Origin of the sequence: Absicoccus porci, from assembly GCF_003725415.1 — a bacterium.
GTDB classification, from domain to species: Bacteria; Bacillota_I; Bacilli_A; order Erysipelotrichales; family Erysipelotrichaceae; genus Absicoccus; species Absicoccus porci.
In genome coordinates this window covers 115,344-170,501 of sequence record NZ_RJQC01000002.1, presented here as the reverse complement: position 1 = coordinate 170,501, position 55,158 = coordinate 115,344, and the positions used below count along the sequence as shown (strand labels likewise).

The following is a 55,158-nucleotide window of genomic DNA, read 5'->3' as shown; positions in this document are numbered from 1 at the left end:
TATGTTTTAAGATGCTCATTTATAGCCCGTGCTTTGGTACGGGCTTTTTCTTTGAATATTGTGGCAATAAAGAAAGAAGAGGTGGACCAAATGAACAAGGATGTACTTGCTCAAAAAGAAGCCAAGGTCAATGCTCTTGCTGAAAAGATGGAAGCAGCTAGCTCTATCGTTTTGGTTGAGTATCGTGGATTAACTGTTGCTGAAGCCACTGAACTTCGTCGTAACTTACGTGCAGAAGATGTAGATTTCGAAGTTTGCAAAAACGCCGTATCTCGTCGTGCTGCTGAAAAATTAGGTTATGATGATTTTAGCAAGGTTTTAGTCGGACCAAACGCCTTAGCTTTTGGTAAAGACCCTGTTGCACCAGCTCGTGTTTTAGCAAAATTTGCGAAAGATCACGAAAAATTGGTTTTAAAAACAGGAATCGTTGACGGAAAAATGGTCGACGAAGATGTTATCAAACAATTGTCTGCATTACCTAACAAAGAAGGTATGTTGGCACGCTTTGCTTCTACATTAAATGCCCCAGTTATCAAATTCGCTATGACAGTTAAGGCATTAGCAGAAGCAAAAGAAAATGGAACTGTCAAAGAAGCAGCTGCAGAAGATGCACCTGCTACCCCAGCTGAAGAAGCACCAGCCGAAGCAGCTGCTGAATAATGAGGAGGAACAAATCATGGCAAAATTGACACAAGAAGATATTTTAGCTTACTTAGAAGAAGCTACTATTTTAGAATTAAATGACTTGGTAAAAGCAATCGAAGACAAATTTGGTGTTGTCGCTGCTGCTGCTGTTGCTGCACCTGCTGCAGCCGAAGCTGCTGATGAAGGACCAAGCGAAGTAACTGTAACTTTGACTGACATTGGACAAACAAAAGTTAAAGTCATCAAAGCCGTACGTGAAATCACTGGTTTAGGATTAGTTGATGCTAAGAAATTGGTTGATGCTGCTCCAAGTGCAATCAAAGAAAACATTGATCCAGAAGAAGCTGAAGAAATCAAAAACAAATTGGTTGAAGCTGGAGCAACTGTTGAAGTTAAGTAATTTCACTTATACGCAAGCCCTTTTATAAGGGCTTTTTTTTATGCCTTCGTAAAAAATGATTGTACATATCTTTACAAATCTTTGAAACAACCGTCATATTTTCTTGACAGTCATTGAGTAGGATGAAGATGTAAATAAACAGGGAGGAAAAAAACAGTATGAAAAGAGTAGCTTCATTATTATTAGCTGCTGCAATGACAGCTGGTCTATTGACTGGTTGTGGTGGAGGAAGTTCATCATCTTCTTCAAGCTCAAGTGATTTTGAAGGAACAATTACAGCTGCAGGATCATCTGCATTGAAACCATTAGTAGATGAGGCATCAAAAAAATTCACTGAAAAATATCCTAACGTATCCATTACCGTAGATGCTGGTGGATCTGGAGAAGGTTTGAAACAAGTATCCGAAGGAACCGTTACAATTGGTAACTCCGATGTAGCTGCCGAAGACAAATTGGATGCTGATAAAGCCAAGGAATTGAAAGACCATCAAGTAGCTATCGTTACAATGGCACCAATTGTTAATAAAGACATAAAACAAGGTGGCGTTGATAATTTATCCAAACAACAATTAATCGATATCTTCACAGGAAAGATTACAAACTGGAAAGAAGTTGGCGGACCCGATGAAGACATCGTATTAGTTACTCGTCCATCTTCTTCAGGAACACGTGCGACCTTTGAAAAATATGCATTAGACGGTAATACGGAAGCTGAAAATCAATCGATGGAAACCGATGATTCTGGTGTCCTTTTGAAAAACGTATCAGATACAAAAGGTGCAATCGGATATGTTGCATTAAGTTATTTGGTAGACAATGATGATGTAAGTACAGTATCAATCGATGGTGTAGAACCAACATTGGAAAACACATACAGTGGTGATTGGAAAGTATGGGCAACCGAACATATGTACACCAAAGGTAAAGGTACAAAAACTGATCGTGCATTCATTAAATACATCGTATCCGATGACTTCGCTAAAACAACGGAAAAACTTGGTTATGGCGTAGTTAGCAAGATGCAAAACTTAGATCACTAGTATTGAGCGGGCCTAGCCCGCTTCATTTTTGAAAGGAGACATTCATATGAAACAAAAAGGAATGTTTGCCAAAGAATATGCCTGGCGAGGGCTTGCCACCATTGGTGGAGTGTTCGTCATTGGATTGACCCTGGTGATAGGGGCCTTTCTTGCTTATAAAGGCAGTGGAACTTTCCTAATATTTAAACATACACTTTCAGAATTCATTGGATCAACCAATTGGGGTCCGGTTGATAATTCAAGCGGTGGTGGAACCGTCGGTGCTTTGATTTTCATTTGTGGTTCATTAGCAACCTGTGGTTTAGCACTATTGATTGCCACCCCACTATCTTTAGGATCTGCTATCTTCATGACTGAGATTTCACCAAAGTTTGGTGAAAAATTCTTCCGCCCTGTTGTACAAATATTTGCTGGTATTCCATCCGTTGTCTATGGATGGGTTGGTTTGACCGTATTGGTACCAGCAATCAAAGCCATTTTCCATGTACAAGTCGGACAATCTATCTTAGCGGCTGGCTTGGTATTGGCCGTAATGATTTTCCCAACGATTACCAGTATGGCAAGTGATGCCATTGCTGCAGTTCCTAAGACCAATCGAGATGGCGCCTATGGTTTAGGATCAACACGTTGGCAAGCCATCTATCGTGTCATTGTTCCAGCCGCAAAATCGGGTATCATCTCATCCATTATCATGGGTTTAGCTCGTGCGTTTGGTGAAGCATTAGCTGTAGCTATGGTCATTGGTCAAACCACTGCCATGCCGCATGGTCTGTTATCACGATCCAAAACGATCACGACTGAAATTGCTGCCCAAATGGGTAATGCGATGGAAGGTGGCGAATTGAAAACAGCACTTTGGACATTGGCCTTATTGTTGTTCTTGATTTCGTTATTGTTCATTTGGATCATCCATCGTATCCATAAGGAGGCAAAAGATTAATATGAATGAAAGAATTGTCCGTGCCAAACGCGCTGATAAAATTGCAACCATTATCTTTACGATCATTGCTGCCTTGTTCTCTATCTTATTATTTGGCTTTGCTGGAAAAGTTATTATTGGTGGCTTTTTGGGAGCTACACCAGAAATGTTCCAATTTGCGATGAGCGGATCCATTGGCAACCAATTATGGAATACCATCTACCTTGTATTTATTTCGTTATTGGTTTCCGTACCCATTGGTATATTTGCTGGTATCTATCTAGCCATGTATGCTCGTCAAGGACGTTTCACAAAGTTCTTGCGGATGTGTATCGAAACCCTTTCTTCTTTACCATCCATCGTTGTTGGTTTGTTTGGCTATTTGGTTTTCTTGGTTACCCTTGGAATGGGCAAGAGTTTGTTAGCTGGTGCCTTATCCATTTCCATTTTGACCTTACCATTATTAACGACGACAACCGAAGATGCAATTCGTGGTTTACCTGCTGGTTATCTACAGGGTGCATTGGGTATGGGATCGACAAAATGGCAATCCGTATGTCATGTATTGTTACCAGCTTGTCTACCACGTATCATGACCGGTGTCATTTTAGCGGCTGGACGTGGTTTTGGTGAAGCCGCTGCCTTATTGTATACAGCCGGTTCCGGAAGTATGTTGAATTGGCATAATTGGAGCTTTACGAGTCCAACCAGTCCATTATCATTATTCCGACCAGCTGAAACCTTATCCATTCAAATTTGGAACTTACAAGTCAATGGACAAAACCCTGATCTAGCCAACTTAGCTTCGGCTGTATTGATGATCTTGGTATTGATCTTCAGTATTGCAGCCAACGTATTGTCTAGACATATTCAAGCAAAGAATCAAGGAGATAAAGCATAGCGTATGAGTGAAGTAAAACTTAATATAGAGCACATTAACCTCCATTATGGTAATTTCCATGCTCTAAAAGATATTAATATGAAAATCTATGCCAATGAGATCACTGCTTTTATCGGTCCTTCTGGATGTGGTAAATCCACTTTCTTGAAATCATTGAATCGGATGAATGATTTCATCGAAGATTGTGTGATCGATGGCAAAATTGAAATGGATGGTGTCGATATTTATAAAGATATGGATGGTATCTCACTTCGACATGAAGTGGGCATGGTATTCCAACAGCCCAACCCATTTCCCAAAAGTGTATATGATAATGTAGCCTATGGACCACGAATTTTTGGTATCAAGAAAAAATCGGAATTGGATGAAATTGTCGAGCGTTCTTTACGACAAGCAGCTATTTGGGATGAACTAAAAGATCGATTGAATAAAAGTGCCCTAGGATTATCTGGTGGACAACAACAACGTTTGTGTATTGCTCGTACCTTAGCTGTTCAACCCAAAGTCATCTTGATGGATGAACCAACCAGTGCTTTGGACCCTATTTCAACCAATAAGATCGAAGATTTAGCTGTGGAATTGAAGAAGGATTATACCATTGTCATGGTTACCCACAATATGCAACAAGCAGCACGTATCAGTGATAAAACCGCGTTCTTCTTATTGGGAGAAATGGTGGAATATGGATCAACACCTGAATTGTTTGCGGATCCACAAGACGAACGAACAGAAAGATATATCACAGGAAGGTTTGGATAAAATGCGAAACGAATTCCAAAAAAAATTAAAAGAATTACATATTGCGTTAATTGATTTAGGACAAGATTGCCAAGATATCATTCGGGATACTTATCAGGCATTGATCAAAAATGATCTAGATGTTGTAGATGGCATTCGTCAAAAAGAAAATAAGATCAATCATAGTGAACGTGAAATCGAAAATCAATGCATTGCGTTATTGTTGCTGCAAGCACCAGTCGCAAAAGATCTTCGTCAAGTATCCAGTGCCTTAGAAATGATCACAGATATGGAACGAATTGGTGATCATGCCTATGATATTGCCGATATTGTCAAAAAGAACAATGATTTAAGTGAGTTAGTGGAACAACTGCCATTCAGAGATATGGTTAAACAAACCATCAAGATGGTGGATGATGCGATTCAATCCTTTGTGAATAATGATCATAATTTAGCAAAACAAGTCATGGATGAAGATGATATTGTCGATAACTATTTCGAAACGATTTACAATGATTTGGCAACCAAAGGCATCGATCGTCGTTCTTTGGATCTATTGATGATTGCGAAGTATTATGAGCGAATTGGCGATCATGCAACCAATATTGCCGAATGGGTATTGTATGAAATCACAGCCCATCAAGTTCCAATTGGTGAAAAATAAATATCTTCTTTCCTATATATAAAAAATGCGGTATTGCCGCATTTTTTATTCTTCATGATCATCTAGAATTTTCTTAATACCATTATAGATGCCGTTATCATATACACTGGTCGTTGAGAAATTCGCAAAACTTTTGACATATTCTGTAGCACTTCCCATAGCAACGCCAATATCCGCTTTTTGAAGCATGTGGATATCGTTGGTACTATCGCCAAACGCAATGGTATCTTTCCATGTGAAGTTGACATGTTTCATCATCAACTCAATGCCGACAGATTTATCGTTTCCACTATTGAAGACATCAAACATGAAACCATCGGATTTGACATTGATCAAGTCCGCACGTAAATCTGGATGTGCGGCCATAAAGTCATCAATTTCTTTCTTTTCTTTGGTCAAGATCACAGCATTATAGGCACGATGTCTTTTATGATACGATTGAGATGGATCATAAAATAAAGAATTTAAGACGTTGCAATATTTACAGAAGTCATACATCGGATAAAATTTATTGTAGATATATGTGGCATCGCCAAAATGGAACATGAGTCCTAATTCGTTTTGACTACAAAATTCGACAATGTCTTTGACGGTTTGTTTCGATATCGGTCTGGAATCTACTTCTTCAAAGGCACCGTCCAAGATGTACGATCCATTGATCAAAATGTAGTAATCAAATTGAATGTGTTTTAGGATACTATCCATCTGGTTTAATGGACGTCCTGTTGCGGCACAGACCATATATCCTCGTTTACGTAATTCATCAATGGCTTCGATGGAAGAAGGTTGAACGATATCGTTTTCTGTTTGGTAAAGCGTGCCATCCATGTCAAAAAAAACAATTTTGTGTTTCATTATTTCACCTCAAAAACATTATACAAGAAATAGATAAAAAAGAATTGACAAATATCACAAAGATGAGTAAATTAATATTGCATGCGTAATTTGGGCATTGTTATGCCCATTTATTTAACGGATGAAAAAGACACACCCGGAAGTGTGTGTTTGAGAAGAAGTGAAAGGAGTGTTCTTATGCCTACAATCAACCAGTTGATTCGTAAAGGTCGTAAGGCCAGCAAAGCTAAATCAAAGTCACCTGCTTTGAATCGTGGTTACAACTCATTGCAGTCTAGACCAACTAATTTGTCTAGCCCACAAAAACGTGGCGTATGTACTCGTGTTGGTACCATGACACCTAAGAAACCAAACTCTGCATTGCGTAAATATGCCCGTGTTCGTTTATCAAACGGCATGGAAGTTACTGCTTATATTCCAGGAATTGGACATAACTTGCAGGAGCACAGTGTAGTATTGATTCGTGGTGGACGTGTCAAAGATTTGCCAGGTGTTCGTTATCACATTATTCGTGGTACATTGGACTGTGCTGGTGTTACTGATCGTAAACAAAGTCGTTCATTATATGGAACGAAAAAACCTAAAAAGTAAATCGAACATGAGAGGAGGAAACTAAATGCCTAGAAAAGGACACATTGCCAAACGTGATGTACTTGTCGATCCTATTTATAACTCCAAGTTGGTTACTCGTTTGATCAACAAAATCATGTTAGATGGTAAAAAAGGAGTTGCACAAACGATTTTGTACAATGCGTTTGATATCGTAAAAGTTAAGACTGGGGAAGAACCAATGGCTGTATTTGAAAAAGCATTGGAAAATGTTATGCCTCAGTTGGAATTAAAAGTAAGACGTGTAGGTGGAGCCAACTACCAAGTACCTGTTGAAGTTAGTGACGAACGTCGTTTGACTTTAGGTCTTCGTTGGATCGTTAATTATGCACGTTTAAGAAATGAAAAAACTATGGAACAGCGCTTGGCTGCAGAAATTATTGATGCATCCAATGGTACTGGTGCTTCCGTGAAGAAACGTGAAGATACCCATAGAATGGCTGAAGCAAATAAAGCATTTGCTCACTACCGTTGGTAGGAAAGGAGACATCTCAATATGCCTAGAGATTATGCCTTGGAAGATACTCGTAATATCGGAATCATGGCTCACATCGATGCTGGTAAAACGACGACCACGGAACGTATTCTGTATTATTCGGGTGTTAACCATAAAATTGGTGAAACACATGATGGTGCAAGTACAATGGACTGGATGGAACAAGAACAAGAACGTGGTATCACGATCACTTCTGCTGCCACTACATGCCATTGGAAAAAATTAGATGGCACCGGTCATGAATGCCGTATCAATATCATCGATACACCAGGTCACGTGGACTTCACCGTTGAAGTAGAACGTTCTTTGCGTGTATTGGATGGAGCTGTAACAGTATTGGATGCCAAAGCAGGTGTTGAACCTCAAACAGAAACTGTTTGGCGTCAAGCAACGACATATGGTGTACCTCGTATCGTATTCGTTAATAAAATGGATGCGACAGGTGCTGACTTCATTATGTCATGCAACACGATCATTGATCGTTTAGGTGCAAAATCTTGCCCTATTCAGTTGCCAATTGGTGCAGAAAGCGATTTTGAAGGTATCGTTGATATCATCAAACGTACTGCTTACCATTATTCCGGAGATTATGGACGTATCGTAACAGAAGGTCCTGTTCCAGATGATCTAAAAGATCAAATGGAAGAATATCGTACCAAGTTATTGGAATACTTAGCTGATTACGATGAAGATTTCATGATGCAAGTATTGGAAGGTGAAGAACCTTCTGTTGAAGAAATCAAACGTGTATTACGTATTGCCGTATGTAAAGGTGATTTCTTCCCTGTATTGTGTGGATCTGCTTATAAAAATAAAGGTGTCCAAGAAGTATTGGATGCTGTCGTTGATTATTTACCAAGTCCAGTAGATGTACCTTCTATCAATGGTACAGACTTAGATGGAAACCCTGTACAACGTCATCCAAGTGATGATGAACCATTTGCCGCATTGGCATTTAAGATTGCAGCGGATCCATTCGTTGGTAAATTATCATTCTTCCGTGTTTACTCTGGTACTGCCAAAGCCGGAAGTTATGTATTAAACTCAAGTAAAGACAAACGTGAACGTTTTGGACGTATCGTACAGATGCATGCCAATGCACGTCACGAAATTGATCAAGTATATGCTGGTGATATTGCCGCTGCCGTTGGTCTAAAGGTAACGACAACCGGTGATACATTGTGTGCAGAAGATGCACCAGTTATCTTGGAATCTATGGAATTCCCAGAACCAGTTATCGAAATGTCTTTGGAACCAAAGACAAAAGCCGACCAAGACAAAATGGGCTTGGGATTGCAGAAATTGGCAGAAGAAGACCCTACTTTCAAAACATATACTAACGAAGAAACTGGACAAACAATCATTGCCGGTGTAGGTGAATTACACTTGGATATCATTGTTGACCGTTTGCGTCGTGAGTTTAAAGTAGAAGCAAATATTGGTAAACCACAAGTTGCTTATCGTGAAACCATTCGTAAAGCAGCTGACTGTGAAGGTAAATACATTCGTCAGTCTGGTGGTCGTGGACAATATGGTCACGTATGGATCAAATTTGAACCAAATGAAGGTAAAGGATTTGAATTCGTAGATGCTATCGTTGGTGGTAGTGTCCCTCGTGAATACATCAAACCAACCCAAGAAGGTTTGGAAGATGCATTACAAAATGGTATGATCGCTGGTTATCCAGTAATCGATATCAAAGCAACATTGTTCGATGGATCTTACCATGATGTCGATTCCAGTGAAATGGCATACAAGATCGCTGCAAGTTTCGCATTGCGTGAAGCTGCTAAGAAATGTGATCCAGTATTGTTGGAACCAATCATGTTTGTTGAAATTACCGCACCAAGTGAATACTTAGGTAGTGTAATGGGTGATGTTTCCAGTCGTCGTGGATCCATTACGGATCAAGAAGAACGCGGAAATGCCACAATCGTTCGTGCTATGGTTCCATTGGCTGAAATGTTTGGTTATGTAACAGACTTGCGTAGCTTTACACAAGGACGTGGAAACTTCTCGATGAAATTTGATCATTATGAAGAAGTTCCAAAGAGCATTTCTAAGAAGATCATTGAAGAGAACTCTAGCGAAAACTAGTTGCTTTTCAAACACACTTGAATTACAATTAATTCGATATAAAGTATAAAAAAATAGGAGGATTTAGCAAAATGGCTAAGGAAAAATTTGACAGAAGTAAAGTCCATGTTAATATTGGAACTATCGGTCACGTTGACCATGGTAAAACAACTTTGACTGCTGCCATCACAAGTGTTTTGGCAAAAAAAGGTATGGCAAAAGCTGAAGCTTATGATGAAATCGATGGTGCTCCAGAAGAAAAAGAACGTGGTATCACAATCAATACGGCACACGTTGAGTATCAAACTGAAAAACGTCACTACGCACACGTTGACTGTCCAGGTCACGCCGACTATGTAAAGAACATGATCACAGGAGCTGCCCAAATGGATGGTGCAATCTTAGTAGTAGCTGCTTCTGATGGTCCTATGCCTCAAACTCGTGAGCACATCTTATTGGCTCGTCAAGTAGGTGTACCTTACATTGTTGTTTATTTGAACAAATGCGACATGGTTGATGATGAAGAATTGATCGACCTTGTTGAAATGGAAGTTCGTGAATTATTGAACGAATATGGATTTGATGGAGACAACACTCCAATCATCCGTGGATCTGCATTGAAGGCTTTGGAAGGCGATCCAGAAGCTGAACAATCAATCATCGATTTGATGGATGCTGTAGATACTTGGATTCCAGATCCAGTACGTGATATCGATAAACCATTCTTGATGGCTGTCGAAGACGTTATGACAATTTCTGGTCGTGGTACTGTTGCTACAGGACGTGTTGAACGTGGTCAAGCACATTTGAACGACGAAGTTGAAATCGTAGGTATCAAACCAACTCAAAAGACAGTTATCACTGGTTTGGAAATGTTCCACAAGACTTTGGACGTTGCAGAAGCCGGAGATAACATCGGTGCATTGCTTCGTGGTATCGCACGTGATCAAATCCAACGTGGACAAGTATTAGCTGCTCCAGGATCTGTTCATCCACATACAAAATTTAAAGCACAAGTATATGTATTGACAAAAGATGAAGGTGGACGTCATACACCATTCGTATCGAACTATCGTCCTCAATTCTACTTCCGTACAACTGACGTAACTGGTGTTATCACTCTTCCAGAAGGAACGGATATGGTAATGCCTGGTGATAACGTTGAAATGTATGTAGAATTGATTGCCCCAATCGCTTTGGAAAACGGAACTCGTTTCTCTATTCGTGAAGGTGGACATACAGTTGGTGCCGGAAACGTCACTGAAATCTTAGGTTAATTTCAACCGTATGTAGGAGATCGAAAGATCTCCTTTTTTTGTGTCTTTTTACAAATATCAATAGGTTAAATGGTGGATATGTGCAAAAAAGTGCACAACAATTTTCAGAATTTGTCTAATGAAATTCCATGAATGCTTGTTTCAATCGCATGTGCAATCTATATAAAATTGCTTTAGGTATGCGCTTACATATAAGAAACATGAAAATTATGTAAGGAATAATAAAAATACAAGTAAATAAATGAAAGTAGAAATATCATTTTACATATGAAATAATAAACACGTTACTTGAACACTACAAGCGAACAGGTGTTAATTATTGACGGGCAAACACATGCTTGGGTGGACAAGAAGGAAGAGAAAAGGAGTATTATCATTTATCATGGATTCTGAAAAGAAAATCAAATGGTACATGCTTGCCTTCATGTGCTTTTCCACTCTTTGGGGATTTGGAAATGTTGCCAATGGCTACATGTACTTCAACGGAACCCAAGTCATTTTTTCATGGATTTGGATGTTCTTGTTGTACTTTGTTCCGTATGCTTTGATGGTTGGTGAATTGGGATCTGCCTTCAAAGACCTTGGTGGAGGTGTCACTTCCTGGGTACAGGAAACCACCGGTTCAAAATTAGCCTATTATGCAGGTTGGACCTATTGGGCATGTCACGTTACGTACATCGCATCCAAAGGTTCTGGCGGTTTGAAAGCATTGAGTTGGATGATCTTCCAAAATGCGGAAACCTACGATACCTTCCCAACTCGATATGTACAATTAGCTACTTTAGCTGTATTCTTATTTTTCTGTTGGGTCGCTAGCCGTGGTTTGAACCCATTGAAAAAATTAGCTACTCTTGCCGGAAGTAGTATGTTTGTGATGAGTATCCTATACATCATCTTGATGTTTGCAGCACCTGCCATCAATCCAGGTGGCGGTTATGTCCATTTGGATTTTAGCTTACACAAACTCATTCCTACCTTTGATTTGACGTACTTTACAAATTTATCCATCTTGGTTTTTGCGGTAGGTGGAATTGAAAAAATTTCCCCTTATGTCAATAAAATGGAAGGCGATGCCTCGAAAGAATTCCCTAAGAGCATGATCTTTGCGGCTGTCATGGTCATGGTTTGTGCAATCTTTGGTACGATTGCGATGGGTATGATGTTTGATCCAAAAGTTGTATTTGCTTCGGCGGATAGTCAAACGGCTTATATTGCCAATGGTTCTTATTGGGCTTTTGAAAAGTTAGGACAATATTATGGTATTGGCAATGCTTTGATGATGGTTTATGCAGCATGTAATGCGATTGGTCAATTTTCTACTTTGGTTGTCAGCATTGATGCGCCATTGCGTATGTTGTTGGATGATAAAAATGCTCGTCAATATGTTCCAAAACAATTGTTGAAACAAAATAAATATGGTGCATATATCAATGGTATTTGGATGGTTGTGATCTTATCGGGTGCAATTATCTTGGTACAAATCGCTATGCCAGGCGCTGCTGGTGTATTAGCTCAATTAAATAAATTGAATTCGGTATGTATGCCATTCCGTTATTTGTGGGTCTTCTTTGCTTATATCATGCTACGTCGCAAAAGCGAAAAGTTCCCTCGTTCCTATCGTTTTGTGAAAAGCCAAGGAACGGCGGCTTTCTTTGGATGGTTCTGCTTCATTTTAACGCTTGCTTGCTGTATCATGGGAATGTACTCTCCAGATGCCAAGACCATGGCCTTGAACGTGATCACGCCAGTGGTATTGGTTGCTCTAGGTGTGATCTTGCCAATGATTCGCAAACGTCAAGATCAAGAAGCGGCATAAGCCCGTACAAGAGAAACCGCGAGGTTTCTCTTTTTTAGGAGGAAAATATATATGGAAATTTCACAACAATTATTTGATTTTATTCAATCAAGTCCAAGCATGTTCCATACGATCCAAACCATTCGTACGGATCTGGAAAATGAGGGATTTATGTATCTAGCAGAAGGTCGATCTTGGACATTGGAAAAAGGTGGTAAATATTATACAACTCGCAATCATTCGAGCATTATTGCCTTTACAATTGGTCAAGAACTTGACAATTATCATTTTCAAATGAGTGCTGCACATTCCGATTCGCCAACGTTCAAAGTAAAAAGTGTACCCGAACTGAGTGGGCCCAATGAATATCTTCGCTTGGATGTTGAAGGCTATGGCGGAATGATCGATTATACTTGGCTAGATCGTCCATTAAGCGTAGCCGGTCGTGTCTTGATTCAAAAGGGACATGCCATGGAATCGAAACTATTATATATAGATAAAGATATATTATTGATTCCAAGTTTAGCCATCCATATGAATCGTGACATCAATCAAGGATATGCTTTTAATCATAAGACCGATCTATGTCCACTGTTTTCAACCGGAGCCTTGAAAAAAGGAGCTTTTGATGAAATGATTGCCAAGGAATTGGGAGTGAAACCTTCACAAATTTTAGCAAAAGACTTATTTTTGGTGAATCGTCAAAATCCAGTGGTCTGGGGCTATCAAGATGAATTTATTTCGTCGCCAAAATTGGATGATCTACAATGTGCTTTTGTTTCCTTGCAAGGATTTATTCATGCCCATAATGTACACGGTATCAATGTATATTGTTGCTTTGATAACGAAGAAGTCGGTTCCAATACCAAGCAAGGCGCTATGTCGACGTTCTTACATGATGTCCTGACGCGTATCAATAGTGCTTTAGGCAAAGATGCCGATGCCTATTATCAAGCCGTTTCTAAGTCTTTCTTAGTAAGTTGTGATAATGCGCATGCAGTTCATCCCAATCATGGAGATAAGTCCGATGCCGTGAATTATGCGATGATGAATAAAGGTCCCGTGATCAAGGAAGCAGCCAATCAGAAATATACGACCGATGCCTTTAGTCGTGCTTTGTTTACATATCTATGCAAAGAACATGATATTCCGGTACAAACCTTTGCGAATCGCAGTGACATGGCCGGGGGATCCACTTTAGGGAATTTATCCAATACGCAAGTAAGTGTGCATGCGGTCGATATTGGTTTGCCACAATTGGCTATGCATTCCAGTTACGAAACAGCCGGGGTACAGGATACAAGCTATGCGATTGATGCTTTGCAGGCGTTCTTCAATGCCAATTTAATGATTGAAGAAGCAGATACTGTGACATTTGATGAGTAGAGAATGGAAGTGGTTGGATCCATCCTTATCCGTTGATTGGAATACCGAAAGTCGCAAGCTTTTGGATACGATCGATGGGATGCGTATCCCCAATGCACAAAAGAATATGTTGGTGCAATATTATATTGAACATCCGCATATGCAACGGAAAGCAAATCGACAAAAGGAAATCAGATCATGGATGCGTACGGATGCGTATCAAAAGATCAAAGAACAAAGGGTTCATGATGATCAAAATAAATTTACGATTGCGAGCATTGTGATCGTGATGATGGCTACCTTGTTTTTATTCTTCTTACGCGCTGTGATCACACGATCCTTTGTGGTCAATTTCAGTGTGGATGCGATCGTAGGTGCCATTGCTTTGGTACTCTTGGTGCGAAATCTACATATCAAATATCGTTTGATCGATCAATATGTGGATACGAAACGATGGTATCAGATGATCGATGGGGCTTCATTTGTATTATGTGTCTTATTGAAATTCTTGTTTCCACCTGTCTTTGATTTCAGTCTGATCCTCTTATTCATTTCATTTGTGATCCAAAAGAAAAAACTAGAAAAGATCTTTCAGAGTTTTTAGCGCAATATGCGCTTTTTTTAACGCCTTTTTTTCTAAAAAAAGAGGTTGCATCCCTCCATGAAACATGGTAATATCATCCCGCACTGCGAAGAAGTGCGAGGTTGCTGACCCACTGAAAAGCGTTGTCATGGGTGGCGTCAGGTAATTCGCATGGAGCATGTTTATCTAGAATAAACGAAAGGAGTTAACATGGCAAACAACACAATGAGAATTCGCCTTAAGGCGTATGAGCACCGCATCCTTGATGATAGTGCTAAGAAAATTGTCGAAGCAGCGACAAAACACGGAGCTAAAAAAGTAGTTGGTCCCGTTCCGCTACCAACGGAAAAACAAGTTGTAACAATTTTACGTGCTGTTCATAAATACAAATATTCACGTGAACAGTTTGAAATTCGTACGCATAAGCGTTTGATTGAGATTGTTGCACCATCAAAGGAAACGATTGATTCGTTACAACGATTAGACCTTCCTAGTGGTGTCGACATCGAAATTAAACTTTAATGGAGGTGTCTGAGAATGAAAGGACTATTAGGAAGAAAATTAGGAATGACGCAAGTCTTCACAGAAGACGGTACATTAATTCCCGTAACTGTAGTAGAAACTACACCAAATGTTGTTCTTCAGGTGAAGACAGTAGAAACTGACGGATACAATGCCGTACAGTTAGGCTTTGATGAAGTCAAAGAAAAAAATACAACAAAAGCAATCGTTGGACATTGTGCCAAAGCAAACACAAGTCCTAAACGCTTCATCCGTGAAGTACGTGATTGTGAATTAGATGTAAAAGTTGGCGATCTTGTAAAGGCCGATATCTTCGAAGCTGGTGAAACAGTCGATGTCATCGGAACAAGCAAGGGTAAAGGATACCAAGGTACGATCGTGCGTAACAATGCACATCAAGGACCTCGTAGTCATGGTGGATCAAAGAACATTCGTCACATTGGTTCATTAGCTACAAATGGTATTACATCTCGTCAAGGACGTATCATGAAAGGTACAGTCATGGCCGGTCATGAAGGTGGTTATCGTACCACAAACCAAAACTTGACAGTAATTAAGGTTGATGTTGAAAACAACTATGTATTGATCAAAGGAAATGTGCCAGGACCTAAGAAAGGATTCGTGATGATTCGTACTGCGAAGACTTCAAAAGGAAATAGCGAACCAGTTACTTTGGTCGACTATAGCAGTAAGGAGGCTCAATAATGGCTAAGATCGATGTAATTAACCAGACCGGAGCTGTCGTTGATTCAATCGAATTGAACGACGTTGTATTTGGAATCGAACCAAATCAACAATGTATCTATGACGTATTAGTTATGCAAGCTGCTGGTAAACGTCAAGGTACTGCCAAAACAAAAGGACGTTCTGAAGTAAGCGGTGGTGGACGTAAGCCATACCGTCAAAAAGGAACTGGACGTGCTCGTCAAGGTACAATTCGTGCCCCACAATTCCGTGGTGGAGGAACTGTATTTGGCGCTGTACCACGCGATTATCATTATCGTGTAAATAAGAAAGTTCGTAATCTTGCATTGCGTTCTGTATTGAGTGAAAAAGTTGCTGAAACAGCATTTGCTGTCATTGATCAATTCAATGTAGATGCACCAAAAACAAAAACGTTTGTTGGCATCATGGAAGCAATTAATGCACCAAAGAAAACCTTGTTCGTAGTTGGTAAAGAAGAAGATGCAAACAATGCTTATTTATCAAGTCGTAACATTCCAGAAGCAAAAATGTTACGTAGTGATTTGATCAATGTATTTGATCTTGTCAAAGCAAACAAGGTTGTTATGACAGCAGCTGCTGTAAAAGAAGTTGAGGAGGCTTTGGCATAATGAAAGACTATAGAGATGTCATTATTCGCCCAGTTATCACTGAAAAAAGTATGAAGTTGATGGCTGAAGACAACAAAGTCACTTTTGAAGTTGCTAAGGGTGTGAACAAGATTGAAGTTCGCAACGCAGTGGAAAAAGCATTCAACGTGAAAGTTGTTAAAGTAAATATGAGCAACACAAAATCAAAACCACGTCGTGTTGGTCGCTATATGGGTAAAACCCAAGCTGTTCACAAAGCAATCGTTAAATTAGCTGAAGGCGATTCTATCGATTTGTTTGGTGAAGAATAATCAGGGAGAAGACGCTATTTCCTGAATAAATATTGCGATAAGGAGGAAAATATAGTTTATGCCTATTAAGAAGTATAAACCTACGACACCTGGTCGTCGTGGCATGACAAGCTTAACAAAAGAAGAGTTAACTGCAACAAAACCTGAAAAAAGCTTGTTAGCCCCTAAGAAGAGCAAGGGTGGACGTAATAACACAGGACGAATCACAACTCGTCATCAAGGTGCTGGACATAAGAAAGCATACCGTATTATTGATTTCAAACGTAACAAAGATGATATTCCTGCAAAAGTATCTACGATCGAATATGATCCAAACCGTTCTGCGAATATCGCTTTGTTGACATATGCTGATGGTGAAAAACGTTACATCATCGCACCTGCTGGATTGGAAGTAGGAATGAAAGTTGTTTCTGGTAAGGAAGCCGACATCAAAGTGGGAAATGCCATGGAAATGCGCAACATGCCAGAAGGTACAATTGTACATAACGTTGAATTAAAGCCTGGTAAGGGTGGACAAATGGCACGTAGTGCTGGCGCTTCTGCTCAAATCTTAGGTATTGAAGATAAATATGTTATCTTGCGATTGACATCTGGAGAGATGCGTCGTGTATTAGGAGAATGCCGTGCCACAGTTGGTGCTGTTGGAAATGGCGATTACAGCTTAGTTAACTATGGTAAAGCTGGACGTAATCGCTGGAGAGGCATTCGACCTACTGTTCGTGGTTCAGTTATGAACCCTAATGATCACCCTCATGGTGGTGGTGAAGGACGTGCACCAATTGGACGTAAGTCTCCTATGACACCTTGGGGCAAGAAAGCTCTTGGTGTGAAAACACGTAAGACGAAGAAGGCAAGCGACAAGTTGATCATTCGCCGTCGTAATGCTAAGTAGGAAAAGGAGGAAATGAGAAATGAGTCGTAGTTTGAAAAAAGGACCTTTCGTTGATGATCATTTGATGAAAAAAGTTGAAGCATTAAATGAAAGCGGAAAGAAAGAAGTTATCAAGACTTGGAGTCGTCGTTCCACAATTTTCCCTTCATTTGTTGAACATACATTTGCGGTTTATAACGGTAAGGAACATGTTCCTGTATACGTTACAGAAGATATGGTTGGTCATAAATTAGGTGAATTTGTGCCAACTCGTAAGTTCACTGGACATACTTCCGGTGATGACAAGAAGGCGTAAGAGGAGGATAAACGATGGAAGTCAAAGCAACTGCAAAAACTCTACGTGTTCAGCCTCGAAAAGTAAGACTTGTCTTAAACTTAATTCGTGGAAAAGACGTAGAAGAAGCTGAAGCAATTTGCAAATTTACACCAAACAAAGGTGGCTATCTTGTTGGTAAAGTATTACATTCTGCAATTGCGAATGCTGTAAATAACGAAGATTTAGATGAAAGCAATCTTTACGTTAAAGAATGCTATGCCAATGAAGGAATCACGATGAAGCGCTATATGCCTCGTGCAAAAGGTAGTGCAAGTGCTATTCATAAACGTACCAGTCACATTACAGTAGTTGTGGCTGAAAAGGAATAGGAGGACAACTATGGGACAAAAAGTAAATCCTATTGGAATGCGAGTTGGCGTGATTCGCGACTGGCAATCAAGATGGTATGCAGACGATAAAAAATTCGGTGACACATTGATGGAAGATGTGAAGATCCGTGAACATATCGAAGGATACTATAAGAAATTAGCCGATAAAGCTGTGGATCGTCGTAAAGCAGATCCTCAAATTTCACGTATTGAAATTGAACGTAGTAAGAATCGTTTGGTGATCATCGTTCGTACTGGACATCCTGGTGTTGTCATTGGTGCGGAAGGTAAATCCATCGAAGGATTAAAGAAACAAATCGAAAAGATGACTTCTGCAAAATATGTACAAATCAATGTTGTAGAAGTTGCCAATCCAAACTTAGATGCACGTTTAGTTGCTCGTTGGATCGCTGATCAATTAGAAGCTCGTCGTAGCTTCCGTGCAACGCAGAAAAAAGCCATCCAGAATACAATGCGTGCTGGTGCCAAAGGTATCAAAACAAGTGTTTCTGGTCGTTTAGGTGGAGCCGATATGGCTCGTACCGAAGGTTATGCAGAAGGTGTCGTACCTCTACATACACTTCGTAGTGATATTGATTATGCCATTGAAGAAGCAGCCACTCAATATGGTAAAGTTGGTGTAAAAGTATGGATCTGCCGTGGTGAAGTTTTACCTGGTGAAATGGTAAAAGAACCAGAAGCACCAAAACAACGTCCTCGTCGTCGTCGTAAAAACTTCAACAATAAGCGTCCTCAAAATCGTGCACCAAAGCAAGTTGCTGCACCTGCTGATAAAGGAGGTAACGAATAATGTTGATGCCTAAAAGAACAAAGTATCGTCGTCCACATCGTTTAAGCTACGAAGGTCGTAGTAAAGCTGGACGTTCGATTGACTTTGGAGAATATGGATTAGTTGCTGAATCTGGTAACTATGTTAGTAACCGTCAAATCGAAGCAGCCCGTGTTGCCATGACTCGTTATATGAAACGTGGTGGAGATGTATATATTCGTATCTTCCCTCATATGGCTCGTACAAAGAAACCTCTTGAAGTACGTATGGGATCTGGTAAAGGTGCTCCTGAAGGATGGGTAGCCGTTGTTCAACCTGGTCGAGTTTTATTTGAAATTGGTGGTGTACCTGAAGAAGTAGCTCGCGAAGCACTTCGTTTAGCTGCACATAAGCTACCAGTTAAGACTCGTTTTGCTAGAAAAGGAGAAGTGAAATAATGTTAGCTAAAGAAATTCGCGAAAAAACGAATGAAGAATTACAAGCACAAATTAGTACACTCAAAGATGAATTATTCAATCTTCGTTTCCAGCAAGCTACTGGTCAGTTAGAAAACACTGCTCGTTTGAAAACTGTTAAGAAAGACATCGCTCGAATCAAGACTGTATTGACAGAGCGTGCCAATGCAGGTCAAGAATAGGGAGGATCTTTGAATGGAAAGAAATGCACGTAAGGTTTATCGTGGACGTGTTGTATCCGATAAAATGGATAAGACGATCACGGTAAAAGTCGAAACAAAGAAAACGCATCCATTATATGGAAAGCGTGTAGAATATTCTAAGAAATTGAAAGCACACGATGAAAACAATGAAGCTTCCATCGGCGATATTGTAGAAATCATGGAAACGCGTCCATTATCTGCTACAAAACGTTACCGTTTAGTGAAGATCGTTGAAAAAGCTCGTGTTTAATATCAGGAGGAGACGAAACTATGATTCAAAATGAAAGTCGTCTACGCGTCGCTGATAATACGGGAGCTAGAGAAGTATTAGTTATCCGTTGCCTTGGCGGAAGCGTTAGAAAAACAGCAAATATCGGTGACGTCGTTGTAGGTACTGTTAAACAGGCTACTCCTGGTGGATCCGTTAAAAAAGGTGATGTTGTAAAGGGTGTAATCGTACGTTCTAAATATGGTGTTCGCCGTGACAATGGAACATACATTCGCTTTGATGATAATGCATTAGTTATTATTAATGCTGATAAGACGCCAAAAGGAACTCGTATCTTTGGACCAGTTGCTCGTGAATTACGTGATGCTGGTTACATGAAGATCGTATCCTTAGCGCCGGAAGTACTATAGGAGGTGTGCCCAGTGAGAATTAAAACAGGTGATACAGTTAAGGTCATTACAGGTGCTTACAAAGGCACAATCGGAAAAGTAACAAAAGCCTTCCCTAAAGAAGACAAAGTCATCGTGGAAGGTGTAAACATGGTCAAAAAGCATATGCGTCCAACGCAACAAGATCCTGAAGGTGGAATTATTGAAAAGGAAGCTAAGATCCATGTTTCCAATGTCATGCTTTACGATGAAAAAGCGAAAGTAGCTAGTCGTATTCGCATGGAAGAAAAAGATGGAAAGAAAGTTCGCGTCTACAAGAAAACCGGCGCGGAAGTAAAGTAGGAGGGTATCTATGAATCGTTTATATGAAAAATATACAAATGAAGTTGTCCCTCAGATGATGAAAGATTTCAACTATACTTCAATCATGGAAGTACCAAAGATTGAAAAAGTAGTTGTTAATATTGGTGTCGGTGATGCTATTGCCAACTCGAAATACTTAGATGAAGCTGTTGAAGAATTAGCAGCTATCACTGGACAAGCACCCGTTGTTACAAAGGCAAAGAAATCCATTGCCAACTTTAAGTTGCGTGAAGGAATGCCTATTGGATGTAAAGTTACTTTGCGTTCGGAAAAGATGTACGAATTCTTAGATAAGTTGTTCAATATCTCTTTACCTCGTGTACGTGACTTCCGTGGTGTAAGTGATACAAGTTTTGATGGCCGTGGAAACTATACATTAGGTATCAAAGAACAAGTCATCTTCCCTGAAATTGATTTTGATAAAGTCAATCGCACACGTGGTATGGATATTGTTATTGTTACAACTGCCAATACCAATGAAGAGTCAAAGGCATTATTAAAAGGTATGGGAATGCCTTTTAAGAAGTAGGAGGATGATGAAATGGCTAAAAAAGCAATGATCAATAAACAACAACGTCCTCAAAAATTTAAAGTTCGTGAATATACTCGTTGCGAACGTTGTGGACGTCCACATGCCGTATTAAGAAAATATAAAGTATGTCGTATTTGCTTCAGAGAATTGGCTTATCAAGGTCAGATTCCTGGTGTAAAGAAGGCTAGCTGGTAAGGAGGCAAATTGCAATGAACATGACAGATCCAATTGCAGATATGCTAACAAGAATTCGTAATGCTTTGGTTCAAAAGCATGATGTTGTAAGCATGCCTGTATCAAAAGAAAAAAAGGCAATTGCTAAGATCTTGAAAGAAGAAGGTTTTATCACTGACTATGCTATTGAAGGTGATGGACAATTTAAAGAATTAACAATTACTTTGAAATATACAGAAGACAAACAACGTGTTATTAGCGGTCTTCGTCGTATTTCAAAACCTGGTCTTCGTGTCTATGCACATGCAGATGAATTGCCTCGTGTATTGAACGGATTAGGAATTGCCATTATTTCAACAAGTAATGGTGTTATGACAGATCGTGAAGCAAGAAAACAACACGTTGGTGGCGAAGTTCTTGCTTACATATGGTAAGACAATAGGAGGAAAATAAATGTCACGTATCGGGAATAAACTGATTACCATTCCTGAAAAAGTAACGGTTGATGTTGCTAACGGGAATGAGGTGACTGTTAAAGGACCTAAGGGAACTTTAACTCGTACATTCTCTGACTTGATGGATATTCAAGTGAAAGATGGTGTAGTCACTGTAAAGCGTCCAAATGATGAAAAACGCACAAAGCAATTACACGGAACCACTCGTGCTTTGTTGCACAACATGGTTGTTGGAGTTTCTGAAGGTTTCACAAAAGAATTAGAACTAGTTGGTATCGGTTTCCGTGCCGCTGTTAAAGGGAAACAATTGGAAATGCAAATTGGTTACTCTCATAAAGTATTGGTTGATATTCCAGAAGGAATCACTTGTACTTGTGGAAGTGCTACTGAAGTAAAAGTTGAAGGAATCGATAAGCAACAAGTTGGTGAATTTGCTGCTGAAATTCGTGCCGCTCGTAAACCAGAACCTTACAAGGGTAAAGGTATCCGTTACAAAGGAGAACATATCCGTCGTAAGGAAGGTAAAACAGCTGGTAAGTAGTGGGAAAGGAGATAAATATTTATGGTCAATAAAAAATCACGTAATGCAGAACGTATTCGTCGTCATAAACGTGTACGTACAAAAATTAGCGGAACTCCTGAATGCCCACGCTTAAATGTTTTCAGAAGTAACGCAAACATCGAAGTACAAGTTATCGATGATGTAAATCGTACAACATTGGTCAGTGCTTCAAGTGTTCAAATGAAATTAGAAAATGGTGGCAACGTAGAAGCAGCTCGTCAAGTTGGCGCTGAAATTGCGAAACGTGCCCAAGAAAAAGGCATCAAACATGTTGTATTCGACCGTGGTGGATATGTTTACACAGGTCGTGTTAAAGCATTAGCCGAAGCCGCTCGTGAAGCCGGCTTGGAATTTTAGGAGGTCACACCATGGCAATGAATAGAAAACCAAGAAGAGACCACGACGAATTTGAAGAACAAGTTGTTCAAATCAACCGTGTAACAAAAGTTGTTAAGGGTGGACGTCGTTTCCGCTTTGCTGCTTTGGTTGTTGTTGGCGATCACAATGGTCGTGTTGGAATGGGTACAGGAAAAGCAAACGAAGTTCCTGATGCCATTCGTAAAGCAAGTGAAAATGCACGTAAGAATGTATTTACTGTTCCCGTTATCAACAATACGATTCCACATGCTGTAACAGGTAAATATGGAGCTGGTGAAGTATTTATGCATCCAGCTGCTGGTGGTACTGGTGTTATCGCTGGTGGTGCTACTCGTGCTGTATTGGAATTAGCAGGAATTAGTGATGTTATCACAAAATGCTTAGGCTCTCGTACGAAGATCAACGTTGTTCGTGCAACTGTTGAAGGTTTGAAGAGCTTACGTACTGTAGAAGAAGTCGCTGCTATTCGTGATAAGAAAGTTAGCGAAATTCGCGGTTAATTAGGAGGATGTACAAATGAAATTAGAAGAAATGAAATCAAATGGCCATCGTTCCAAACGTAACCGTGTTGGACGTGGTCCAGGAAGTGGAAATGGTAAAACTTCTGGACGTGGTCAAAAAGGTCAAAAATCAAGAAGTGGCGGAGGTGTTCGTTTAGGTTTCGAAGGTGGCCAAACAACATTAGCACGTCGTCTTCCAAAACGTGGTTTCACAAACTTCAATCGTAAAGAATATGCGATCGTAAATGTGGAAACATTGAATAAATATGATGACGGAACCGTTGTCAATGCCGCTTTGTTATTAGAAGACAAAGTCATTAAAAAAGAATTATCTGGATTGAAGATTTTAGGTAATGGTGAATTGACGAAGAAGTTAACAGTGCAAGCTGCTAAGTTCTCAGCATCAGCTAAAGAAGCAATCGAAAAAGCAGGCGGAACGGCTGAGGTTATTTAAAAATGTTTAGAAGCATCAAGGCAATGATTGTAAACAAAGATATTCGTAATCGAATTTTGTTTACGCTCTTTGCCTTCTTTGTGTATCGATTCGGATCAACCATTACGATTCCTGATGTAGATACAGCAGAGTTAATGGCTGGTATACAAAATAACTCTTTATTTGAAATGATCAACCTTTTGGGTGGTGGTGGATTGGATCAATTCTCCATCTTCGCACTTGGTGTAACACCATATATCACAGCTTCCATCATTATGCAGTTGTTGAGTATGGATGTCATCCCATCTTTAACAGAGTTATCGAAAAGTGGTGCACAAGGACGTAAGAAAATCGATAAATATACGCGCTATTTAGCTGTAATCTTTGCCTTTGTTCAGTCCATTTCATTGGTTTATGGCTTCTCCAAAACCTATACAACATTGATTGTTGGTGGTGTGACACTGAGTAAAGTTTTATATATTTCGACGATTTTCACGGCTGGTTCTTTATTCCTCGTATGGATTGGAGACCAAATTTCATTAAAAGGTATCGGTAATGGTATTTCCATGGTCATCATGGCAGGTATCGTTGGTCGTATGCCACGTCAATTTAGTTCTGCTTGGAAATCTTTGATTGGTTCAAATACAAAAAATGGAGTTTGGTTGTTTGTAGGCTACGTAGTCGTTTACTTAGTGATTATCATCTTTGTCACGTTGATCAACACAGCAGAACGTCGTATTCCTATTCAATATACTTCCAGTTCTATTGAATTGAGTAAACGTAGTGATTCAAACTATTTACCATTAAAAGTCAATTCGGCAAGCGTTATTCCTGTCATCTTTGCATCGTCTTTAATGATGGCACCGCTACAAATTGCCACTTTCTTAGATAAAACTGATTTTGTGAACGCCGTACAAGATTGGCTAGGACTAAGTACTTGGTATTCGCTTGTTATTTATGTTGTATTGATCATCTTCTTTACCTTCTTCTATACGAAGATGCAAGTAGATCCAGAAAAATTAGCAGAAAACCTTGGTAAATCGGGTGCATATATTCCCAATATTCGTCCAGGAACCGAAACGAAGACATATGTGAATCATATTCTGACTCGTATTACGGTCTTTGGTTCCATTGCGTTGGCGTTTATCTCAGTTATGCCACATGTCATGCCTATTCTGTGGCCAGAAATGCCATCGAGCATGGCTCTGGGAGGTACCGGTTTAATTATCGTTGTTGGTGTTGCTATTGAAACGGTACGCCAAGTTCAAGGTTTGATTACACAAAAATCTTACAAAAAATACTATCAAGACTAAAATATAATAAGTAGGAGTAAAAAAATGAATATGTTGATTATGGGAGCTCCGGGAGCAGGAAAAGGTACTTTCTCTCGTTTGCTTCGTGAAGAATTAAATTTAAATCACATTTCTACAGGTGACATCTTCCGTGAGAATATCTCGAAAGGAACGCCCCTGGGATTGGAAGCTAAGTCATATACAGAACAAGGAAAATTAGTTCCAGATTCTGTCACAAACAAAATGGTCAAAGACTATTTAGAAAATCTTACTGATAAAAAGAATGGATATCTATTGGATGGTTATCCTCGTACGATCGATCAAGCTAAGGCATTTGAAGAAATGACTAAGGGCACCGATTTGGCTGTAGATACTGTCTTGGTTATGGATGTACCATTCGAAGAATTGACTCGTCGTATCACGGGTCGTCGTAGTTGTCCAAAATGTGGTGAAATCTATAATATCTATTCGAACCCTCCAAAAGTTGAAGGTGTTTGTGATCATGATGGTACAGCTTTGACACAACGTAAAGATGATAATGAAGAATCATTGAAAACACGTTTGGATGAGTATTCAAAGAATACCGAACCAGTCATTGGTTACTATGATGAAAAAGGATTGGTCTCTCATGTCGATGCTTTGGGAGATAAAGATGAGATTTGGACACGTATTAAAAAAGTCTTGAATATCTAAATGATTGCGCTTATAATATATAAGCGCAATTCTTGCGTTTTAGTAAGTACCACATTTCTATTAAAATCCGCATGAAGACATACGCATTTTAACAGGGCTTAAATATGTGGTTGGAAAGGAAACAAAAATGAAAGTAAGACCATCCGTAAAACCAATGTGCGATAAATGTCGAGTCATTCGACGTAAGGGAAGAGTCATGGTAATCTGTGAGAACCCAAAGCACAAACAGAGACAAGGAAACTAACAGGAGGAAAAAATGGCACGTATTGCAGGTGTAGATATTCCAAACAATAAGCGTGTAGTGGTTTCATTGACATATATCTATGGCATTGGAAACAGTACCGCAAAGAAAGTATTGGAAAGCGCAAATGTCAGTGAAGATATTCGAGTAAAAGATCTGACAGATGAGCAGATGAATGCGATCCGAAAAGAGATTGACAACATCAAAGTGGAAGGAGATCTTCGACGCGAAGTCCAATTGAACATCAAACGATTGATGGAGATTGGATGTTATCGAGGAATCCGACATAGAAAAGGATTGCCCGTACGAGGACAGAGAACGAAGACCAATGCGCGTACGCGTAAAGGAAAAGCCAAGACAGTGGCAAACAAGAAGAAGTAGGGAGGTTGTGTAGAGTATGGCACAGAAGAAAACCAAAGCGAAACGTCGTGCAAAGAAGAATGTTGCGCGTGGAGTTGCACATATCCACTCAACTTTCAACAACACGATCGTAACGATTACAGATGAACAAGGAAATGCTGTATCATGGTCCAGTGCAGGAGCATTAGGCTTCAAAGGAAGCCGCAAGAGCACACCATATGCTGCACAGTTAGCAGGAGAAGCAGCTGGAAAAGCGGCAGCCGATCATGGTATGAAGACGGTAAGTGTAGAGATCAAAGGACCAGGTCCAGGACGAGAAGCAGCGGTACGTGCTTTGCAGGTAGCCGGACTTGAGATCAAAATGATCAATGATGTTACACCAATTCCACATAATGGATGTCGTCCACCAAAACGACCTCGTGGATAAGAATCAATAATAAGGAGGTGCCCTTGTGACAACAAACTATACCATTCAAACCATTCAAGAAAACGATACCAAGGGAGAGTTTGTTTTTGAGCCAATTCAATATCAATTTGGAAGACCATTAGGCAATGCATTACGTCGTGTATTGATTTCTTCCGTTCCTGGTGGAGCTATTTTTAACCTTCAAATTGATGGCATTTATCATGAATTTACCGGAATCGAAGGTGTGGCTGAAGATGCATCGGCCATCATCTTGAATTTAAAACAATTGATTATAAAAATTGATATCCATGATAATGACGTATACACATTGCGCATTGACAAAAAAGGTCCTTATAAAGTGTATGCCCGAGACATTGAATGTCCAACAGGCGTCAGCATTTTAAATCCGGATCTATATATTTGTACAGTGGCTGATGGTGGTTCTTTTTATGCAACGATGCAAGCCCGTTTAGGACGTGGCTATGTCGGTGCAGAAGCAAATAAACACCTTTATCAAGGGGATAATCAACCTCTAGGTTTGATTTATACAGATTCATTGTATGCACCCGTATCGAATGTGAATTATCATGTCGATACAATGGATGTAGATGGTGTAAAAGCGGATAAGTTAACGATGGGAATTACGACAGATGGCACATTGAAGCCTTCTGAAGCTTTATCTATCGCAAGTAAGATTTTGCGCGATCATTTAGCTATCATTCGTGATGTGGATGAAGATACCATTGACTTAGAAGAAACACCAGAAATCGAAGTAGAAACACAAGCCAATCCAGCGCAACAAAAAATGATCGAAGATTTGGAATTAAGTGTTCGTTCATACAATTGTTTAAAACGTGCTGGAATTACGACAGTGGATGAATTAACCCAAAAAACGGAAGAAGAAATGATCCATGTCCGTAACTTAGGTAAGAAATCACTTCAAGAAGTTAAAGATAAAATGGCTGCTTTGGGATTGAGTTTCCGAGCATCCAATGAATAAATAGGAGGATCACGATGCAGAATCGTAAATTAGGTCGTACTGCAGATCATCGTAAGGCTTTGTTGCGTAACATGGCTACTTCTTTGATTGAAGCAGAACAATTGGAAACGACAGAAATGAAAGCGAAAGAACTATCTGCTGTCATGGATCACTTGATCACATTAGCGAAACAAAATGATTTAGCGGCTCGTCGTAGTGCAGCTGCCTATGTTCGCAATGTAGAAGTGGACGACAATGGAACAACCGCTTTACAAAAATTGTTTAACGAAATTGGACCTGCCTATGCAGATCGTAATGGTGGATATACACGCGTAGTCAAAACGAGAATTCGTCGTGGCGATGCAGCGCCAATGGCCATCGTTGAATTGGTGAAGTAGAACTTTCTACTTCACTTTTTTTGAAAGGGAGAAGTTATGGCCGATATTAAAGAATTAGAACAATATGCGATGGAACATGGCATACCCATTATTCAAGATGAAGGATTGAAATTATTGAAACAAAAAATCATTGAATATGATTGCCATTCTTTTTTAGAAATTGGTACGGCCATTGGTCGTACGGCCTTGGTTGTTGCTGATCTTGTGGATCCGATGCGTGTGGTGACGATTGAGAGAGATCCACAAATGATTGAACAAGCCAAAGCCAATTTGGAAGGTCACACCAATATTCAATTGATTGAAGGCGATGCCTTAGAAGTTCCATTACCAAAAGGTCCATTTGATTGTATTTTTATCGATGCCGCCAAAGCCCAGTATATTCGGTTTTTTACAAAATTTTGTCCTTTATTATCAGAGAATGGTATAATTATCTCAGATAATATGAACTTTCATGGTCTTGTTGATCATCCAGAACGCACACACAATCGAAATACAAAAGCGTTGGTTCGAAAAATAAGAGGATATCGAGAGTTCTTGATGGCTTTGTCTGATTATGAAACGAAGCTTTATGATCAAGGCGATGGAGTAGCCATCACGAAGCGAAAGAAGGGCAAATAATAATGAAATTTCTAAAATGGATCCTTGCATTAGCTGCCGTAGCTGGTGCTGGTGTGGCCGTCACACAAAAAGTAAAAAAAGAAAAAGAAAAGAAAGATGAATTGGATGAATTTTTAGTTCCAAATCAGGATGAACCGATTGTTTATGATGTACCAAGTCGTGGCGATGATAAAATGAAAGAAGCCATCCATAGCTTAGAAAATCATAAGCCACAAACGAAGTATTTCACCTTTACTGTTGCGGATGCGGATCATGCACATACGTTCCAAAAAGCAGCGGCAGAATTAGAGTTATCCAGTTCGTATGATAGTGAGAAACAAGAAGTCGAAATTGAATACAACGGTAACTTCGATGATGATGATTTGAACTTGTTGCAGGTACAATTGAGCGAAATTTGCTTACAAGCCGATGCAACATTTAAAGAAATGCATGATTAAGGGATATTGTTTTATCCCTTTTTTTTATTTATAATAAATAAGCTATGCATAGATAGGAGATATCCCATGGAAAATGCTATTGAAGTCTCTCATCTTTCCTTTGCTTATACAGAAGAAGCAGAAACGATAAAGGATGTTTCTTTTACGATTCCTAAGGGAAGTTATACAACTATTATTGGTCATAATGGATCAGGAAAGAGTACGATTGCGAAGTTGATCATTGGTTTATTGGGTGCAAAAAGCGGTACGATCAAGATCTTGGATCAAGTTGTTTCCCCTGAGACCATTTATGAATTACGATCCCATGTTGGGATTGTTTTTCAAAATCCAGATAACCAATTTATTGGTTCAACCGTAGCGGATGATATTGCATTTGGATTAGAAAATCATTGTGTACCACAGGAACAAATGCAAGATTTAATCGACAAAAGTGCTGCTGCCGTTGGTATGACCGATTTTTTGGATGCGGAACCCACGCATTTATCCGGTGGACAAAAACAACGTGTAGCGATTGCTGGTATTTTGGCAATGGCACCGGAAATCATCATTTTTGATGAATCGACCAGCATGTTGGATCCACAAGGAAAGGCAAGCATTAATCAGGAAATCAATCATTTACATCAATCGCGGGATATCACGATTCTATCGATTACACATGATATGGAAGAAGTAGCACAGTCCGAACATGTCATTGTCTTGAATCAGGGCAAAATTGAAATGGAAGGAACACCAAAAGAAATATTTGCGCATCCCGATTTGTTGAAAAATATGCAGTTGGATATTCCTTTTGCGTTAAAGTTTTCCAAATATCTTCAATCCAAAGGCATATTGCACGAAGATATTTTGACATTAGATAAGGTGGTGGATGCTATATGTCAATTGAAATCAACGGATTAGAACATGTATATAGTCCCAATACGCTTTTTGAACATGCTGCTTTAAAAGGAATTGATTGTAGTATTGCCGAAGGAAAAGTAACTGCCATTATTGGACAGACAGGTTCGGGAAAGTCGACTTTGGTGCAACACTTAAATGGTTTGTTGGTGCCAACAGGTGGTAGTTTAGATATTTGTGGTTTTCATATTCAACCCTTATTGAAAATAAAAGACATCAAAGAATTACGTAGAAAAGTGGGACTTGTCTTTCAATTTCCAGAATATCAATTGTTTGAAGAAACGATTGAAAAAGATATTGCGTTTGGACCTAAAAATTTTGGGACATCAGAAGAAGATGCACTGAAATTGGTTCGTAAAGTTTTACCCATGGTTGGTTTGGATGAATCATATCTAGATCGTTCTCCATTTGAATTGAGTGGAGGTCAAAAACGAAGAGTTGCCATTGCAGGCATCTTGATTTTGGATCCGGAAGTATTGGTTTTGGATGAACCAACGGCTGGTTTAGATCCACAAGGTGCCAAAGAAATGATGACTTTGTTTATGAATCTCAATCGCAAATTGAATAAAACGGTTTTATTGGTTACGCATGATATGAATCATGTCATGAATTATTGTGATGATGTCATGGTCTTAGATCATGGGAAGTTAAAACATAAATCGGATGTACAAACCTTCTTTGAACATCCGGATTGGATGATCAATATTGGCATTGAACCACCCGCATTGATTCGTTTGAAAATGGCGCTCCAAGCCAAAGGATTTGATATTCCCGATGATGTCCTTACTTTGGAAGCTTTGGGTAATTGTATAGAGAAGCAGGTGAAAGCACATGAATAGTATTGCTCTGGGACGTTATATGCCTTTGGATTCCGTTGTTCATAAAATGGATCCACGCTCAAAAATCATGATCATGTTGCTTTTGATGATTGCTATTTTTATTCCAGCCGGTGCTTGGGGATATGTTCTTGTTGCTGCCTTTATTGCGGTATGTTTGGTCTTATCCAAATTAAGCATTAACTATGCGTTTCGGGCCATGAAACCCATGATTTGGATGATGGTCTTCTTATTTGTAATCAATGTCTTTGCGATTCGTACAGGTTATGTGATGGTTAGTCTAGGACCTGTGAATATTTATTCAGGAGCTGTCTATCAAACCTTGTATATCGTGGTTCGTTTAATGATGATGATCGTGATCACAACGGTATTAACGGCAACAACCAAACCGCTTGATTTAACTTTAGGTATCGAAAAACTACTTCATCCCTTTGAAAAAGTGGGGCTTCCTGCCCACATCATTGCGATGATGATTAGTATTGCGTTGCGTTTCATTCCTACTTTGATTGAAGAAACCCAACGAATCATGAATGCCCAAGCCAGTCGTGGGGTTGATATGGAAAATGGAACCTTCAAGGAAAAGATCAAAGCTATCTTATCGTTGATCGTGCCTTTGTTTGTATCGGCTTTTGATCGTGCCGATCAATTGGCCAATGCGATGGAAGCACGTGGATATGATCCCAATAAACAAAGAACGAGATATAAAGTTTTAAAAATGACATCGCTTGATTATGTAGGATTGGTCATGAGCTGTGTTGTTTTAGGGGCTACCATTGCGATTGGAGTACTTCTATGATTTATAAAGCCATTGTTGCGTATGATGGCTGGAATTATGCCGGATGGCAGAAACAAGTCAATGCAGTAGGCATTCAAGAAGTGATTGAAAAGGCGTTGTTTAAGATCAACCGCAAAGAAACGAGAATCGTTGCCAGTGGGCGAACCGATGCAAAGGTACATGCATGGGGCCAAGTCTTTCATTTTGTACCGCTGGATTCCATGTCACCTCATGCGTATTTTCAAGCGTTAAATACTGTGTTGCCAAAAGATATCCGGATCCAATCGATAGAAAAGGTTCCGGATTCTTTTCATGCTCGGTTTTCCGTTCAATCCAAACGCTATGATTTCATTTGTACGACCAATGCCAAAGATCCATTTGCGTATCGATATAAACAATTGGTTTGGCAAAATTTAGATATTGATTTGATGAAAATGGCTTCAAAATATCTTTTAGGTACCCATGATTTTACGAGCTTTTGTTCGAGTCGTGTAGAGGCGGATAAACCAAAAGTAAAAACGATTACGAAAATTGAGATACGAGTGGAAGGACAAGATATTCGAACCATTTTTGAGGGAACCGGTTTTTTACGGTATCAAGTACGGATGATGATGGGTACATTGATCGAAGTTGGAAAACATAAGTTGGAACCAGTTGATGTAAAGAAAATTTTAGAGGCAAAAAATAAAGAAGCTTGTCGTTATAATGCACAGCCACAAGGCCTTTACTTGATGAAAGTAAATTATTAAAGTTTCTCGTTGACTTTTGGGCTCCATTTCACTAAACTAATATTTGGCTAATCTCAGCCTTTGAGCCCCGGTAATGCTCAAATAGGAGGAAGATTAATTATGCGTCAAACTACTATGGCAAAACCTGCTGACGTAAAGCGTACTTGGTATGTGATTGATGGCGAAGGCGAAACTTTGGGTCGTTTAGCTACCAAAGCTGCACATGTACTAAGAGGAAAACATAAACCTACATACACACCAAATGTGGATTGTGGTGATTATGTGATTGTTATCAATGCAGCAAAAGTTGAAATGACTGGAAACAAATTAAACACAGAAAAGTATTATAACCATTCTGGATTCTTTGGTGGTATGCGTGTTCGTACGGCAAAAGAAATGAAAGAAAAATATCCAGAAGAATGGGTAGAAAGAGTAATTAAAGGAATGTTGCCTCATACTCGTTTAGGTGATGTACAACGCGGACATTTGTATGTGTATGCTGGTAGTGAACATCCACATGCAGCTCAACAACCTGTTGAGTTAAAGGTGAAAGGATAAGGAGGAATAGATCATGGCAGACAATATGGTTCAATATCATGGCGTAGGACGCCGTAAAAAATCTGTTGCTCGTGTATTCTTGCGCCCAGGAACAGGTAAATTCGAAGTCAACGGAAAGAGCTTGGAAGACTATCTTCCATTGGAAACTTTACGTATGGTCGTAAAGGCTCCATTTGAAATCACAAATACAGTTGGTCAATTTGATGTATTGATCAATGTACATGGTGGTGGTTTCACAGGTCAAGCTGGCGCAATGCGTCACGGTATCACACGTGCATTGATGCAAGCAAGTGATGATTATCGTCCAGTATTGAAAGCAGCTGGCTTCGTTACTCGTGACCCTCGTGCAAAAGAACGTAAGAAATATGGTTTGAAAAAAGCACGTCGTGCACCTCAGTTCTCAAAACGTTAATTTGGAACCAATCAAAAGAAAAGCCCGTTTGGGCTTTTTTTTTACAATTGAATGGGTACTTGACGATGTTCAACAGAAGTTGAGAAAACAATTTGCGTTTGAGTCTGACCAAAATGTTGGAGTTCATTGATGAAATGATCCAATTGTTGTGTGGTCTGAAATACAACTTCAATCAACATAGCATATTCACCAGTTACGCAGTTACATTCAATGACATTCGGAATAGATTGAATAAAAGGATAGAATTCCTCTTTTTGGTAGGGTTGTACTTCTAAATTGATAAAGGCTTTGATATTGTATCCAAATAATAAGGTATTCATTTGTGCGTGATATCCGGTAAGAATACCGGAATGTTCCAATTTTTCAATGCGATTGGATACAGCTGGTGAAGATAGAAACACTTCTTTGGCAATCTCTTTAATCGGTGTACGGGCATTTTCTTGGAGAATTTTTAAGATCTTTCGATCAATCGCATCTAATTTTATATCCATGGCAATCACTTCTTTCTGTTACTAAAAGTGTACTTCAATTGAAAAAAACACAACATTAAAAAATAAAGTGAAAACATAAAAATATTAAAATAAATAATTTTAAATGGCTATAATACCTATTTTATCTTGGCTTTCACTTTAAAAACTTTACAATAAGAAAACTGAGTGCTATTCTTCAACCATAATTTAGAATTGATGTTGAGCCAAAAACACATCAATTGGAAATGAAATTAATGGAGGGAAAAGATATCAGTATTCGTGTTGAGTCAGATTCCGTAGGAACAAGAGAAGTACCAAGTGAAGCATATTATGGTGTACAGTCTATGCGTGCCGGGGAGAATTTTACGATCACAGGGATAGGAATGAACCCTGTTTTTTTAAAAAATCTCGCCTTGATCAAAAAGGCAGCCGCTATCACCAACTGCCTAGCTGGTGAATTAAATAATGCTTGTGCAGAAGCCATCATCAAAGCCAGCAATGAAGTCGTAGCCGGTAAGTTTGCGAAAGAATTCATTGTAGATGCTGTACAGGGCGGTGCCGGTACAAGTGCCAATATGAATATGAACGAAGTGATTGCCAATCGTGCCAATGAAATTCTTGGTGGTGATAAAGGATCTTACGATCTAGTACATCCAAATGATCATGTCAATATGGCTCAGTCAACCAATGATGTGGCTCCTACCGCTGGAAAAATGACAGTCATTGATTTGATGGATCCACTACTTGATGAATTGGAAAGATTAGAAAGTGAATTATATGCCAAATCGATTGAATTTGATGATGTGATCAAAATGGGACGTACCCAGCTACAAGATGCCGTTCCCATGCGTTTAGGTCAAACATTCCATGCCTATGCCGTCATGGTTGGTAGAGATCAAAAAGATTAGCTCATACGCTCAAAGAAATGTATGCAGTAAACTTAGGTGGTACAGCCATTGGTTCATCCATCAATGCTTCAACATACTATGTGGAAAACGTAGTTCCTTGTTTAGCTCGAATTTCAAATATGCCACTCACACAAGCCGATGATTTATTTGATGCGACAGAAAACTTAGATGGATTTGTTGCTGTGTCTGGAGCCCTAAAGACATGTGCAGTCAATCTTTCCAAGATGTGTAATGATCTTCGTCTTCTTTCTTCTGGTCCAAAAACAGGACTTGCCGAGATTGCTTTACCTGCGAAACAAAACGGTTCTTCGATCATACCAGGTAAAGTCAATCCTGTCATCCCTGAAGTAGTAACCCAAGTTGCATTCTTAGTGATTGGACACGATACGACCATTACGATGGCAGCTGAAGCCGGACAGTTGGAATTGAATGCTTTTGAACCAGTTCTATTCTATAATTTATTTGAATCTATCACGACTTTAAAAGGTGCCGTTAAAACATTGATTGATAACTGTATCGTTGGTATCACGGCTAATCGTAATCATACACGAGATCTATTAGAACATAGCGTTGGTATCATTACCGCACTCAATCCATATATTGGCTATAAGAAAGCAGCAGAAATTGCGAAAAAAGCAATCAAACAAGATAAAAGTGTCAGGGAACTTGTTCTTTCTGAAAAGCTATTGAGTGCAGAAGAGTTAGATAAAATTTTGAATCCGTATGCGTTAAGTGGTTCCAGTCACAACATGGGTCCTATTCTTTCCATGAATCCTTCCTTCCATGAAGTTCCTAAGCATTCTTAGGAACTTCCTTTTTTTTATTTAAAAATTTGATCAATAATTCTTTTTTTAAATTGGATAGAATGATCATCGCATTATATCATGTAAGAAAAGGAGGAAAGATTTATGGATTCATCATTTCCTGAAGTGAAAAAGTATTTTGGCTTTGGTTGTATGCGTCTACCAATGAAAGATGGGAACGTTGATCTTCCACAATTTGAAGATATGGTCGATCTGTTTCTTGAAAATGAATTCAATTATTTTGATACGGCACATGGTTATCTGGATGGTAAATCCGAATTGGCCATTCACGATGGATTAACCTCTCGATATCCGCGAGATCGTTATATTTTGACCGATAAATTAACGGAACCGTATTTTCAGAAACAAGAAGATATTCGACCATTTTTTGAAAAACAATTAGAATGGTGCGGCGTGGATTACTTTGATTTCTATCTTATGCATGCACAAGGCAGTACCAACTATAAAAAGTTTCAACGATGTCATGCCTATGAAACAGCCTTCGAATTGAAAAAAGAAGGAAAGATCAAACATGTAGGTATTTCTTTCCATGATAAAGCCACGGTCTTAGATCGTATATTGACCGATCATCCAGAAATTGAAATTGTCCAGATCCAATTCAATTATTTGGATTATGAGGATGCATCGGTAGAAAGTCGCAAAGTATATGAAGTAGCACGTAAACATCAAAAATCATTATTGGTGATGGAACCTGTGAAGGGTGGAATACTGGCAAATTTACCAGATGGTGCACAGAAAGTTTATGATGCATTGAATAAAAAGAATGGGACTCAACATTCCAATGCTTCCTATGCGATTCGTTTTGCGGCTGGATTTGATGGCATTCGCATGGTTCTTTCTGGAATGAGCACTCTTGATCAAATGAAAGATAATATTTCTTATATGAAAGACTTCCAACCATTGAATGACGAAGAAGAGGAAGCAATACAAGAAGTGACCCATGTTTTTCAGTCCTTGGAAATGATTCCTTGTACAGCTTGTCATTATTGTGTAGAAGAAAATCATTGTCCAAAGAAGATCTTGATTCCTGATTTATTTGCGTGCATGAATAAGAAAAAGATTACCGGGGATTGGAATATGAATTTCTACTATAATTCGGTGTTGACTGTCAATAATGGCAAAGCATCGGATTGTATCCGATGTGGTATGTGTGAAAAAGTTTGTCCTCAACATTTACCTATTCGTGATTTATTGAAACAAGTGGCACAAGAATTTGAATAAATCGATTATAATACATACAAGGAGGCATGTTTTATGGCTTGTTTTTTAGTTCCTGCAACCGAAGCAATCGTAACAACAACAATTAAAAAAGTTATTGAAAAAAAGGAAAAAGCACCCGTTTCCGTTGAAGTTGATTTAGGAAAAGGCAAAGAAACGGTTCAGCCAATTCCTTTTTCACGAAAATTAAAATGGTTAAGCAATATGCTTTGGGGTGGTTCGGTCCTATTGGCTTTTGAACATTTATGGCATGGTGAAGTTACACTATATTCACCATTCCTTACGGCCGCATCCAATCCGCAAGATTTACATGCGATGCTTCATGAAATGGCAACGACAGGTGTTTCAATGGCTGTGCTTATTACCGTTGTTTGGGGCGGTATGGTCGTGGTATCGAATGTGATGGCCAAAAAAGCATTGGTAAAAGAATGACCTTATTGATCACAGTATTTGCGGCGGTTTTCTGTACAGCGGCATGGTATCAAGACGTACAAAAACGCGAAATGAAAATAGGTCTGCTTTGCTGGCTATTTTGGGGCGCTTCTTTGATGTGGTTTGTGGATGCGATATTTGCTTATCGTAAACGGGGAGCTGCTTATTTTAGACCAACCCCCACCGAAATGCTCAATGATACTTTTTTGGGCTTATCAGTTGTTGCTTTAGGATTGGTGATTTGGATCGTATATGTATTGATCAAAGATCCAAAAGGCGTTGTTCGATCAAAGCTTTTTAATAAATAAAATGGAAGCACAGGAACCTGTGCTTTTTTAGGAGGAATGGAATGAAACTAACTGAATTTTTTAAGGAACATCCAAAAGTGGCTGTTGCGTTTTCTGGCGGTGTGGATTCGTCTTATCTTTTATATGCAGCCAAAAAAAGCGGGGCGCAAGTCCATGCATATTATGTCAAATCCGCCTTTCAACCCCAATTTGAATTGGATGATGCCAAACGCTTAGCCAAAGATATATCCATCGATATGACGATTCTTCCCGTTGATATTCTCCAAAAGGACGTCATCAGCAATCCATCCAATCGATGTTACTATTGTAAAAGACACATCTTTCAAACCATCATGCAACAGGCACATCAAGATGGCTATACCGTTTTATTGGATGGAACCAATGCGTCCGATGACAGTTCGGATCGACCCGGTATGGTTGCTCTAAAAGAATTATCTGTTTTATCTCCATTACGTCTATGTGGTTTGACCAAAGCTGAAATTCGAAGACGTTCAAAAGAAGCCGGATTATTTACCTGGAATAAACCAGCCTATGCTTGTTTGGCCACACGGATACCAACCGGACATCCTATTACTTCCGATATCTTGGAACGCACCGAATGGGCAGAAAATTATTTATTTTCACTTGGCTTTACTGATTTTCGTGTTCGTCTATTGGAAAATAGTGCACGACTCCAATTTCCCAAAGAACAGTTGGAACAAGTGCTGCAACATCGAAAACAGATCGTTCAAACATTGAAGACAAGATACGATCATATCTTATTGGATTTGGAGGTTCGTCATGAATGAAATCAAAGCAATTTTAGAACAAGTACAAGAAGGGAGTTTATCAGTAAATGATGCGTTGTTGGCATTAAAGAAAAAGCCATATGAAGATATTGGGTTTGCGAAAGTCGACATCCATCGAAAGCTTCGACAAGGGATGGCCGAAGTCATTTATGGCGCTAGCAAAACACCGGAACAAATCATCAAAATCATTCACACCATGCAAAAAAACAATCAAAAAACGATATTGATCACACGCTTATCCCTAGAAGCCGCGATGATCATCCAAAAGACATGTCCCATGGATTATCATGCCGATGCCAAAGTAGGCATTGTGGGTAGTAGGCCCGTGGCAGATGGTCTAGGCAAGATCGTAGTAGCTACGGGTGGTACCAGTGATATACCCGTTGCGGAGGAAGCGGCTTTGAGCGCTGAAATCATGGGCAATGAAGTATTGCGATTGTATGATGTTGGCGTATCCGGCCTGCATCGTTTACTTTCCCACTTGGATGAATTGATGAATGCTTCGGTGATCATTGCGATTGCCGGAATGGAAGGGGCATTAGCGAGTGTAATTGGCGGCTTGGTGGATTGTCCCGTTATTGCGGTACCTACAAGTGTAGGCTATGGTGCTTCTTTTGGCGGTGTGGCTGCCTTATTATCCATGTTGAATTCTTGTGCAAGTGGGGTGTCTGTTGTAAATATTGATAATGGCTTTGGTGCTGGTGTTCTTGCGAGTCGCATCAACCATATGGAGGTTAAAAAATGAAAACTTTATATTTGAATTGCTCGATGGGAGCTGCTGGAGATATGTTGACGGCGGCCTTACTTGAATTGTTGCCCGATCCAGATTCGTTTGTTTCCAAACTGAATGCATTGGCAATTCCTGAAGTTCATTTTGAAAAGGAAAAAAGTATCAAATGTGGTATTACGGGTACACATATGAAAGTGACAGTTCATGGACAAGAAGAAGGAGAAATGCATCATCACCACCATCATCATAGTCATCTGCAGGATATCGAACACATCGTTTCCCATTTGGATGTTTCTGATGGAATTTGGAAAGACATCTTAGCCGTTTATCAAGAAATTGCCCAAGCGGAAAGTAAAGTCCATGGTGTACCAGTTACCGATATCCATTTTCATGAAGTGGGAACGATGGATGCGATTGCGGATGTAACGGCTGTATGTATGTTGATGGCTGAAATTGCTCCAGATCAAGTGATTGTTTCTCCTGTTCATGTCGGTAGTGGACAAGTGCATTGTGCCCATGGCATCTTACCGGTTCCGGCACCGGCTACAGCTTATATTTTAAAGGGGATTCCGATTTATGGTGGCCAAATCGATGGAGAATTATGTACGCCAACGGGCGCCGCATTGTTAAAGCATTTTGCGACCAAATTTGGCGACATGCCCATCATGAATGTGACTTCGATTGGCTATGGTATGGGAACCAAAGATTTTGAAGCAGCCAATTGTGTGCGTGCCTTTCTTGGTGAAACCGAAGATCAAACTGAGCAAATTTATGAATTGCATTGCAATGTTGACGATATGACGGGTGAAGAAATTGGCTTTGCGACAGAAGCTTTGTTTGAAGCTGGGGCTGTAGAAGTATTTACGATTCCCGTGCAAATGAAAAAGAATCGTCCAGGAACGCTTTTCTGTGTTCTTTGTACGCAAGAAAAACACGATGTTGTGGTTCGTACTTTATTTCAATATACGACTACAATTGGCATTCGAGAAAAGAAATGTGATCGATATGTCTTAGATCGTACGATAGAATCCATCAATACCGCGTATGGACAAGTGCACTATAAACATTCTTCGGGCTATGGTATACAACGGGATAAGTATGAATATGAAGATCTTGTCCACATTGCCCGCAAACAAGGTTGGAGCTTAATGGAAGTCATTCAAAAAATAAATACTGAAAAATAATATCGTTTTGTGTTATCATGAACCCATGACAAAAAGAAGATGGATCTATTATTTGATTGGGTTATTTATTTTAGCGTTGGGCTTGGAATTGAATTCAAAAACAGGATTGGGTGTATCTGCCATTATTTCGGTAGCCTATGCCAATTCGGTTTTGTTTGGGATTGCTTTTCCAGATATGACATTGATTCTCTACATTATTTTTGTGTTGGTTGAATTGATCATTCATACCATACGGAAACAACCACGCCAGGTCTTAGTGATGGATGTGCTGCAAATTCCATTGAGCATTGTATTTACACGTTTTATGAAAGTGTATGAACTATTTATTCCTGATTTATTTGGTTCGGTATTTTCATTGCGATTGTTCGTATTGATTTTGGCTGTTATTTGTACAGGAATTGGTGCTGCTATGACTTTGAATATGCGTATTGTTCCGAATCCGGGAGACGGTATTGTTCAGACCATTGCGGATGCCATTGGCAAAGAAACAGGTATTACGAAAAACTGTGTGGATTTGAGTTGCGTATTGTTGACACTGTTGATTGATTCCATTTTTGTGGGATCATTTGCTGGATTAGGTTTAGGCACGTTGTTATCGATGATTGGAGTGGGCCGAACCATTGCTTATTTCAATCGTTGGGTCGGAAACCAGATGGTTATTCAGTGTGGCATTGACAATGCATAAGAAAGCGAATACAATAGAGAGCAGGACGTTTGTCCTGTTTTTTTAACACTTAGATATGAAAAATATTCATATCCGATATGAGAAAGGGAGAGATTATGGATTTAAATCAATTTGGAATCTTACTTGCCATTGTGGTATATCTTGGCGGTATGATCTATATCGGTTTTAAGGTCATGGACCGCAATAAAACCGTGGGTGACTTTTATTTAGGAGGTCGTGAGCTCGGTCCATTCGTGACTGCAATGAGTGCGGAAGCCTCCGATATGTCAAGTTGGCTATTGATGGGATTGCCTGGTGTTGCTTATTTATCGGGTGTTGCCGATGCCGGTTGGACAGCGATTGGTTTAGCCGTTGGAACGTATTTAAACTGGTTGATCGTAGCTAAACGAATTCGTACGTATTCGGAACGAATCGATGCAATCACGATTCCTGAATTTTTTGCCAAACGTTATCATGATAATAAAAAAACGTTGATTTTGATTGCAGCCATCTGGATCATTGTCTTCTTTGTACCCTATACGGCAAGTGGTTTTGTCGCTTGTGGTAAATTATTCAATACCTTATTTGGTGTGGATTATCATGTAGCTATGATCGTAAGTGCGTTGGTCATTGTCATCTATACGACCTTAGGTGGCTTTTTAGCTGCATCCACAACGGACTTTATTCAAAGTATCATTATGACCATTGCTCTTGTGATCGTTGTATCCTATGGCATCATGATGGCTGGTGGAATGGATAGTGTTATGGGACATGCCTATGCTTTGCCTGGATATATGAGTTTTACCCAATCGTATGATGTAGCTACAAAATCAGCGATACCATATAGTGTACTTACCATTGCTTCGAAAGCGGCTTGGGGATTGGGTTACTTTGGTATGCCACATATCTTATTGCGTTTTATGGCTATCAAAGATAAAAATCAATTGAAATTATCTCGTCGTGTGGCTACCATTTGGGTCGTTATCTCTATGTTTGTTTCCGTATTTATCGGTATTGTTGCGATGGCAATGTCCAAAGAAGGCGTTCTTGCCACTTTGGTTGGATCGGATTCAGAAACAGCGATTGTGCGTATTGCCCATTTATTGAGTACGCATGGTTTTGGTTTTGCCTTGATTGCTGGTGTCATTCTTTCGGGTATCTTGGCAAGTACGATGTCTACTTCGGATTCCCAATTATTGGCTGCATCGAGTTCAGTATCCAACGATATCATCTCTGACTATTTGAAAAAAGATTATGCACAGAAACGATTGTTAAAAATTTCTCGTGCTTGTTTATTGATCATTGCTTTTATTGGTATGATTTTAGCTTGGGATCCCAATAGTTCTGTCTTTCAAATCGTATCGTTTGCGTGGGCAGGCTTTGGAGCTTCCTTTGGACCTGTGGTATTATTGGCCTTATTCTGGAAAAATTCCAACAAATATGGTGCCATCTTTGGTATGTTAACGGGTGGTGTCATGGTCTTTGTATGGCATTTCTTGATCAGTCCAATTGGTGGTGTTTGGGGCATTTATGAATTATTGCCTGCCTTTGTGATTGCGTTGGTTGTCAATGTTGTGGTCAGTCTAGCAACTGGTGGTGCTTCACAAGAAATTAAAGCTGAATTTGAGGATGTAAAGGCAGCCGACTAATGGACATCAAACAATTTGCGTTATTAGAAGATCTAAATAAAACGGGAAGTATTACCTCCAGTGCCCAACGTTTGGGTTCAACGCAATCGGGGATTAGTCATACCATTAAGAAATTAGAAAAAGAGTGGCATATCAAGCTTTTAAAACGTACCAACCATGGGGTTGAACTAACAAGTGAGGCCAAGTATTTATTGCCGTATATGCAATCGACGTTGGTCCAATATACACGGTTTAAAGAAGCTTTAGATGCCATCAATGGCTTATCGACAGGATCGATAACGATTGGTTCGTATTCAAGTATTGCGAAACATTGGTTACCAACCCTTTTGCAGCGATTCAATCAAACCTATCCCCAAATTCAAATTCATGTGCGTGAAGGGGATTACGATGAAATCATGCAGTGGATCGGACAAGGAACAGTTGATTTTGGCTTTATCTCTCAATCGGGACAATCGAACTTTATGTTCCTTCCGTTTCAAAAAGAAATGTTGTATGCAGTTGTCTGTGAGAAACAAACAAAAGATGTGATGCCAATTCATGAATTGGAACAGTATCCCTATATTGCGAGTGAAATTGGTGTGGATAATGATGTATCGGCAACGTTACGTCAAGCTGGTATCCAACCTCATGTCATTTGTTATTGTAAAGAAGATGCGTCCATTGTGGCTATGGTCAAACAAGGGTTGGGTATTACGATCTTACCCGAATTGAGTTTAAAAGGTTTGGACGTCAATACTTATCCATTGGATCCACCTGCCTATCGAACGTTAGGCATCATGTATAAATCGGAAGATGTATTATCGGCAGCCGATAAAGCATTAATTGAAATTGCCAAAGAAATAATCGAAAAGAAGGACTAAGACAAACTTAGTCCTTTTGTTTGGTAAATTGGGAAAAAAGAATATTGATAAAGATAATACCAGCTGACATACAAGACGCAAAAATCAAAGTATATTTAGCGTAATAGAGACTACGAGCTGTATTTTGGAGTAAAAGATAATAAATCGTATAATAAAGACCAGACCCAGGAATCAGTGGAATAGCACCAACGGCAATAAAAACGGTCGTTGGTTTTTTATAGATTCGAGCCATGATCCCGGCGTAAATACCCATAAACAAAGAGGCAATAAAGCCGCATAGATACGGATTCGCTAGCCATTGATGGGTGATCAAATAAACTAGCCACGCAAGAAAACCGCCCATGCATGTAGGCAGCAATATATCTTTTTTGGTATTAAAGATGAACGCAAATCCCATAGAACCGAAAAAGGCCATGATCAGTTGTATTATATTGAACATCGTAACTACCTCTACAATAAAAAGGAATGAATACAAACAAAACCCAAAGCAATGGATATTGCCACCAGAATGGCCTCCACAATGTGTATGACACCTGTAATGGAATCACCGATGAATAAATCTCTTAAGGCATTTGTGAACGCAGTACCAGGAATTAGAATCATGATATTGCCAATCGCAATCAGATCATAATGATCGCCAATCCCTATGTGGAGAAAGAAAGCATTTAATAAACCACCACAAAGAGACCAAACCAAAGGAATAAAAATGCGATTGTTTGAATATTTTTTAATGCCCGATTCAATGGGTTTTAATAAAGCGCCAATGATGGCGGCAGCAATCATATCATGAAAATTGCCTCCAAAAAATACACAAAAAGAACCGGATATGAGAGCATACGCAAAAACCTGTAAAGAATAGGGATAATTTTGAATTTCTTCAATATTGTTTAATCGTTTTTCAACCACGACCAATGGTGGCTTATTTTTGCAGATATATCGAGATAACTCATTTAAAGCACTTAATTTATCAATATCCATCGTGGTATTTTGGATTCGACGCGTTTGGGTATAGGTATCATATCCAATATGCATTGTTGTTTCGATATTGACAGTGATGGAAAACACATCCACTCGGGTAGCTCCATACGCTATGCATATGCGACGAATGCTATCTTCGGTACGATTTGTTTCCGCACCATATTGGAGTAATTTTTCACCTACATCCATCGCGATTGTAAGATATTGATTGGCCGTATTTTCCATATAATTTTAGTATACAAAAGATCTGTTTTTTTTCAATGGCTTGCCAAACATAGGGAATCTCTTTACAATAAGGCTATGAAATTTAGCGATTTATCCATAGATCCATCCTTACAAAAAAGCATTGCTCGCATGGGCTACCAGGATCTCATGCCAATTCAAGAAGCGGTTCTACCTACATTATTGAAACATACCAGTTGTGTGGTGCAATCACGTACCGGTTCAGGGAAAACATTGGCCTATGGGATTGGATTGGAACAAGATCTAGTCATCAATCAACACGATCCACAAGCGATGGTATTAGCCCCTACACGAGAACTTTCTATGCAGATTGAAAAAGAATTATCCTTATTAGGTGCGTATAAGAAAGTAAAATGTGTGACATTGATTGGCAAACAATCATTTGATATGCAAAAAGAAGATCTATCTCAACGAACTCATATCCTTGTGGGAACACCGGGACGAGTCTATGATCATATGCTTCAAGGTAGTTTTTCGTATGAACAAATCAAATATTTGGTGTTAGATGAAGCGGATGCTTTATTAAATACGGATTTTATTGAACGAATGGAATGGATCATCAATCATGTGCAGCCGGAAACGATTGTTTTAGTCAGTGCAACAATGGGTGAATCGGTACAAAACTTTGTACATAAATATATGCAAGATGCCCCTGTGATTCGAGTGGATCAAACCAATCATCAAATTGATTCATATCGTATCCTGGTAGCGAATGAAAATAAGCCCGAAAAGTGTTTAGAAGTACTACAAAAAGAATTACCGGATGCTTGTATCATATTTTGTGCGACAAAAGATCGTGTCGATGCTTTGTATCAATATCTTTCTTTGTATGATGTATCGGTCATGCGTATTCATGCAGGAATGGAACAATCGCAACGAAAAGAAACGATTCAGGCATTTGAAAAAGGCAATGTCCGAATCTTGATTGCTACGGACATCTTAGCGCGAGGTATTGATATCGAAAAAGTGAATTTGGTCATCAATTATGATAAACCGGATTCAAAGACAATCTATACCCATCGAATTGGTCGTAGTGGACGTATTTATGAAGAAGGAAAAGCCATCACATTTATTGAACCAGGGCAATCGTATGATCGTTCGCTTCCTGAATGGAATAATGATGTTTCTTTGGAACCATGGCGTTTTGAAGTATTAAAAACAAGTCATCGTAAGATTGAAAATAAAGATGCGAAAGTGCGTGAAGATATCATGAAGTTATATATTACAGCAGGTAAATCCAAGAAGATACGGCCTGGTGATATTGTAGGTGCTTTATGTGCAATTCATGGCATCACGATGGATGATATTGGCGTGATCCAGGTACAAGATCATCAAACATTTGTTGATATCTTACATGGAAAGGGAGATATTATTTTAAAGAATTTACATCAAGTCAAGAAAAAACACGTTCGAGTTGAACGTGCAAAATCAGAAGAATAAGTGTTCAATTAATATTTTAATTCCCAATACGATGAGGATGATACCACCCAATCGTTCGGCATAGGCTTGAAATAAAGAACCAAGTTTCTTTCCTAATTTGACACAGATGAAAGAAAGAACAAAAGTAATGAGGGCAAAAAGACCAGTAGCTAGCCAAACATTTACACGTAAGAAGGCGAGGGTAACGCCAACGGCCAAGGCATCAATGCTGGTGGCAATGGCTAAAACCAAAATGACTTTCCAAGAGATGGAGTGCACGACAGAGGCATCTTCATCTTTTTCTTTGCTTTCACGAATCATGTTGATACCGATGATCGATAATAAAATAAAAGCGATCCAATGATCAATGGAAGTAATATATTTCGCAAAATGAGAACCAATAAAATAACCAGCCAAGGGCATAGCACCTTGAAAGAAACCAAAGGCAAGGCCTAACTTAATGGCGTATTCATTGATATGTTCTTTGGATAAGGACATGCCTTTCGCAATGGAAACAGCACTAGCATCCATGGCCAGGCCAATACCACACAATATGATTGATAATAAGTCCATGATTTATCTCCTATTTTTTATTTTCGCGATCAATACACATGATCAGCAAGGCAATCAATAATAGGCCGCAACTGACAAGAATTGTTTTGGTTTGTAGAAAAGGCAAGCACAAATTGCCAATAATAGCACCCACCACAAAACAAATGATCACAAAATAGTAGAGTAAAGCACGTTCAAGACTTTGTCTATCTTTTTCATAAAAAAAGTGGATCAAATGATGTGTGCCACTGCGAATATTACCAATACACATGGTCGTGGCAAAGCTATTGCCATGCAGTTTACGAAAAGCTTGGACTTGAATACCACAGGCTAAGGATGTCAATGAATTGGCAAGCAAATTATAGGAAAGGGGGATCATGGATACGATGGCCAATAAACCAATTTCAATGAGCAAAGTAAACTGACGCCAATGCATAAAATGAATTTTATGGAGATGAATGATTTCGCAAAGGGCAATACCAATACAAAAAAACAGGATAGGGAAGGCATAGTGGAGGCAATGATCCCATTGTCCACTGGAAGCATAAACACCAAATAAGAGGATGTTTCCGGTTTGGGCATTGGCAAAAACTTGGTCTCGTAATAAATAGGAGTAGGCATCCATCAAGCCACCGCTCATAGCTAGAAAAATAGCTAATTCTATCGATTCTGAGGTTTGTTTGGCACGATTCATAGGGATAGTATACAACAAATGGCGAAAAAAAAGAACGCATTTCGATGCGTTCTCAAATGACTAAACAGTACCTTGTGCTTTCATTGCCTCAGCAATCTTTAAGAAAGCAGCAATGTTGGCACCAACAACATAGTCTTTTTCATGACCATATTCTTTGGCAGTATCACGGCAAGTATTGAAGATGTTGACCATGATATCGTGTAAACGAGTGTCGACTTCTTCAGCTGTCCATGATAAGTGTTGTGCGTTTTGTGACATTTCCAATCCAGAACAAGCTACACCACCGGCATTCGAAGCTTTACCTGGGGAATAGAATACACCATGTTGTTTGATGTAATCGATAGCTTCTGGCGTTGTTGGCATGTTCGCACCTTCGCAAAGAGCAAATACACCATTGGCAACTAAGTTCTTTGCATCGTCTAGGCTAACTTCGTTTTGTGTTGCACATGGTAAGGCAATATCACATTTGATGCTCCAAGGACGAGCACCTGGTGTATATGTAGCTTCTGGATGTTTTTCAACATATTCTTTGATACGTCCACGACGAACTTCTTTGATTTCTTTGACAAGATCTAAATCAATTCCGTTTGGATCGTATACAAATCCATTGGAATCAGACATCGTAACAACTTTAGCACCTAATTGCGTTGCTTTTTCACAAGCATAGATGGCAACGTTACCACTACCAGAAATACAAACGGTCTTACCTTTGAAAGAAGTACCATTGTCTTCCAATAAGGCTTCGGTGAAGTAACATAATCCATATCCGGTTGCTTCGGTACGAACCAAAGAACCACCAAAAGTTAATCCTTTACCTGTCAATACACCGCTCCATTCGTTTTTCAAACGTTTGTATTGTCCAAATAAATAACCAACTTCACGTCCACCAACACCGATATCACCAGCAGGAACATCTGTGTCTGGTCCGATGTGACGATATAATTCGGTCATAAAGCTTTGGCAGAAACGCATAACTTCAGCGTCACTCTTGCCTTTTGGATCAAAGTCAGATCCACCTTTTCCACCGCCCATTGGCAATGTTGTCAAGGCATTCTTGAAGATTTGTTCGAATCCTAAGAATTTGATGATACTTACATTTACCGATGGATGGAAGCGAAGACCACCTTTGTAAGGACCAATTGCTGAATTAAATTCAATACGATAACCACGATTGACTTGTGTCACACCATTGTCATCGACCCAAGGGACACGGAAAATGATTTGACGTTCAGGTTCAACCAAACGTTTCATCACATCGTCATCCAATTTTTCTGGATGAACTTCCTGGATGATTTCCAAAGAACGGAATACTTCTTCTACCGCTTCAAGGAATTCAATGTCATTGGGATTTCTTTTCTTAACAGTTTCGTAAATAGCATTTAAATCTGTCATGAATTTCCTCCTGGAATATTGATTCCGCGATTAATATATCATATTCATGAAATGGTTTACAGTACTTTTCATCTTTTTTCATTGTTTTCAAGATGTGGTATCCTATATGTATAGAGAGGTGTCGATTTGTGAACAAAACAACATTGATTCAATATTTTGAATGGTATCTAGCTAATGATGGGTCTTTGTGGAAACAAGTTGCGCAAGAAGCAAAAAAAATTGCAGCTTTGGGTATTGATAAGATTTGGTTGCCTCCTGCCTATAAAGGAGCAAGTGGCAAGAACGATGTGGGATATGGCGTCTATGATATGTATGATCTTGGTGAGTTCAATCAAAAAGGAACCATTCCAACAAAATATGGAACCAAAGATGAATATCTCCAAGCCATTGATGCATGTCATCAAGCCGGTATTGCGGTAATTGCGGATATTGTCTTTAATCATCGAATGGGTGCCGATGCCAAAGAAACGATCCAAGCCCGACAAATGGATTGGAATCATCGAGAACATGCTCTTTCGGATGAAGAGACCGTAGAAGTATGGACGAAATATACGTTCCCAGGCCGTAAGGGAAAGTATTCCGATTTTATATGGAATTGGGATTGTTTTGATGGAACGGATTATGATGCTTTATCCAAACGAAACGAATTGTTGGAATTCAATACAAAACAATGGGATGAAAATGTATCGCATGAAGATGATAATTTTGATTATATCATGGGTGATGATTTGGACTTTTCCAATCCTACTGTCGTAGAAGAACTCTATCGATGGGGAAAATGGTATTGGCAAATGTGTCATGTGGATGGATATCGGTTGGATGCTTGTAAGAGCATTGATTTTGATTTTTTTCCAGGTTGGTTACAGTCACAAGCGAATATGGCGAAAGCGAATCCATTTGCGGTTGGTGAATATTGGAGTGGTAATGTCAATGATCTAAATCAATATCTCAATCATTGTAATCATTGTATGACTTTGTTTGATGTGCCGTTGCATTTTCATTTATTTGATGCTTCCAATAGTTATGATCAATACAATATGGCCACAATTTTTCAGGGAACACTTTCCCAGCAACAACCGGATTATGCGGTAGCTTTTGTTGATAATCACGATACACAACCAGGGCAAGCTTTGCAGTCTTGGATCCAAGGCTGGTTCAAGATTCATGCGTATGCTTTGATTCTTTTGTATCGATGCAAAGTTCCTTGTGTATTTTATGGTGATATGTATGGAATTTCCCATGATCATATTGATCCGGTTCCGTATTTAGCAGAAATGTGTTGGATTCGTAAACATTTTATGAGCGATGATATCGAAGATCGATTGGATGATTGGCATTGTATTGGTTGGATGGTCAGGTCCGAACATCCGATCATTGTGGTCATGACCAATAGTTATCGAAATCAAAAAACCTTTCATGTCGGTGAGCCAAATGAAAAATTCATTGATATCATTACAGGTGACGAAGTAATCATTGATGCCAATGGAAATGGTACTTTTGTTTGTCGAGATGGTCAATGTGGTATATATTTAAGACAGGCAGACGTACAGACAATGAAAGAGGAGGTCAAATAAATGAAAATTGCGATTGGAAATGATCATGGTGCGGTAGAGTATAAAGACATCATTAAAGCTATGTTGACGGAAGAAGGTCATGAAGTCATTGATTGTGGTACCAATAGTACGGATAGTTGTGATTATCCAGATTATGCGAAAGCTGTTGCCGATAAGGTTGTATCTGGAGAAGTAGAAAAAGGTATCGTAATTTGTGGTACAGGTATTGGTATTTCGATTGCAGCCAATAAAGTAAAAGGCATTCGTTGTGGATTGTGCACGAATACGACGATGGCACGTTTAACACGGGAACACAATGATGCCAATGTCTTATCGATGGGACAAAGAATTATTGGAATTGAAACCGCAAAAGATATTGTACACACCTTTTTATCTACACCATTTAGTAATGGAGAACGTCATAAACGTAGAATTGAAAAGATCACTGAAATTGAAAATAATCAGTAAAAACATGAGTCGAACAATGGTTCGACTTCTTTTTTTGAAAAAAATTAAAAAAGGGGTTGCAGAAGGGGGATAGATTTGATAATATAATTGAGCACGCGAAAGCGTGACGATCTTTGAAAACTGAACAGGAAACCAAGAAACACGTCAATTTCGAAAAGGAAAAAAAGATGTCAGAGACATCGTAGAGCTAAATCAAATGAAGAGTTTGATCCTGGCTCAGGATGAACGCTGGCGGCATGCCTAATACATGCAAGTCGAACGGAGAAGGAAGGTGCTTGCATCTTCCGGATCAGTGGCGAACGGGTGAGTAACACGTAGGTAACCTGCCCATGTACCCGGGACAACGGTTGGAAACGACTGCTAAAACCGGATAGGCATATGGAAGGCATCTTCGATATGTTAAAGGGGCCACGGCCCTGGACATGGATGGACCTGCGGTGCATTAGCCAGTTGGTGAGGTAACGGCCCACCAAGGCGACGATGCATAGCCGACCTGAGAGGGCGAACGGCCACATTGGGACTGAGACACGGCCCAAACTCCTACGGGAGGCAGCAGTAGGGAATTTTCGTCAATGGGGGGAACCCTGAACGAGCAATGCCGCGTGAGTGAAGACGGTCTTCGGATTGTAAAGCTCTGTTGCGAGAGAAAAAGGACAGGAAGAGGGAATGCTTCCGGTTTGATGGTATCTCGCCAGAAAGTCACGGCTAACTACGTGCCAGCAGCCGCGGTAATACGTAGGTGGCGAGCGTTATCCGGAATGATTGGGCGTAAAGGGTACGTAGGCGGCCAGATAAGTCTGGTGTGAAAGGCTGCAGCTCAACTGCAGCACTGCACTGGAAACTGTCCGGCTGGAGTGCAGAAGAGGGCGATGGAACTCCATGTGTAGCGGTAAAATGCGTAGATATATGGAAGAACACCGGTGGCGAAGGCGGTCGCCTGGTCTGCAACTGACGCTGAAGTACGAAAGCGTGGGGAGCAAATAGGATTAGATACCCTAGTAGTCCACGCCGTAAACGATGAGAACTAGGTGTTGGGGGAATAACTCAGTGCCGCAGTCAACGCAATAAGTTCTCCGCCTGGGGAGTATGCACGCAAGTGTGAAACTCAAAGGAATTGACGGGGGCCCGCACAAGCGGTGGAGTATGTGGTTTAATTCGAAGCAACGCGAAGAACCTTACCAGGCCTTGACATCCCCTGCAAAGATGCAGAGATGTATCGGAGGCTATCAGGGAGACAGGTGGTGCATGGTTGTCGTCAGCTCGTGTCGTGAGATGTTGGGTTAAGTCCCGCAACGAGCGCAACCCTTGTGATATGTTACCAGTATCAAGTTAGGGACTCATATCAGACTGCCGGTGACAAACCGGAGGAAGGTGGGGATGACGTCAAATCATCATGCCCCTTATGGCCTGGGCCACACACGTACTACAATGGCGGATACAGAGGGCAGCGACAGGGCGACCTGGAGCGAATCCCGAAAAGTCCGTCCCAGTTCGGATTGGAGTCTGCAACCCGACTCCATGAAGTTGGAATCGCTAGTAATCGCGAATCAGCATGTCGCGGTGAATACGTTCTCGGGCCTTGTACACACCGCCCGTCAAACCATGGGAGTCAGTAATACCCGAAGCCGGTGGCATAACCTTAGGGAGTGAGCCGTCGAAGGTAGGACCGATGACTGGGGTTAAGTCGTAACAAGGTATCCCTACGGGAACGTGGGGATGGATCACCTCCTTTCTAAGGAGAAAGCAAGTGTACAGAGAGATGTGCGAAAAGGATTCCTGATCAGTTTTGAGAGATCGGAAGATTTCTCAGAGATGATCTTTGAAAATCGAACAACGAAGAAGACAACAGAAGGTCTATAACGTTTAGTGAAGAAGATTTCATAAACAGTAGTAGAACAGTTCTGAAGAATCTCGAAGAAAACACGAAGAGAACCAAGATCAAGCAAGGAAGGGCGTACGGCGAATGCCTGGCCACTCAATACTGAAGAAGGACGTGCCAAACTGCGAAAAGCGACGGGGAGCTGTTAGGGAGCGAAGATCCATCGATATCCGAATGGGGGAACCCGGCCGATAGAAGATCGGTCATCATATTCTGAATCCATAGGGATATGAGAGGTACGCGGGGAACTGAAACATCTAAGTACCCGCAGGAGAAGAAAATAAGAATGATTCCCTGAGTAGCGGCGAGCGAAAGGGGACCAGCCCAAACCGTCCCGAGGGACGGGGTTGAAGGACTGCCAAAGACGAATGGAGCATAGTGGAACGCGATTGGAAGCGCGGCCGAAGAGGGTGCAAGCCCCGTAGACGACATGCGAAAGGAAGCGGGCAGGATCCTGAGTACGGCGAGACACGAGGAATCTTGTCGGAAGCAGGCGGGACCATCCGCCAAGGCTAAATATAGTTGAGTGAGCGATAGTGGACCAGTACCGTGAGGGAAAGGTGAAAAGAACCGCGGGAGCGGAGTGAAAGAGAACCTGAAACCGTATGCCTACAAGAAGTCAGAGCCCGTTGAAGGGTGATGGCGTGCCTTTTGTAGAATGAACCGGCGAGTTGCGATGAGATGCGAGGTTAAGCGGGAAAACGCGGAGCCGCAGCGAAAGCGAGTCTGAATAGGGCGGAAGTAGAACATCGCAGACCCGAAACCGGGTGATCTAGCCATGAGCAGGTTGAAGTTCAGGTGAAACTGAATGGAGGACCGAACCGACCATCGTTGAAAAGCTGGCGGATGACTTGTGGCTAGGGGAGAAATTCCAATCGAACCCGGAGATAGCTGGTTCTCCCCGAAATAGCTTTAGGGCTAGCGTCGTGAAGAACCTGATCGGAGGTAGAGCACTGAATGAGTGATGGCCCCATCCCGGGGTACTGAACTCAATCAAACTCCGAATGCCGAACAGGATGCACGGCAGTCAGACCGTGAGTGATAAAGTCCATGGTCAAGAGGGAAACAGCCCAGATCGCCAGTTAAGGTCCCAAAATTCCGGCCAAGTGGAAAAGGAAGTGGGGATGCACAGACAACTAGGAGGTTGGCTCAGAAGCAGCCATCCTTGAAAGAGTGCGTAACAGCTCACTAGTCGAGTGACCCTGCGCCGAAAATGTACCGGGGCTAAGCCGGATACCGAAACTGCGGATATCGTAAAGATGTGGTAGGGGAGCGTTGCATGCAGGAAGAAGCCGTACCGAGAGGAGCGGTGGACCGCATGGAAGCGAGAATGCCGGTGTGAGTAGCGAGATGAAGGTGAGAATCCTTCACACCGAAAGCCCAAGGATTCCAGGGGAAGGTTCGTCCGCCCTGGGTAAGTCGGGACCTAACGCGAGGCCGAAAGGCGTAGCGGATGGAAAGCAGGCAGATATTCCTGCACCCGGATGTAGAGCGAAGGAGTGACGGAGACGGGAAGCATGACCCTCTTAACGGATTGAGGGCGAAGCGAGGTAGCGGATGACCAGGCAAATCCGGTCATCGGAACGTGAAGACGTGACAGGGAAGCGAAAGAGCGATCGAGTAGCGAAGACATGCGGACCGGCTTCCAGGAAAAGCTTCTAGCAATGTATGTCCGGCCCGTACCAAAACCGACACAGGTGGGCAGGGAGAGTATCCCGAGGTGAGCGAGAGAACTGTTGCCAAGGAACTCGGCAAAATGACTCCGTAAGTTAGCGAGAAGGAGTGCTCGAAAGAGCCGCAGTGAAGAGGCCCAAGCGACTGTTTAACTAAAACACAGCTCTCTGCGAAGCCGCAAGGCGAAGTATAGAGGGTGACACCTGCCCGGTGCTGGAAGGTTAAGAGGATCTGTGAATCGAAAGAGGAAGCAGTGAGTTGAAGCCCCAGTGAACGGCGGCCGTAACTATAACGGTCCTAAGGTAGCGAAATTCCTTGTCAGGTAAGTTCTGACCCGCACGAAAGGTGTAACGATTTGGGCGCTGTCTCGGCAGCAGACTCGGTGAAATCTTAGTACCTGTGAAAATGCAGGTTACCCGCAACTAGACGGAAAGACCCCATGGAGCTTTACTGCAGCTTGATATTGAACTTTGGTCGTAGACGTACAGGATAGGTGGGAGACAGAGAGACGTGTTCGCCAGAATACGAGGAGTCGCCGGTGGGATACCACTCTTGTGCGATCGGAGTTCTAACCCAGGTCCCTGAGCGGGACCGGGGACCGTGTCAGGCAGGCAGTTTGACTGGGGCGGTCGCCTCCCAAAGAGTAACGGAGGCGCCCAAAGGTACGCTCAGATTGGATGGAAACCAATCGTCGAGTGCAAATGCAGAAGCGTGCTTGACTGTGAGACAAACAGGTCGAACAGGGACGAAAGTCGGGATTAGTGATCCGGCGGTGCCGAATGGAAGGGCCGTCGCTCAACGGATAAAAGCTACCCTGGGGATAACAGGCTGATCTCGCCCAAGAGTTCACATCGACGGCGAGGTTTGGCACCTCGATGTCGGCTCATCGCATCCTGGAGCTGGATTCGGTTCCAAGGGTTGGGCTGTCCGCCCATTAAAGCGGTACGCGAGCTGGGTTCAGAACGTCGTGAGACAGTTCGGTCCCTATCTGTTGTGGGCGTTGGAGATCTGAGGAGAGCTGTCCTCAGTACGAGAGGACCGGGATGGACCTGCCGCTGGTGCACCGGTTGTTCCGCCAGGAGCACAGCCGGGTAGCTAAGCAGGGAAAGGATAAGCGCTGAAAGCATCTAAGCAC

Annotated in this window: 69 protein-coding genes, 2 rRNA genes, 1 pseudogene and 1 other annotated feature (2 of these 73 running past the window's edge); of the genes and pseudogenes, 65 read left to right on the top strand and 7 right to left on the bottom strand. The window is 40.5% G+C overall.

What is annotated here, in order from left to right:
- Positions 1 to 59 (top strand) — a sequence feature (ribosomal protein L10 leader region); it begins 70 nt to the left of the window's first position.
- Between the two features lie 31 nt (positions 60 to 90).
- From rplJ to phoU, 7 genes are all read left to right on the top strand, one after another.
- Entirely contained in the window at positions 91 to 660 is a 570-nt protein-coding gene (rplJ, locus tag EDX97_RS05565) for a 50S ribosomal protein L10 (protein ID WP_128520196.1), read from the top strand.
- Between the two features lie 16 nt (positions 661 to 676).
- Positions 677 to 1,045: a 50S ribosomal protein L7/L12 gene (gene rplL, locus EDX97_RS05560; RefSeq protein ID WP_128520195.1), complete on the top strand. Its 369-nt coding sequence runs from the start codon at positions 677 to 679 to the stop codon at positions 1,043 to 1,045.
- A 158-nt stretch (positions 1,046 to 1,203) separates the two neighbouring features.
- Entirely contained in the window at positions 1,204 to 2,085 is an 882-nt protein-coding gene (locus EDX97_RS05555; protein ID WP_128520194.1) for a phosphate ABC transporter substrate-binding protein, read from the top strand.
- A 46-nt stretch (positions 2,086 to 2,131) separates the two neighbouring features.
- Entirely contained in the window at positions 2,132 to 3,025 is an 894-nt protein-coding gene (gene pstC, locus EDX97_RS05550) for a phosphate ABC transporter permease subunit PstC (protein WP_128520193.1), read from the top strand.
- Between the two features lies 1 nt (position 3,026).
- The gene (gene pstA / locus EDX97_RS11710) at positions 3,027 to 3,905 is read left to right on the top strand and encodes a phosphate ABC transporter permease PstA (protein ID WP_183164279.1); all 879 of its coding nucleotides are present in this window, start codon (positions 3,027 to 3,029) and stop codon (positions 3,903 to 3,905) included.
- A gap of 3 nt (positions 3,906 to 3,908) precedes the next feature.
- Positions 3,909 to 4,664, top strand: coding sequence for a phosphate ABC transporter ATP-binding protein PstB (gene pstB, locus EDX97_RS11705; RefSeq protein ID WP_183164278.1), 756 nt, complete (start codon positions 3,909 to 3,911; stop codon positions 4,662 to 4,664).
- A gap of 1 nt (position 4,665) precedes the next feature.
- Positions 4,666 to 5,307, top strand: coding sequence for a phosphate signaling complex protein PhoU (phoU, locus tag EDX97_RS05540; protein ID WP_183164277.1), 642 nt, complete (start codon positions 4,666 to 4,668; stop codon positions 5,305 to 5,307).
- A gap of 45 nt (positions 5,308 to 5,352) precedes the next feature.
- On the opposite strand, the gene EDX97_RS05535 is transcribed toward phoU, so the two are convergent.
- Positions 5,353 to 6,162 carry an HAD family hydrolase gene (locus EDX97_RS05535; RefSeq protein ID WP_128520191.1) on the bottom strand — a complete coding sequence of 270 codons (810 nt, stop codon included), beginning with the start codon at positions 6,160 to 6,162 and terminating at the stop codon, positions 5,353 to 5,355.
- Between the two features lie 177 nt (positions 6,163 to 6,339).
- Here EDX97_RS05535 and rpsL point away from each other — a divergent pair, with 177 nt between their 5' ends.
- From rpsL to rpsI, 42 genes are all read left to right on the top strand, one after another.
- Complete coding sequence (gene rpsL / locus EDX97_RS05530; RefSeq protein WP_128520190.1) at positions 6,340 to 6,753, top strand: 30S ribosomal protein S12; 414 nt, start codon at positions 6,340 to 6,342, stop codon at positions 6,751 to 6,753.
- 25 nt (positions 6,754 to 6,778) lie between these two features.
- On the top strand, positions 6,779 to 7,249 hold the full coding sequence (gene rpsG / locus EDX97_RS05525) for a 30S ribosomal protein S7 (RefSeq protein ID WP_128520189.1): 471 nt from the start codon (positions 6,779 to 6,781) through the stop codon (positions 7,247 to 7,249).
- Positions 7,250 to 7,267: 18 nt separating this feature from the next.
- Positions 7,268 to 9,364 carry an elongation factor G gene (gene fusA, locus EDX97_RS05520; RefSeq protein WP_128520188.1) on the top strand — a complete coding sequence of 699 codons (2,097 nt, stop codon included), beginning with the start codon at positions 7,268 to 7,270 and terminating at the stop codon, positions 9,362 to 9,364.
- Between the two features lie 71 nt (positions 9,365 to 9,435).
- Positions 9,436 to 10,620 carry an elongation factor Tu gene (gene tuf, locus EDX97_RS05515; protein ID WP_128520187.1) on the top strand — a complete coding sequence of 395 codons (1,185 nt, stop codon included), beginning with the start codon at positions 9,436 to 9,438 and terminating at the stop codon, positions 10,618 to 10,620.
- Positions 10,621 to 11,002: 382 nt separating this feature from the next.
- Entirely contained in the window at positions 11,003 to 12,436 is a 1,434-nt protein-coding gene (locus tag EDX97_RS05510) for an APC family permease (protein WP_128520186.1), read from the top strand.
- A 45-nt stretch (positions 12,437 to 12,481) separates the two neighbouring features.
- Entirely contained in the window at positions 12,482 to 13,801 is a 1,320-nt protein-coding gene (locus EDX97_RS05505; RefSeq protein WP_221175906.1) for a M18 family aminopeptidase, read from the top strand.
- Entirely contained in the window at positions 13,794 to 14,384 is a 591-nt protein-coding gene (locus tag EDX97_RS11855) for a hypothetical protein (RefSeq protein WP_221175892.1), read from the top strand. The genes EDX97_RS05505 and EDX97_RS11855 overlap by 8 nt, the downstream gene beginning before the upstream one ends.
- A 189-nt stretch (positions 14,385 to 14,573) precedes the next feature.
- Entirely contained in the window at positions 14,574 to 14,885 is a 312-nt protein-coding gene (rpsJ, locus tag EDX97_RS05495) for a 30S ribosomal protein S10 (protein WP_128520184.1), read from the top strand.
- A gap of 15 nt (positions 14,886 to 14,900) precedes the next feature.
- On the top strand, positions 14,901 to 15,590 hold the full coding sequence (gene rplC, locus EDX97_RS05490; RefSeq protein WP_128520183.1) for a 50S ribosomal protein L3: 690 nt from the start codon (positions 14,901 to 14,903) through the stop codon (positions 15,588 to 15,590).
- Positions 15,590 to 16,219 carry a 50S ribosomal protein L4 gene (gene rplD, locus EDX97_RS05485; RefSeq protein WP_128520182.1) on the top strand — a complete coding sequence of 210 codons (630 nt, stop codon included), beginning with the start codon at positions 15,590 to 15,592 and terminating at the stop codon, positions 16,217 to 16,219. Before rplC ends, rplD begins: the two co-directional genes overlap by 1 nt.
- Complete coding sequence (gene rplW, locus EDX97_RS05480; RefSeq protein WP_128520181.1) at positions 16,219 to 16,509, top strand: 50S ribosomal protein L23; 291 nt, start codon at positions 16,219 to 16,221, stop codon at positions 16,507 to 16,509. The genes rplD and rplW overlap by 1 nt, the downstream gene beginning before the upstream one ends.
- A 58-nt stretch (positions 16,510 to 16,567) precedes the next feature.
- A complete protein-coding gene (gene rplB / locus EDX97_RS05475; protein WP_128520180.1) occupies positions 16,568 to 17,401 on the top strand; it encodes a 50S ribosomal protein L2 in 834 nt (277 codons plus the stop codon).
- 19 nt (positions 17,402 to 17,420) lie between these two features.
- Positions 17,421 to 17,696 carry a 30S ribosomal protein S19 gene (rpsS, locus tag EDX97_RS05470; RefSeq protein WP_128520179.1) on the top strand — a complete coding sequence of 92 codons (276 nt, stop codon included), beginning with the start codon at positions 17,421 to 17,423 and terminating at the stop codon, positions 17,694 to 17,696.
- A 14-nt stretch (positions 17,697 to 17,710) separates the two neighbouring features.
- Positions 17,711 to 18,046: a 50S ribosomal protein L22 gene (gene rplV / locus EDX97_RS05465; protein ID WP_128520178.1), complete on the top strand. Its 336-nt coding sequence runs from the start codon at positions 17,711 to 17,713 to the stop codon at positions 18,044 to 18,046.
- Positions 18,047 to 18,056: 10 nt separating this feature from the next.
- The gene (gene rpsC, locus EDX97_RS05460; protein ID WP_128520177.1) at positions 18,057 to 18,857 is read left to right on the top strand and encodes a 30S ribosomal protein S3; all 801 of its coding nucleotides are present in this window, start codon (positions 18,057 to 18,059) and stop codon (positions 18,855 to 18,857) included.
- Positions 18,857 to 19,273 carry a 50S ribosomal protein L16 gene (gene rplP, locus EDX97_RS05455; protein WP_128520176.1) on the top strand — a complete coding sequence of 139 codons (417 nt, stop codon included), beginning with the start codon at positions 18,857 to 18,859 and terminating at the stop codon, positions 19,271 to 19,273. Before rpsC ends, rplP begins: the two co-directional genes overlap by 1 nt.
- Positions 19,273 to 19,473, top strand: a complete 201-nt coding sequence (rpmC, locus tag EDX97_RS05450) for a 50S ribosomal protein L29 (protein WP_128520175.1) — start codon at positions 19,273 to 19,275, stop codon at positions 19,471 to 19,473. The genes rplP and rpmC overlap by 1 nt, the downstream gene beginning before the upstream one ends.
- Positions 19,474 to 19,486: 13 nt before the next feature.
- A complete protein-coding gene (rpsQ, locus tag EDX97_RS05445; RefSeq protein ID WP_128520174.1) occupies positions 19,487 to 19,744 on the top strand; it encodes a 30S ribosomal protein S17 in 258 nt (85 codons plus the stop codon).
- Between the two features lie 20 nt (positions 19,745 to 19,764).
- Positions 19,765 to 20,133 (top strand): 50S ribosomal protein L14, encoded by a 369-nt coding sequence (rplN, locus tag EDX97_RS05440; RefSeq protein WP_128520173.1) that lies wholly within the window; start codon positions 19,765 to 19,767, stop codon positions 20,131 to 20,133.
- Between the two features lie 12 nt (positions 20,134 to 20,145).
- Positions 20,146 to 20,454 (top strand): 50S ribosomal protein L24, encoded by a 309-nt coding sequence (gene rplX / locus EDX97_RS05435; RefSeq protein ID WP_128520172.1) that lies wholly within the window; start codon positions 20,146 to 20,148, stop codon positions 20,452 to 20,454.
- Between the two features lie 10 nt (positions 20,455 to 20,464).
- Positions 20,465 to 21,004, top strand: coding sequence for a 50S ribosomal protein L5 (gene rplE / locus EDX97_RS05430; protein WP_128520171.1), 540 nt, complete (start codon positions 20,465 to 20,467; stop codon positions 21,002 to 21,004).
- A gap of 12 nt (positions 21,005 to 21,016) precedes the next feature.
- Positions 21,017 to 21,202: a type Z 30S ribosomal protein S14 gene (locus EDX97_RS05425; RefSeq protein WP_128520170.1), complete on the top strand. Its 186-nt coding sequence runs from the start codon at positions 21,017 to 21,019 to the stop codon at positions 21,200 to 21,202.
- 14 nt (positions 21,203 to 21,216) lie between these two features.
- Positions 21,217 to 21,615 (top strand): 30S ribosomal protein S8, encoded by a 399-nt coding sequence (gene rpsH, locus EDX97_RS05420; RefSeq protein WP_128520169.1) that lies wholly within the window; start codon positions 21,217 to 21,219, stop codon positions 21,613 to 21,615.
- Positions 21,616 to 21,634: 19 nt separating this feature from the next.
- On the top strand, positions 21,635 to 22,177 hold the full coding sequence (gene rplF / locus EDX97_RS05415) for a 50S ribosomal protein L6 (protein ID WP_128520168.1): 543 nt from the start codon (positions 21,635 to 21,637) through the stop codon (positions 22,175 to 22,177).
- 21 nt (positions 22,178 to 22,198) lie between these two features.
- On the top strand, positions 22,199 to 22,555 hold the full coding sequence (gene rplR / locus EDX97_RS05410; protein WP_128520167.1) for a 50S ribosomal protein L18: 357 nt from the start codon (positions 22,199 to 22,201) through the stop codon (positions 22,553 to 22,555).
- Positions 22,556 to 22,572: 17 nt separating this feature from the next.
- Positions 22,573 to 23,076, top strand: coding sequence for a 30S ribosomal protein S5 (rpsE, locus tag EDX97_RS05405; protein WP_183164313.1), 504 nt, complete (start codon positions 22,573 to 22,575; stop codon positions 23,074 to 23,076).
- A gap of 16 nt (positions 23,077 to 23,092) precedes the next feature.
- A complete protein-coding gene (gene rplO / locus EDX97_RS05400; protein WP_128520165.1) occupies positions 23,093 to 23,530 on the top strand; it encodes a 50S ribosomal protein L15 in 438 nt (145 codons plus the stop codon).
- A 2-nt stretch (positions 23,531 to 23,532) separates the two neighbouring features.
- A complete protein-coding gene (secY, locus tag EDX97_RS05395) occupies positions 23,533 to 24,822 on the top strand; it encodes a preprotein translocase subunit SecY (RefSeq protein WP_128520164.1) in 1,290 nt (429 codons plus the stop codon).
- Positions 24,823 to 24,846: 24 nt separating this feature from the next.
- Positions 24,847 to 25,494 (top strand): adenylate kinase, encoded by a 648-nt coding sequence (locus tag EDX97_RS05390; protein ID WP_128520163.1) that lies wholly within the window; start codon positions 24,847 to 24,849, stop codon positions 25,492 to 25,494.
- Between the two features lie 127 nt (positions 25,495 to 25,621).
- Positions 25,622 to 25,738, top strand: a complete 117-nt coding sequence (gene rpmJ / locus EDX97_RS05385; RefSeq protein WP_081637596.1) for a 50S ribosomal protein L36 — start codon at positions 25,622 to 25,624, stop codon at positions 25,736 to 25,738.
- Between the two features lie 12 nt (positions 25,739 to 25,750).
- Positions 25,751 to 26,116, top strand: a complete 366-nt coding sequence (gene rpsM / locus EDX97_RS05380; RefSeq protein WP_128519439.1) for a 30S ribosomal protein S13 — start codon at positions 25,751 to 25,753, stop codon at positions 26,114 to 26,116.
- Between the two features lie 16 nt (positions 26,117 to 26,132).
- The gene (gene rpsK / locus EDX97_RS05375; protein ID WP_128519440.1) at positions 26,133 to 26,522 is read left to right on the top strand and encodes a 30S ribosomal protein S11; all 390 of its coding nucleotides are present in this window, start codon (positions 26,133 to 26,135) and stop codon (positions 26,520 to 26,522) included.
- A 25-nt stretch (positions 26,523 to 26,547) separates the two neighbouring features.
- A complete protein-coding gene (locus EDX97_RS05370; RefSeq protein ID WP_128520162.1) occupies positions 26,548 to 27,501 on the top strand; it encodes a DNA-directed RNA polymerase subunit alpha in 954 nt (317 codons plus the stop codon).
- A gap of 14 nt (positions 27,502 to 27,515) precedes the next feature.
- Positions 27,516 to 27,878 (top strand): 50S ribosomal protein L17, encoded by a 363-nt coding sequence (gene rplQ, locus EDX97_RS05365; protein WP_128519442.1) that lies wholly within the window; start codon positions 27,516 to 27,518, stop codon positions 27,876 to 27,878.
- A 36-nt stretch (positions 27,879 to 27,914) separates the two neighbouring features.
- Positions 27,915 to 28,496: an O-methyltransferase gene (locus tag EDX97_RS05360; RefSeq protein ID WP_128520161.1), complete on the top strand. Its 582-nt coding sequence runs from the start codon at positions 27,915 to 27,917 to the stop codon at positions 28,494 to 28,496.
- A gap of 2 nt (positions 28,497 to 28,498) precedes the next feature.
- On the top strand, positions 28,499 to 28,933 hold the full coding sequence (locus EDX97_RS05355; protein ID WP_128520160.1) for a hypothetical protein: 435 nt from the start codon (positions 28,499 to 28,501) through the stop codon (positions 28,931 to 28,933).
- Between the two features lie 66 nt (positions 28,934 to 28,999).
- Positions 29,000 to 29,830, top strand: coding sequence for an energy-coupling factor transporter ATPase (locus EDX97_RS05350; RefSeq protein WP_128520159.1), 831 nt, complete (start codon positions 29,000 to 29,002; stop codon positions 29,828 to 29,830).
- Complete coding sequence (locus EDX97_RS05345) at positions 29,806 to 30,666, top strand: energy-coupling factor transporter ATPase (RefSeq protein WP_128520158.1); 861 nt, start codon at positions 29,806 to 29,808, stop codon at positions 30,664 to 30,666. The genes EDX97_RS05350 and EDX97_RS05345 overlap by 25 nt, the downstream gene beginning before the upstream one ends.
- Positions 30,659 to 31,459 carry an energy-coupling factor transporter transmembrane component T family protein gene (locus tag EDX97_RS05340; protein WP_128520157.1) on the top strand — a complete coding sequence of 267 codons (801 nt, stop codon included), beginning with the start codon at positions 30,659 to 30,661 and terminating at the stop codon, positions 31,457 to 31,459. The genes EDX97_RS05345 and EDX97_RS05340 overlap by 8 nt, the downstream gene beginning before the upstream one ends.
- A complete protein-coding gene (gene truA / locus EDX97_RS05335) occupies positions 31,456 to 32,187 on the top strand; it encodes a tRNA pseudouridine(38-40) synthase TruA (protein WP_128520156.1) in 732 nt (243 codons plus the stop codon). The genes EDX97_RS05340 and truA overlap by 4 nt, the downstream gene beginning before the upstream one ends.
- Before the next feature lie 99 nt (positions 32,188 to 32,286).
- The gene (rplM, locus tag EDX97_RS05330) at positions 32,287 to 32,724 is read left to right on the top strand and encodes a 50S ribosomal protein L13 (RefSeq protein ID WP_128520155.1); all 438 of its coding nucleotides are present in this window, start codon (positions 32,287 to 32,289) and stop codon (positions 32,722 to 32,724) included.
- 13 nt (positions 32,725 to 32,737) lie between these two features.
- Positions 32,738 to 33,136, top strand: a complete 399-nt coding sequence (rpsI, locus tag EDX97_RS05325; RefSeq protein ID WP_128520154.1) for a 30S ribosomal protein S9 — start codon at positions 32,738 to 32,740, stop codon at positions 33,134 to 33,136.
- 41 nt (positions 33,137 to 33,177) lie between these two features.
- Here rpsI and EDX97_RS05320 read toward each other — a convergent pair whose 3' ends face one another.
- Positions 33,178 to 33,627, bottom strand: coding sequence for an Lrp/AsnC family transcriptional regulator (locus EDX97_RS05320; RefSeq protein ID WP_128520153.1), 450 nt, complete (start codon positions 33,625 to 33,627; stop codon positions 33,178 to 33,180).
- Positions 33,628 to 33,851: 224 nt separating this feature from the next.
- Between EDX97_RS05320 and EDX97_RS12035 the strand changes: the two are divergent.
- The 11 genes and pseudogenes from EDX97_RS12035 to EDX97_RS05270 all read left to right on the top strand — a co-directional run.
- A pseudogene (locus EDX97_RS12035) lies at positions 33,852 to 34,834 on the top strand (lyase family protein); the annotation flags it as partial.
- 78 nt (positions 34,835 to 34,912) lie between these two features.
- A complete protein-coding gene (locus EDX97_RS12215) occupies positions 34,913 to 35,320 on the top strand; it encodes a hypothetical protein (protein ID WP_420884693.1) in 408 nt (135 codons plus the stop codon).
- 102 nt (positions 35,321 to 35,422) lie between these two features.
- Positions 35,423 to 36,559: an aldo/keto reductase gene (locus EDX97_RS05310; protein ID WP_183164276.1), complete on the top strand. Its 1,137-nt coding sequence runs from the start codon at positions 35,423 to 35,425 to the stop codon at positions 36,557 to 36,559.
- A 33-nt stretch (positions 36,560 to 36,592) separates the two neighbouring features.
- Positions 36,593 to 36,988 (top strand): hypothetical protein, encoded by a 396-nt coding sequence (locus EDX97_RS05305; RefSeq protein WP_128520152.1) that lies wholly within the window; start codon positions 36,593 to 36,595, stop codon positions 36,986 to 36,988.
- Positions 36,985 to 37,296 (top strand): hypothetical protein, encoded by a 312-nt coding sequence (locus EDX97_RS05300; protein WP_128520151.1) that lies wholly within the window; start codon positions 36,985 to 36,987, stop codon positions 37,294 to 37,296. The genes EDX97_RS05305 and EDX97_RS05300 overlap by 4 nt, the downstream gene beginning before the upstream one ends.
- Before the next feature lie 41 nt (positions 37,297 to 37,337).
- Positions 37,338 to 38,084 (top strand): ATP-dependent sacrificial sulfur transferase LarE, encoded by a 747-nt coding sequence (gene larE / locus EDX97_RS05295; RefSeq protein WP_128520150.1) that lies wholly within the window; start codon positions 37,338 to 37,340, stop codon positions 38,082 to 38,084.
- The gene (gene larB, locus EDX97_RS05290) at positions 38,077 to 38,829 is read left to right on the top strand and encodes a nickel pincer cofactor biosynthesis protein LarB (protein WP_128520149.1); all 753 of its coding nucleotides are present in this window, start codon (positions 38,077 to 38,079) and stop codon (positions 38,827 to 38,829) included. Before larE ends, larB begins: the two co-directional genes overlap by 8 nt.
- Entirely contained in the window at positions 38,826 to 39,998 is a 1,173-nt protein-coding gene (gene larC, locus EDX97_RS05285; RefSeq protein WP_128520148.1) for a nickel pincer cofactor biosynthesis protein LarC, read from the top strand. The genes larB and larC overlap by 4 nt, the downstream gene beginning before the upstream one ends.
- Before the next feature lie 25 nt (positions 39,999 to 40,023).
- Positions 40,024 to 40,683: a YczE/YyaS/YitT family protein gene (locus EDX97_RS05280; protein ID WP_128520147.1), complete on the top strand. Its 660-nt coding sequence runs from the start codon at positions 40,024 to 40,026 to the stop codon at positions 40,681 to 40,683.
- A gap of 95 nt (positions 40,684 to 40,778) precedes the next feature.
- Positions 40,779 to 42,311, top strand: coding sequence for a sodium/proline symporter (locus EDX97_RS05275; protein WP_128520146.1), 1,533 nt, complete (start codon positions 40,779 to 40,781; stop codon positions 42,309 to 42,311).
- Complete coding sequence (locus EDX97_RS05270) at positions 42,311 to 43,171, top strand: LysR family transcriptional regulator (RefSeq protein ID WP_128520145.1); 861 nt, start codon at positions 42,311 to 42,313, stop codon at positions 43,169 to 43,171. Before EDX97_RS05275 ends, EDX97_RS05270 begins: the two co-directional genes overlap by 1 nt.
- Positions 43,172 to 43,178: 7 nt before the next feature.
- Here EDX97_RS05270 and EDX97_RS05265 read toward each other — a convergent pair whose 3' ends face one another.
- A complete protein-coding gene (locus EDX97_RS05265) occupies positions 43,179 to 43,610 on the bottom strand; it encodes a threonine/serine exporter family protein (RefSeq protein WP_128520144.1) in 432 nt (143 codons plus the stop codon).
- 11 nt (positions 43,611 to 43,621) lie between these two features.
- On the bottom strand, positions 43,622 to 44,374 hold the full coding sequence (locus EDX97_RS05260) for a threonine/serine exporter family protein (RefSeq protein ID WP_128520143.1): 753 nt from the start codon (positions 44,372 to 44,374) through the stop codon (positions 43,622 to 43,624).
- A 75-nt stretch (positions 44,375 to 44,449) separates the two neighbouring features.
- On the opposite strand from EDX97_RS05260, the gene EDX97_RS05255 reads away from it, so the two are divergent.
- Positions 44,450 to 45,832 (top strand): DEAD/DEAH box helicase, encoded by a 1,383-nt coding sequence (locus EDX97_RS05255; protein WP_128520142.1) that lies wholly within the window; start codon positions 44,450 to 44,452, stop codon positions 45,830 to 45,832.
- On the opposite strand, the gene EDX97_RS05250 is transcribed toward EDX97_RS05255, so the two are convergent.
- From EDX97_RS05250 to gdhA, 3 genes are read right to left on the bottom strand one after another with little or no spacing between them, the layout of a single operon-like run.
- Positions 45,821 to 46,384, bottom strand: coding sequence for a manganese efflux pump MntP (locus EDX97_RS05250; RefSeq protein WP_128520141.1), 564 nt, complete (start codon positions 46,382 to 46,384; stop codon positions 45,821 to 45,823). The two genes, EDX97_RS05255 and EDX97_RS05250, sit on opposite strands and share 12 nt — an antisense overlap.
- A gap of 10 nt (positions 46,385 to 46,394) precedes the next feature.
- Positions 46,395 to 47,057, bottom strand: coding sequence for a YoaK family protein (locus tag EDX97_RS05245; RefSeq protein ID WP_128520140.1), 663 nt, complete (start codon positions 47,055 to 47,057; stop codon positions 46,395 to 46,397).
- A gap of 60 nt (positions 47,058 to 47,117) precedes the next feature.
- Positions 47,118 to 48,449, bottom strand: a complete 1,332-nt coding sequence (gene gdhA / locus EDX97_RS05240; RefSeq protein ID WP_128520139.1) for an NADP-specific glutamate dehydrogenase — start codon at positions 48,447 to 48,449, stop codon at positions 47,118 to 47,120.
- A 128-nt stretch (positions 48,450 to 48,577) separates the two neighbouring features.
- Here gdhA and EDX97_RS05235 point away from each other — a divergent pair, with 128 nt between their 5' ends.
- The 4 genes from EDX97_RS05235 to EDX97_RS05220 all read left to right on the top strand — a co-directional run.
- Positions 48,578 to 50,023: an alpha-amylase gene (locus EDX97_RS05235; RefSeq protein WP_183164275.1), complete on the top strand. Its 1,446-nt coding sequence runs from the start codon at positions 48,578 to 48,580 to the stop codon at positions 50,021 to 50,023.
- Positions 50,024 to 50,470: a ribose 5-phosphate isomerase B gene (rpiB, locus tag EDX97_RS05230; protein ID WP_128520137.1), complete on the top strand. Its 447-nt coding sequence runs from the start codon at positions 50,024 to 50,026 to the stop codon at positions 50,468 to 50,470.
- Positions 50,471 to 50,663: 193 nt separating this feature from the next.
- Positions 50,664 to 52,202: ribosomal RNA gene (locus tag EDX97_RS05225) — 16S ribosomal RNA — on the top strand.
- 204 nt (positions 52,203 to 52,406) lie between these two features.
- Positions 52,407 to 55,158, top strand: a 23S ribosomal RNA gene (locus tag EDX97_RS05220) (it continues 129 nt past the right edge of the window).
- Together the 16S and 23S rRNA genes form the textbook arrangement of a ribosomal RNA operon.

Excerpts from the sequence above, each read along its gene's own strand:
- EDX97_RS11855 (WP_221175892.1), top strand. The coding sequence starts at position 13,794 with ATGAGTAGAGAATGGAAGTGGTTGGATCCATCCTTATCCGTTGATTGG.
- EDX97_RS05275 (WP_128520146.1), top strand. The coding sequence starts at position 40,779 with ATGGATTTAAATCAATTTGGAATCTTACTTGCCATTGTGGTATATCTT.
- EDX97_RS05355 (WP_128520160.1), top strand. The coding sequence starts at position 28,499 with ATGAAATTTCTAAAATGGATCCTTGCATTAGCTGCCGTAGCTGGTGCT.
- rpsS (WP_128520179.1), top strand. The coding sequence starts at position 17,421 with ATGAGTCGTAGTTTGAAAAAAGGACCTTTCGTTGATGATCATTTGATG.
- pstC (WP_128520193.1), top strand. The coding sequence starts at position 2,132 with ATGAAACAAAAAGGAATGTTTGCCAAAGAATATGCCTGGCGAGGGCTT.
- rplR (WP_128520167.1), top strand. The coding sequence starts at position 22,199 with ATGGTCAATAAAAAATCACGTAATGCAGAACGTATTCGTCGTCATAAA.
- EDX97_RS05535 (WP_128520191.1), bottom strand. The coding sequence starts at position 6,162 with ATGAAACACAAAATTGTTTTTTTTGACATGGATGGCACGCTTTACCAA.
- rpsM (WP_128519439.1), top strand. The coding sequence starts at position 25,751 with ATGGCACGTATTGCAGGTGTAGATATTCCAAACAATAAGCGTGTAGTG.
- rpsL (WP_128520190.1), top strand. The coding sequence starts at position 6,340 with ATGCCTACAATCAACCAGTTGATTCGTAAAGGTCGTAAGGCCAGCAAA.
- EDX97_RS12215 (WP_420884693.1), top strand. The coding sequence starts at position 34,913 with ATGGCAGCTGAAGCCGGACAGTTGGAATTGAATGCTTTTGAACCAGTT.
- EDX97_RS05260 (WP_128520143.1), bottom strand. The coding sequence starts at position 44,374 with ATGGAAAATACGGCCAATCAATATCTTACAATCGCGATGGATGTAGGT.
- rplQ (WP_128519442.1), top strand. The coding sequence starts at position 27,516 with ATGCAGAATCGTAAATTAGGTCGTACTGCAGATCATCGTAAGGCTTTG.
- truA (WP_128520156.1), top strand. The coding sequence starts at position 31,456 with ATGATTTATAAAGCCATTGTTGCGTATGATGGCTGGAATTATGCCGGA.
- EDX97_RS05425 (WP_128520170.1), top strand. The coding sequence starts at position 21,017 with ATGGCTAAAAAAGCAATGATCAATAAACAACAACGTCCTCAAAAATTT.
- EDX97_RS05360 (WP_128520161.1), top strand. The coding sequence starts at position 27,915 with ATGGCCGATATTAAAGAATTAGAACAATATGCGATGGAACATGGCATA.
- larC (WP_128520148.1), top strand. The coding sequence starts at position 38,826 with ATGAAAACTTTATATTTGAATTGCTCGATGGGAGCTGCTGGAGATATG.
- EDX97_RS05345 (WP_128520158.1), top strand. The coding sequence starts at position 29,806 with ATGTCAATTGAAATCAACGGATTAGAACATGTATATAGTCCCAATACG.
- EDX97_RS05555 (WP_128520194.1), top strand. The coding sequence starts at position 1,204 with ATGAAAAGAGTAGCTTCATTATTATTAGCTGCTGCAATGACAGCTGGT.
- rpsG (WP_128520189.1), top strand. The coding sequence starts at position 6,779 with ATGCCTAGAAAAGGACACATTGCCAAACGTGATGTACTTGTCGATCCT.
- rplW (WP_128520181.1), top strand. The coding sequence starts at position 16,219 with ATGAAAGACTATAGAGATGTCATTATTCGCCCAGTTATCACTGAAAAA.
- rpmJ (WP_081637596.1), top strand. The coding sequence starts at position 25,622 with ATGAAAGTAAGACCATCCGTAAAACCAATGTGCGATAAATGTCGAGTC.
- pstB (WP_183164278.1), top strand. The coding sequence starts at position 3,909 with ATGAGTGAAGTAAAACTTAATATAGAGCACATTAACCTCCATTATGGT.
- rpsQ (WP_128520174.1), top strand. The coding sequence starts at position 19,487 with ATGGAAAGAAATGCACGTAAGGTTTATCGTGGACGTGTTGTATCCGAT.
- rpmC (WP_128520175.1), top strand. The coding sequence starts at position 19,273 with ATGTTAGCTAAAGAAATTCGCGAAAAAACGAATGAAGAATTACAAGCA.
- rplO (WP_128520165.1), top strand. The coding sequence starts at position 23,093 with ATGAAATTAGAAGAAATGAAATCAAATGGCCATCGTTCCAAACGTAAC.
- larB (WP_128520149.1), top strand. The coding sequence starts at position 38,077 with ATGAATGAAATCAAAGCAATTTTAGAACAAGTACAAGAAGGGAGTTTA.
- EDX97_RS05300 (WP_128520151.1), top strand. The coding sequence starts at position 36,985 with ATGACCTTATTGATCACAGTATTTGCGGCGGTTTTCTGTACAGCGGCA.
- EDX97_RS05390 (WP_128520163.1), top strand. The coding sequence starts at position 24,847 with ATGAATATGTTGATTATGGGAGCTCCGGGAGCAGGAAAAGGTACTTTC.
- EDX97_RS05305 (WP_128520152.1), top strand. The coding sequence starts at position 36,593 with ATGGCTTGTTTTTTAGTTCCTGCAACCGAAGCAATCGTAACAACAACA.
- EDX97_RS05245 (WP_128520140.1), bottom strand. The coding sequence starts at position 47,057 with ATGAATCGTGCCAAACAAACCTCAGAATCGATAGAATTAGCTATTTTT.
- rpsH (WP_128520169.1), top strand. The coding sequence starts at position 21,217 with ATGAACATGACAGATCCAATTGCAGATATGCTAACAAGAATTCGTAAT.
- rplC (WP_128520183.1), top strand. The coding sequence starts at position 14,901 with ATGAAAGGACTATTAGGAAGAAAATTAGGAATGACGCAAGTCTTCACA.
- rpsK (WP_128519440.1), top strand. The coding sequence starts at position 26,133 with ATGGCACAGAAGAAAACCAAAGCGAAACGTCGTGCAAAGAAGAATGTT.
- EDX97_RS05270 (WP_128520145.1), top strand. The coding sequence starts at position 42,311 with ATGGACATCAAACAATTTGCGTTATTAGAAGATCTAAATAAAACGGGA.
- tuf (WP_128520187.1), top strand. The coding sequence starts at position 9,436 with ATGGCTAAGGAAAAATTTGACAGAAGTAAAGTCCATGTTAATATTGGA.
- secY (WP_128520164.1), top strand. The coding sequence starts at position 23,533 with ATGTTTAGAAGCATCAAGGCAATGATTGTAAACAAAGATATTCGTAAT.
- rplP (WP_128520176.1), top strand. The coding sequence starts at position 18,857 with ATGTTGATGCCTAAAAGAACAAAGTATCGTCGTCCACATCGTTTAAGC.
- rpsI (WP_128520154.1), top strand. The coding sequence starts at position 32,738 with ATGGCAGACAATATGGTTCAATATCATGGCGTAGGACGCCGTAAAAAA.
- pstA (WP_183164279.1), top strand. The coding sequence starts at position 3,027 with ATGAATGAAAGAATTGTCCGTGCCAAACGCGCTGATAAAATTGCAACC.
- gdhA (WP_128520139.1), bottom strand. The coding sequence starts at position 48,449 with ATGACAGATTTAAATGCTATTTACGAAACTGTTAAGAAAAGAAATCCC.
- rplE (WP_128520171.1), top strand. The coding sequence starts at position 20,465 with ATGAATCGTTTATATGAAAAATATACAAATGAAGTTGTCCCTCAGATG.
- rpsE (WP_183164313.1), top strand. The coding sequence starts at position 22,573 with ATGAATAGAAAACCAAGAAGAGACCACGACGAATTTGAAGAACAAGTT.
- EDX97_RS05340 (WP_128520157.1), top strand. The coding sequence starts at position 30,659 with ATGAATAGTATTGCTCTGGGACGTTATATGCCTTTGGATTCCGTTGTT.
- rplJ (WP_128520196.1), top strand. The coding sequence starts at position 91 with ATGAACAAGGATGTACTTGCTCAAAAAGAAGCCAAGGTCAATGCTCTT.
- rpsC (WP_128520177.1), top strand. The coding sequence starts at position 18,057 with ATGGGACAAAAAGTAAATCCTATTGGAATGCGAGTTGGCGTGATTCGC.
- rplB (WP_128520180.1), top strand. The coding sequence starts at position 16,568 with ATGCCTATTAAGAAGTATAAACCTACGACACCTGGTCGTCGTGGCATG.
- rplD (WP_128520182.1), top strand. The coding sequence starts at position 15,590 with ATGGCTAAGATCGATGTAATTAACCAGACCGGAGCTGTCGTTGATTCA.
- phoU (WP_183164277.1), top strand. The coding sequence starts at position 4,666 with ATGCGAAACGAATTCCAAAAAAAATTAAAAGAATTACATATTGCGTTA.
- EDX97_RS05320 (WP_128520153.1), bottom strand. The coding sequence starts at position 33,627 with ATGGATATAAAATTAGATGCGATTGATCGAAAGATCTTAAAAATTCTC.
- rplM (WP_128520155.1), top strand. The coding sequence starts at position 32,287 with ATGCGTCAAACTACTATGGCAAAACCTGCTGACGTAAAGCGTACTTGG.
- rpiB (WP_128520137.1), top strand. The coding sequence starts at position 50,024 with ATGAAAATTGCGATTGGAAATGATCATGGTGCGGTAGAGTATAAAGAC.
- rpsJ (WP_128520184.1), top strand. The coding sequence starts at position 14,574 with ATGGCAAACAACACAATGAGAATTCGCCTTAAGGCGTATGAGCACCGC.
- rplV (WP_128520178.1), top strand. The coding sequence starts at position 17,711 with ATGGAAGTCAAAGCAACTGCAAAAACTCTACGTGTTCAGCCTCGAAAA.
- rplL (WP_128520195.1), top strand. The coding sequence starts at position 677 with ATGGCAAAATTGACACAAGAAGATATTTTAGCTTACTTAGAAGAAGCT.
- rplN (WP_128520173.1), top strand. The coding sequence starts at position 19,765 with ATGATTCAAAATGAAAGTCGTCTACGCGTCGCTGATAATACGGGAGCT.
- EDX97_RS05510 (WP_128520186.1), top strand. The coding sequence starts at position 11,003 with ATGGATTCTGAAAAGAAAATCAAATGGTACATGCTTGCCTTCATGTGC.
- larE (WP_128520150.1), top strand. The coding sequence starts at position 37,338 with ATGAAACTAACTGAATTTTTTAAGGAACATCCAAAAGTGGCTGTTGCG.
- EDX97_RS05250 (WP_128520141.1), bottom strand. The coding sequence starts at position 46,384 with ATGGACTTATTATCAATCATATTGTGTGGTATTGGCCTGGCCATGGAT.
- EDX97_RS05310 (WP_183164276.1), top strand. The coding sequence starts at position 35,423 with ATGGATTCATCATTTCCTGAAGTGAAAAAGTATTTTGGCTTTGGTTGT.
- EDX97_RS05350 (WP_128520159.1), top strand. The coding sequence starts at position 29,000 with ATGGAAAATGCTATTGAAGTCTCTCATCTTTCCTTTGCTTATACAGAA.
- EDX97_RS05265 (WP_128520144.1), bottom strand. The coding sequence starts at position 43,610 with ATGTTCAATATAATACAACTGATCATGGCCTTTTTCGGTTCTATGGGA.
- EDX97_RS05255 (WP_128520142.1), top strand. The coding sequence starts at position 44,450 with ATGAAATTTAGCGATTTATCCATAGATCCATCCTTACAAAAAAGCATT.
- EDX97_RS05280 (WP_128520147.1), top strand. The coding sequence starts at position 40,024 with ATGACAAAAAGAAGATGGATCTATTATTTGATTGGGTTATTTATTTTA.
- rplF (WP_128520168.1), top strand. The coding sequence starts at position 21,635 with ATGTCACGTATCGGGAATAAACTGATTACCATTCCTGAAAAAGTAACG.
- fusA (WP_128520188.1), top strand. The coding sequence starts at position 7,268 with ATGCCTAGAGATTATGCCTTGGAAGATACTCGTAATATCGGAATCATG.